We start from the raw sequence: 53,090 nt of genomic DNA, 5'->3' as shown, positions 1-53,090 counted from the left end.
TCCTTCAACTCTTCCGGTGACTTACCACGGAGAATCGATTGCATGAGTTCTCCGTCTTTGCACGCCGTACCAATTAGCAAGCCTTCGCGGTATTTGGTCAGCTGGCTTCGCTGAATTCGGGGCCAACGGAAGAAAGTTTCCACATGGGAACGACTCACGAGCTTGTACAGGTTTTTAAGGCCTTCTTTATTTTGCACGAGAATCGTCGCATGGAATGGACGTCCACTTTTGTAATCCGCCTCTTCGTTGCTTTTTTCATTCAGTTCAGCAAGCGATTTGATTTCCGCTTCTTTTATGTCCTTCAACATTTGCTGGAACACGTGAGCCAAGGCAACAGTATCGTCCAACGCACGGTGAGCATTGATGAGCTCGACGTTGAACTTTTTCGCTAATGAGCCCAAACGATAATTGCGCATTCCTTTGTACATCAAACGAGCCAAAGGCAGCGTATCTAAAAATGGATTGCTCCATGGCTCCATGCCAATCCGTTTGGCGCAGGCGTTAATAAACGCTTTGTCAAACTCAGCATTATGCGCAACCAGGATGGCGTCACCAGTAAAATCTTTGAATTTGCGGAGCACCACATCGAGTGTCTCTTGCCCACGGAGCATTTCGTTGGTAATCCCCGTAATCTCGGTTGTCTTTGGCCCAATTTCCAATTGAGGGTCAATCAGCTCCGTCCATTGGTCGACAATTTCTGAGCCTTTCATTTTGACAGCAGCGATCTCGATGATGGTATGTTCTGAGGCATTTAACCCCGTCGTCTCCGTATCAAATACGACGTATTCGGTGTTTTCATCAATGGCAAGATTATTGTCTGCTTGCAGGTTGTAAACGATATCGATACCATCCTCGACTACGTATGCTTCCATACCGAGAATGCATTTGATGTTGTTCTTTTTGGCAATGGAATACGCCTCTGGGAAAGCCTGCACGACACCATGGTCAGTGACAGCAATTGCTTTATGACCCCACTTTGCTGCTGTCGAAACCAGTGATTTTACGGATGCAACGGCATCCAGCGCACTCATCGGCGTATGGCAGTGGAGCTCAACACGTTTCTCTTCCGCATGATCCTTGCGAATGACCTGCTCAATCTGGTTTAAATCATTGGCATTCATCACAAGATCGCGTACAAACGTGTCATGCTGTACACTTCCCCGTACTTTCACCCACATGCCGTCTTTTAGCAATTCAAGCATTTTCACGTCTTCTTTATCGCGGGAGAACATCTTCACCGTGAGAGAATCCGTATAGTCCGAAACGTTAAAAGTGAGCAAATGGCGTCCACTGCGAAGCTCTTTTACTTCTACGTTAAATACGGTTCCTTGAATGACGATACGGCGTTCCTCATCTTGAATCTCGCAAATCGGGATCGGCGCATCTTTGATTTCATAGCCCATCATGAGCGTAGTGACAGCCTCTGCTTTATCAGACGATTTGCTATCTTGCGCAACAGCCGTCATCACAACTTCTACGAGAGCACGCTCTTCCTCTTTACGTTGCTCCTCAAAGGCCTTATAGGCGTCATCGCTTTCTTCCCCATGGAAAGTAAAGCGCATCGAGCAATCGGTAGCCTTCTGGAAAGCAGCCAAAAGCTCATTATCCGCTCGCTTACGCTTGGCAACCTCAACGGACATCTCCGTTGGCAGGTACACCTTGACCTCCTGTTGGTCAACTTGCTTACGCGCTTGACGCATCGTAACGGCCAAGGAGTTCAGAGTTGGCTCTAGCCCCGCCAGTAATACATCCCAATACTCTTCGACTACGTGATCGAGTGACGGCTTTTGTAGATAGCGAAATCGGGTATCTACTTTGGCTAGATGTGAAAATGTATGCGTCAATCGCTTGGTAAAAGCTGCATAAACATCCGCAGGTATCATTCTCGGGAGGGCAAAGTGAAAAACCCATTCTTTGTTTTGTTTATACAGCTCTAGCTTTTCAATCTGAGCATCAAGAAAAAATCGCTCCACCCATTCGTCAGGAACTTCCATTTGCTTGACCAATAGGGAGAAGCGATGTTTTTGCTCTTGTAAACGGTCCACGGTTTTCCCACCTTCCCTATAAGTGAGCGTTCAAACAAGAAAAAGAGGCACTCCCCATTAATCTAGGGGAGTACCCCGTAAAAATTCGACAAAATCCTTCTTATTCCTGCATGCAACTAGTTACCGAACAAGGCAGCTCCAGTTTGGTCAACACGAGATAAGAAGCCTTTTACTTCATCGACCAATTGATCCAGCTTCACATCATGTGCTTCACCGTTTTTGCGGATACGCACTTCCACGGTTCCTTCTTGTGCGGCTTTATCAGAAACCGTAATACGCAGAGGCAATCCAATCAAATCCGCGTCTTTAAACTTCACACCAGCACGCTCAGGACGATCGTCAAACAAAACTTCTACGCCAGCCTTGCGCAATGCTTCTGTAATTTGTTCACTAGCTTGACGTTGCTCTTCTACTTTAACATTGACCGGAATTACATGCACATGGAAAGGTGCAACAGATACTGGCCAAATGATACCATTTTCATCATTGTTCTGCTCAATCACTGCCGCAATCGTACGAGATACACCGATTCCGTAGCAACCCATGATCATTGGTTGACTGCGACCGTTCTCATCTAGGTACGTAGCACCCATCGCTGTGGAGTATTTCGTACCCAGCTTGAATACGTGACCGACTTCTACACCACGTGCAAACTTGATAACACCACCTGTACGAGGGCACTCGTCACCTTCTGTAATGTTACGTAAGTCAGCGTACTTGGAAACGGTGAAATCACGACCAGCAACTACGTGAGTCAGATGATAGTCCGTTTCATTGGCACCGACGACACCATCATAAACATCTTGAACAAAATTGTCCGCGATGATTTCCACTTTTTCAGGATCAATCCCAACTGGGCCAACAAACCCTGCAGGCGCTCCTGTTACCGAAACGATATCTGCTTCAGAAGCCAGTCCTACGATCGTCGCATCGTACAAGTTCTTCAGCTTCACTTCATTGATCTCATGATCACCGCGTACCAGCACCATAACCAGCTTGTCGTCTAGGCGATAAATAAGGCTCTTGATGATTTGCTTTGCTTCGATTTGCAGTGCTTGTACCAATTGGTCAATCGTTTTGGTGCCAGGCGTGTGCAATTTTTCGCGAGCTGGCGCTTCTGTTGCTGGCTTCGCCGATGGCTTGTACACGACTTCTGCCTTTTCCAAGTTGGCCGCATAATCGCCTTCTTCAGAATAAGCAATCGTGTCTTCCCCAATGTCGCACAACGCCATGAATTCGTAAGTGCCTTTTCCGCCGATTGCACCTGCATCCGCTTCTACTGCACGGAAGTTCAAGCCTACACGGGTAAAAATGTTTGTGTACGCATCATACATAGCCTGGAAGTTGCGATCCAGACCTTCCTGTGACGTATCGAAAGAGTAAGCATCCTTCATAATAAACTCGCGGCAACGAATCAAACCGAAGCGGGGACGCACTTCATCACGGAACTTGGTTTGAATTTGATAAAGGTTGATCGGGAGTTTTTTGTAAGAGTTAATCTCATCACGCACGAGACTCGTAATGACTTCTTCGTGGGTTGGACCCAAGGCAAAAGGACGATCATGACGATCACGCAGGCGAACGAGCTCGGGACCGTACACATCCCAGCGGCCCGTTTGATGCCAGAGCTCAGCTGGTTGCATCGCTGGCATCAACAGCTCTTGTCCCCCAGCATTGTTCATTTCTTCACGCACAATCGCTTGGATTTTGTGCAGGGAACGGAGCGCCAGGGGCAGGTACGTATAAATACCGGAAGCCAGTTGGCGGGCCATACCTGCGCGGAGCAGCAGCTTGTGGCTGGCAATCTCCGCGTCGGATGGCACTTCCCGCAGGGTAGGGATCAACATTTGACTTTGCTTCAACACGTGCGTGTCCTCCTTATGCCTTATCAGCAATCAACGTGCATTATCCTACAGTAGTAGGTTTTTGCTCGTTTACCATTTCGTTAATTTCTTTCATCAGCTCTTCAAACAACTCGGTTTCTTTTACTTTCCGAACAATTTCACCATTACGGAAAATTAAGCCCTCGCCATTTCCGCCGGCAACGCCTACATCTGCTTCACGAGCTTCACCTGGGCCATTTACCGCGCATCCCATTACCGCTACTTTTAACGGTACTTTCAGCGTGGAAATAGCATCCTCGACTTTTGTTGCCAAGCCGATCAGGTCAATTGCGCATCGACCGCAAGATGGGCATGCAATGACCACTGGATCGTTGTTCACGATATCCAAGCTGCGAAGGATTTGTTTTGCTACTTTAATTTCTTCAACAGGATCAGCCGTCAGGGATACACGGATGGTGTCACCGATTCCCATCGACAATACCGTTCCGATTCCAACGGAAGACTTAATGCTGCCAGAGAACTGTGTACCTGCTTCTGTTACACCGACGTGCAGCGGATAGTTACGTTTCTGTGCCATCAACGAATAGGTTTGGATCATCGTTGGAACATCGGAAGACTTCAAGGAAATGACGATGTTGTCGTAATTCAAGTCTTCCAGAATTTGCACGTGGTCGATTGCACTTTCTACGATCGCTTCCGGAGAAGGGTACCCGTATTTTTCCAAAAGCCTTCTCTCTACTGAACCGGAGTTGACTCCGATACGGATCGGAACATTGCGCTCACGGCACGCTTCCACTACGCGTTGCGTTTTTTCTTTTGAACCGATGTTTCCTGGGTTAATCCGAATTTTATCAATTCCGCTCTCCAGCGCAATCAATGCCAGCTTGTGGTCGAAATGAATGTCGGCAACGAGTGGCAATGGGGAGTGTTCTTTAATTTTTTTGATGGCACGGGCTGCATCCTCATTGATGACGGCCAAGCGAACAATTTGGCAACCGACATCGTGCAGTCTCTGAATCTCGGCCAGAGTTTTTTCTACATCACGCGTGTCTGCTGTCGTCATCGATTGGATGACTACGCTTTTTTGGCCCCCGATTTGCACTCCACCTACAAAAACCGGTTTCGTCTCCTCGCGCTTGAACATTTTGCACCATCCTTTTAGGTATGTCTGTTTTTCTTTCTATCGTGTTAGTACGTGATTAGGAGAACAATCGTTGCAGATCATTCCACGTCACTACCAAAATCAGCAACATCAAAAAGGCAAAGCCCAAGAAATGAACCATTCCTTCTTTATGCGGGTCAACAGGTCGACCACGCAGCGCCTCTACTCCCAAGAATGCGAGACGTCCGCCATCCAAAGCTGGCAGCGGCAACAGATTGAACAATCCAAGGTTAATGCTCAATACAGCAGCCCATTTCAACAGAATCGCCATGCCTTGTTGCGCAACCTCTCCAGTCATCTTGAAAATACCGACTGGACCACTCAAGTCCTTCAATCCGTATTCCCCAGTTACGAGCATTCCCAAGCTTTTCAGGATCATCACCGTAAAATCGTAAGTGTTGGTAGCACCGGATTTCAGAACTTCCCCTGGGGCAAACGTGGTTGCATTGGTTACCATAATTTTGCCCACGTTGTTTTCGTCTTTTCCTACTTTAACTGGCACAGTCATACGCTGTCCATTGCGCTCGTACTCAAAGGTTAACTGTTGGTCCGGCGCTTTGCTAATCTTCTCGACAACGTCTTTCCACGAGGATACAGGCTGACCCTGAATCGCGATCACCTTATCACCTGGCAATAATCCGGCTTGAGCAGCAGGTCCTCCCGGGATCACATTTCCCAGATAGCTGCCATTCGGTACGCCGTACAAGAAGCCGATCACGATAAACAAAACAAACGCCAGCAAAAAGTTGGCTGCAGGTCCTGCAAAAATCGCCCAAAAACGTTGTGAAACTGTCTTGCCTTTGAACTGTCTGTTCAGAGGGGCAATCTGTACTTCTTCTCCATCCTTGACCAGCTGAGCCTGTGGATGTACAGCAAATGTCTTCTGCTCTCCATCCACTTCAAGCACGATATTTAAATTTTGCTCCAGATCAAATTGTACGACTGTACCGGTGATCGCACGAGCGGAACCAGAACTTGGCCCATCGAGCAAAATATGTGTGACCTTTCCTAACGCATCCCGCTCCACGCTTACTTCCATGTGCGGTTTCAACATATCCATCTCCGGGTCTTCCCCCGCCATGCGAACGAGACCGCCGATGGGTAACAGGCGTAAGGTGTATTCCGTTTCTCCTCGCTTCACGCGAAAAATTTTTGGCCCCATTCCCAGTGCAAATTCACGACATAAGATCCCTGCCTTCTTGGCCAGAAGGAAGTGTCCTAGTTCGTGCACAAAGACAAGTACCCCAAATACAACTACAATCGCGAGAATTGATTCAACGGAATCCAGGTTGGGCAAAGGCAAGTGAACAGCCACCTTTCTGTCAAGTATCTAACACTCATATTCCTTAGCTGGAGACGAGCGCATAAGAGCGTGCCCACTCATCAGCTGCAAAAATATCTGCAAGCTCTGGACTCGCTACACCGGGGTGAGCTTCGCATGTTTTTCGGACGATCTTTTCAATGTCCAAAAAACGGATCGCTCCCTTCAAGAACCTATCAACTGCGACTTCATTGGCTGCATTCAGTACCGCAGTATGTGTACCTCCTGCCATGCCGCACTCATACGCTAATTTTAACAGTGGATAACGCTCATAATCCATGGCTGCAAAATGAAGCGTGGCGATCTTGACCAAATCGAGTGGTTCGGTAGGCAGTTCTTTTCTGATGGGATAGCTCATGGCGTACTGAATCGGAACCTTCATATCCGGCGTACCGAGTTGGGCCATAACCGCTCTGTCTTTGTATTCTACCATAGAGTGTATGATACTTTCATAATGCAATACGCATTCGATTTGCTCATAAGGTAAATCGAACAGCCAATGAGCCTCGATCACTTCAAAACCTTTGTTCATCATAGTAGCAGAATCGATCGTAATCTTAGCACCCATGCTCCAATTCGGATGAGCCAATGCCTGCTCTACTGTCACTTGCTGTAAATCCTCACGAGAGAGATGACGAAAGGAACCGCCTGAAGCGGTCAAAATGATCCGCGCCACATCTTCCTTGCGCTCACCTTGCAGACATTGGTAGACAGCTGAATGCTCGCTGTCTACCGGAATAATCGATACGCCTCTTTCTTTCGCTCGTTTCATGACAACAGGGCCAGCGCTCACCAGTGTCTCTTTGTTGGCCAGTCCAATTGTTTTTCCCGCCTCAATCGCAGCGAGTGTAGGTGCGACCCCTACACTGCCGACAACAGCGGTCATAACGAAATTGGCAGCTTCATGACGGGCAACCAGTTCCAATCCTTCTGCCCCGTAAACGATTTCTGGTTGCGACTTACCCGCCAATCTATCTCGCAGTTCAACGGCAGCCTTCTCATTTCCCACAGAAACGAGCTCGGGCTTGAATTTTTCCACCTGGCGTGTCAATAGATCGACGTTTGTTCCAGCAGCCATAGCCACCACCGAAAAATCCTCAGGATGCTGATCTACGACTTCAAGCGTGCTCGTTCCAACTGACCCCGTTGAACCTAAGAGCGCTATTTTTTTCACGGATTTCACCCTCTATATCTCTTTCTATATGCAAAAGGTTTTAGACAATACCTAATAGATGTAGAACCGGAAAGACGAGCAAAAAACTATCAAAGCGATCCAAAACGCCTCCGTGACCCGGAATGAGTTGTCCTGAATCTTTTACATGGAAATGTCTCTTGAATGCCGACTCAACCAAATCACCCAATTGCCCGACGATCCCCGCAACAAGTGCGATGGTCAATGCCTGATCAATCGCAAAATGTCCAAAGCTTGCATTGATGGAAAGAACAATCAAAACAGAAGCGACGAGACCTCCTAAGGCCCCTTCCACCGTCTTGTTTGGACTTATTTCCGGCCACAGCTTACGCTTACCTATTGCTTTTCCGACAAAATAGGCGCCCGAATCTGTCGACCAGATTCCCATAATGACCATGACCGTCAGCATGAATCCTTCAGGTAGGTTTCGGGTAGCGGCCATATAAGTAAAACCGTAGCCTATGTATAACGCCCCCACCAACGTAAGGGCGACGTGTTCAATGTGAAACTGATTTTTCCGCAAAACGGAGTAAATCAACAAAAGCAGGATGACGGGCAGCATCAGATCCGGCATGCTGATACTGAGCCAATCCGAAAATAATAGAGACGGCCACAAAATGCTTAACATCAATACATATCCGAGCAATCCTGCCAAATAAAATGACTGAATGCCAGCCATTCTCATAAATTCATAATAGCCAATGACAGCCAGTAAAAACACCAATAGTGAGTACCAAACTCCACCAGCATACATCAATAATAGAAAAGCAGCCCCACCTATCAGGCCTGTTATTATACGTTGCTTCAACTGATTCCACCTCTCGGCTATACCGCCCCGTAGCGACGAGCTCGGCCTTGGTATTCCACGATTGCCTGATAAAAATGTTCACGGGTAAAATCAGGCCATAGCACGTCCGTAAACCATAATTCTGTATATGCTAATTGCCATAGCATAAAGTTACTCAAGCGAATCTCTCCACTTGTGCGAATCAAGAGGTCTGGATCGGGAATTTCGCTTGTATACAGGTAGCTCGATATCAATTCTTCAGTCAGTTGTTCTGGTTGAAGCTCACCTGCTTTTACTTGTGCTGCCATTACTGAAAATGCTTTCGCAAGCTCATCTCGCCCGCCGTAATTCAGGGCAAAATTCAATTGAAGACCGCTATTGTCCTTCGTTTTCTCTTCTGCTTCCAGCAGTGCTTTCAGCGTATGAGAAGGCAGCTCGTTTTTACTGCCCAGCATGCGTATGCGGACACCACGTTCTATTAATTCATCCAATTCTGTCGACAAAAATTCCTGCGGAAGTTTCATGAGAAAATCCACTTCATCGCGTGGTCGCTTCCAGTTTTCGGTAGAGAACGCGTACATCGTCATATAGCGCACGCCGATCTCGTCTGCAGCCTTGACGACTTCTTTTACTGCTTTCATTCCTGCACGGTGCCCGGCAACCCGGGGTAAACTGCGCTTATTGGCCCAACGACCGTTACCATCCATAATAATCGCCACATGCTCCGGAATCTTACCGGAACGATCCAACTCGGCTGGCTCCGATTGCTTTTCTTTGCGGCCCCATTTGCGCGCCAGATGTTCTAACATAAAGTGTTCCCCCGTAATGAGAGATATAGACGTACATCCCCCTCAAACGAGGGGGATTACCATTACCTATACTTCCAAAATGTCTTTCTCTTTGTCCTTAACGATCTTATCAACTTCGGCGATGAATTTATCCGTCGTTTTTTGTATAGTTTCTTGATGACGACGGGAATCGTCCTCAGAAATGGTAGCAGCTTTTTCAAGCTTTTTGATTTCATCGTTTGCATCACGACGGATGTTACGGATCGCTACCTTTGCTTCTTCTCCACCTTTTCCTGCCAGCTTCACGAGGTCTTTACGACGCTCTTCTGTGAGTGGAGGTATGATCAGGCGGATAATCACGCCATCGTTGGATGGAGAAATGCCCAAATCCGATTGTTGCAGCGCACGGTCAATTTCTTTAAGCGCTGTTTTATCCCAAGGCTGGATAGTCAGCATACGCGGCTCTGGTACGCTGATGTTTGCCAATTGGCTAATCGGCGTTGGAGTGCCGTAGTAGTCTACTGTAACACGATCCAGCATCGCTGGGTTCGCACGACCTGCACGCAGGCTGGACAGATCTCTTTTCAAAGCATTGATCGCTTTATTCATGCGATCTTCCATGTCTTTTAGCACAGTTTGAGGCATAATTATTCCCCTTTCACTAGAGTACCGATTTTGTCGCCCATTACTGCCCGACGAATATTGCCTTCTTCAGAAATGTTAAAGACGATCAACGGAATACTGTTATCCATGCACAAGCTGGACGCTGTTGAATCCATGACACCTAAACCTTTATTCAGTACTTCCAGGAATGTCAACTGGTCGTACTTCTTGGCGTTCGGATCAAGGCTTGGGTCTGCAGAGTACACACCGTCTACCTTGTTTTTCGCCATCAGGATTACTTCAGCTTCAATCTCCGCTGCACGCAGAGCAGCAGTCGTATCCGTTGAAAAGTATGGGTTACCAGTACCGGCAGCGAAGATAACCACGCGCATTTTTTCCAAATGACGAATGGCACGACGGCGTATGTATGGTTCTGCTACCTGTCTCATCTCAATCGAGGTTTGAACACGAGTCGGGACGTTCACTTTTTCTAACCCATCCTGCAAGGCGAGTGAGTTCATAATTGTGGCCAGCATCCCCATGTAATCGGCTGTTGCCCGATCCATTCCTTTAGAGCTGCCGGAAAGTCCACGCCAGATGTTACCTCCTCCGACGACTACTGCGACTTGTACACCCAATTCTACGATTTCCTTGATCTGGTTAGCGACGGAGAAAATAACCTTTGGGTCAATACCATACCCTAAGTCCCCCGCCAAAGCTTCCCCACTCAACTTTAACACAACCCGTTTATAGGCAGGAAGTGGCATGTGAAACGGCCTCCATTCATGAATCATTCTCTGTGCCCAGTCTTCATTCCTTCTAATTGGGAACAGGTACACATTGCTCTTTACATGCAGAGAGTTTCACACAAAGTGAAACTCTCGCTTTGAAAATAGGGAACACGAAGGTGTTCCCTATAACCTTTATTATTGCTTATTAACTTGAGCCATTACTTCAGCTGCGAAGTCTTCTTGTTTTTTCTCGATACCTTCGCCTACTTGGAAGCGAGCGAATTCTTTCAAGGTAGCGCCTGCTTCTTTCAACAGAACAGCTACTTTCTTGTCAGTATCTTTTACGAATGGTTGCTCAACCAGTACGTATTCTTCGAAGAATTTGGAGAGGCGGCCTTCTACCATTTTCTCAACGATGTTAGCAGGTTTGCCTTCAGCCAGCGCTTGGTTTTTCAGAACTTCACGCTCGCGCTCGATCTCATCAGCGGAAACTTCATCACGGTTAGCAAAACGAGGGTTAGACGCTGCTGCGTGCATGCCCAGGTCGCGAGCCAGTGTTTCGTCTTGTGTACCTTCCAAAGTAACCAGAACGCCGATGCGGCCACCCATGTGCAGGTAAGCACCGAAAACGCCGTTGTCTGTTTTCTCGGAGAGTGCAAAACGACGGAAGGAGATGTTTTCTCCGATAGTCGCGATTTTCTCGTTGATTACATGAGCCAAAGTCTCGCCAGCACCTTTGAAAGGTTGCTCCAGAGCTTCTTCAACAGATGCAGGACGTTGGGATACAACGTGCTCAGCGATGTCTTTCACAAGTGTTTGGAACTCAGGGTTTTTACCAACGAAGTCAGTTTCGCAGTTTACTTCTACAACTGCTGCTACGTTTCCAGCAACCGCTGTCGCAGTCAAACCTTCAGCTGCAATACGTCCGGATTTTTTCGCCGCTTTCGCTACACCGCGCTCACGGAGCAAGTCAATTGCTTTTTCCATGTCGCCTGCTGTTTCTTCCAGCGCGCGTTTGCAATCCATCATACCTGCGCCTGTACGCTCGCGCAGTTCTTTAACCGCTTGTGCACTAATTGCCATTGAGTGAAACCTCCTCGAAAAGTTACGATCCTATTATAATCGAAAAGCAAGTCGCCTGTTAACCTCGGCGACGCTATTCAGCAAAAAAGGATGGACGGGGGTTCTGACACCCTCAGTCCACCCTTTAACACACATGCTTACGCAGTTGTTGTTGCTTGTTGCTCTGTACCTTGATTTCCTTCCAGGAGAGCGTCTGCCATTTTAGCAGTGAGCAATTTCACAGCGCGAATTGCGTCATCGTTACCTGGGATCACATAATCGATTTCATCTGGATCGCAGTTAGTATCTACGATCGCTACGATTGGGATACCCAATTTACGAGCTTCTGCTACAGCGATGCGCTCTTTACGAGGATCGATGACAAACAGAGCGTCAGGCAGTTTATCCATGTGAGCGATACCGCCCAAGAATTTTTCCAGACGATCCATTTCTTTGCGCAAAACGATAACTTCTTTCTTAGGCAATACTGCGAAAGTACCATCGTTTTCCATACGTTTCAGCTCAGCCAAGCGAGCAGTACGTTTTTTGATGGTTGTGAAGTTTGTCAGAGTACCACCCAACCAACGTTGGTTGATGAAGTAGTGACCTGTGCGTTCTGCTTCTTCTTTAACGGATTCTTGTGCCTGCTTCTTCGTACCAACGAAGAGGATTTTTCCGCCATCTTGAGCGAGTTCACGCACGAAGTTGTACGCTTCCTCTACTTTTTTAACGGTTTTTTGCAGGTCGATAATGTAGATTCCGTTACGTTCGGTGAAGATATAGCGAGCCATTTTCGGGTTCCAACGACGAGTTTGGTGACCGAAGTGTACACCAGCCTCGAGCAATTGTTTCATCGAAATTACTGCCATATTTCACACCTCCTTCAAAAATGGTTTTTGTGATGCCTACCTCCGCCTCACCGCATGTTCCAAGCAATTCTGCCATTGGCAGCACCGTTGCTGGAATTGGTGGACGTGCGATTTCAACACCGTAAATGAATATATCATATGAGAGTTTCAATTGCAACAAACGAATTCCATTTATTTCGTAAAAAAAAGTTTTGACCCTTCTTGCCTGACGACAAATGGACACATTTGGTTACATTGAAAAAACCGCCTATTTTTTAGGCGGAGTTGTTATCAACTTGACGATATCTGCTTCCTTAGCGGCGGTCGACACTTCATAGGTACCGACACGAATACGATTTAGCTTGTCGCTCGCACGTAGCTGTGCCACAAATTGATTGTCAGCAGGAAGGATTCCTTCCTTAACTAGAATCTGCGCTACATCCTCTGCAGTTGCTTTGTAAGGAACGGTGAAAGATACCTTCTTTTCTGCTACTGGTGCTTCCACTGTCGGAGCTGTAGGTGGCAGCGCATTGGGTGACGTTGGTGTCTGCGTATTCGGTGCGGTTGGAGTAGGGTGACCGTCCTTACTCGGATTGGTTGGCGGAATCGCCTTTTGCTCTGATGAAGCTGCAGGCGTCGTAGGCTGTACAGTTGGCGTCTGCGGTTGCTTTGTCACAGGCGCCACTGTTTGACCTACCTTTGGCGTAACTGGCGCCTTAGGCACTCCAGGAGCTGGCTGTACGTTCACTTTCTTTTCTTCCTGCCACTGTTTGTATTCTTCTGCTGTAAGCACGACCATTTCCAGCTCTTGTGCAGCTACTTTCATTTGATCGACAGTCATGGCTGGGGTTTGCGCAGTCTGCTTAGGCGCTAACATTCCGATTATGGAGGTAGCCACAATCAGTCCTGCTCCAAATCCAAATAAGAGCTCTTGTTTACGCATCGGCAAGACCTCGCTCATGCCTGTCAGCCAAGGAAAAGATCAAATCGATTTCTCCTCTGCCGGCACCGAGTCGTTTTGCAATCTCATCCCGAGACAACCCTTCTTTACTCAGCTCAAAGGCACGGCGATAACGTTCTCGTAGTGCCAGCATATCCACCTCTTGAACTTGAGGTGCTGGTTCTATCCGATTCGTTTCCTTTGGAGCTTCCTGCTTATGAGTTTCACTCTTTTGCCATTGTTCTTCCATATTGTCTAATCGCTTACGCAAACTAGCGATATCCTCGAGAAGATCCGCTCTCATTTCCTGCCATTCTGCGGCAAGAAGATTGGTTTCTTGCTTTACCTGTTTTTGAAGACGCTGCACGCTTTTTTCGAGCTCGTCCTTGTCCGTCGTGCGTTGTGTCGGTATTGAGGAAAAGGAGTCAACAGGCTGCTTCTTTTTAATGACAAAAGCAAGAAGCATGCTGATCATTCCTGCTCCAATCAGGATGGGATACACTACGTCCATGTTGTCCACCTTTATTTCTGGCTTGATCTTCGTTTATAAAGAAATATCTATAATACGCCCACGCAATGGATCTCTCATGAGATCAGCATTCGTAGATACACCTTCGCTCGATTCGGACATTTGACTTCCAGCGGATTCTTTTTTGTCCTGATGTTCTTGCTGTCCTTGCTTTTTTTCTCGTTCGCGTATCTGGTTCTTTTGTGACTGCTCAAGATCGCTCGGGCGCTGGCGCATATGTTCATCCAGGTCTCTTCGCTGATCAATCATTGATTGTTGTTCATGCATGGTTCGTTGTTGCTGATGCTCCTGAATTCGGCTGACTTCTAGCGTTCGTGGTATTGCCACCTGCAATTCAACCGCTTTCAAACTCATATGGCCCCAACTCCCTTTGTCACACTAAGTATGTTAGCATCCTGGATTAGATAAGAGTTGCTGTGCTAATTTCACCGTCCAGCACAATAAATCGCGTTCTTGCATACTCGTGCTTGATAAAGTGCACCAGCTTTCCAAACGTCATTTTGATTCCTGGATACATCACATGATATGCCTCAATAGCTGCTGGTCCTTCCCCTTTCAGCTCGAGTTCAATATCATTTCTGCGTGCTTCCAATTCCTTGCTTTCTTTTTCCAGAACCAAACGAGTATTGGTTAGCTTGATTTGCATGAGACGTTTGTCTGCTGGAAGTTCTTTGCTGACTTGAAGGATCTGATTCATAACGCCTAGGCCTTGATCTGTTTTGCGTAAATTTTCATACACATTTTGTAGTTCTTTTTGAATGTTCGCCAGTTCTTGTCTTAATTCCGGTTTTACTCCTACTTCGAGTATCGTAGGAGTGGCGCTGCTGTTCCCAAATACTCGAGCCGCAATCTTTTCCCCAGCTTGCAGCACACCGCCAATGATGAAGCCTTTTGCCCCTTTGCAAATGATTTGCTTTCCAGCTCGTACGGTTGAGAACATGATGCTTTGTGAAACAATCACTTGATTGCCAGCCGTTACATTGGCGTTTTGGATAAAGGATGTCCGGACATCTTTCCCCGCAACAATGCAGCCTTTGTCCTGGGCAACTATTCCGCTTTTGATTTCAATGGAGCCTTCCGCGTACAACTCAGCCCCTTCTACACTGCCAAGTACGCGTATATCTCCTGATGACTTTACGCGAAAGCCATTCAATACGTTCCCGCGAATGACCACCGTTCCCACAAAATCAATATTGCCAACACCAAAATCAACATCCCCGTTTACTTCAAATACGGGAAACACGTTCATTTTTGCCTGTTCCGTAAAGGAGACTTGCCCGTCAATAGCGGCGTATAGCATCGTCCGCTCTTGATTGAGCACAACATTTTTCCCAGGCTTTATGTTTATTTCCTTGCCGGCTTTGGGAGCGATGGGCTCTCCGGTAACTGCTGTGCCTGGTTGTCCCTGGCTTGCTGATATTTTACGTGCCAAGAGTTGCCCTTTTGCCACATTAGGGATTGTCGTCACATTATAAAAATCAACTCGACCATCCTCTAGCTCTTTTGGACCTTCCCCTTCATTAATAGATGCCAAATAAGGGTACTCGATAGTCGCATCGGTTCCAGCCACAGGTGCAATCCCCTGAGCAACCTTTACTCTCGCATTTGCATACTTCGCAGGTAAGGTACACAAGTTTTGTACTACATCATCGAGAATTCCATACTTCACATTGCTTGCTTGTAATGCTTTGTATACATCTGTTTCCAAGACGACAATTTCTTCGATATCTTGTTCGTCCATTCGGAGAAGTACTTCGGCCTCCAATTTATCGGCTGAAATTTTTACTTCTATTTTATATTTCCCGATCCCTTCCATCATTCTACCCCTCTCAAGCTTGGGTAATGTCCCCTTACATCAATTGCGATTTCCATCTGGACAACGCAGAACGAAGTCGGAAAAGAGCTTTGGAGTGCAACTGGGATATTCTTGAAGGTGACAAGCTCATGATTTCCGCAATTTCTGATAAGGTCATTTCTTCAAAATAAAACAAGGAGACAACCAATCGTTCCTTTTCAGGCAATTTGTCGATGACCGTTACAAGAACCTCTTTTAAGCTGGATACTTCCGCCACATTATCAGGGCGAGGTGTGAGCTCGTCGATGATATACGAATGTCTTGCTGTTTTTTGTTCGTCTTCATCCCCTACTGCCTCATCGATAGAAACTATGCTGGCAAGTGAGGTTTCCAAGAAAACCTGTTGAAGCTCCTTTTTGCTTATTCCCAGATAATCAGACACTTCTTGATCGGTTGGCATTCGCAGCATTTGCTGTTCCAAGGTGGTGTATGCTTCTTCGATTTTTTTGGCCTTGTCTCGAACAGTACGAGGGATCCAGTCGTTCTCACGTAGTCCATCGATCATCGCACCACGAATCCGCCACATGGCGTACGTCTCAAATTGGAGACCCCGGGTATGATCGAATTTAGCCAAAGCGTCCAATAGCCCAAAGCGCCCATAACTAATCAAGTCATCCTTGTCCACATTTGCTGGCAGATTAATCGCCAACCGATTTGCCACCTTATCGACCAGTGGCAAAAACCGCGTGACCAAGTCAACCTCCGCCTCGCGACTTCCCTCTTGCTTCCACATGACCCATTTATCGAACTCTTTTGCTTTTTCTTGACTGGTTAGCCGTGCCACGAATAGTCACCAACCTTTACTCATCTGATAAGCGCCTAACGACCTCTGCAACGGTGGCTGGATCCTCAGTAGGATGAATCCTTTCCATCTTGTTGATTGAGAGTGGTGCAAATGTTTGATCTTCCTGTTCCAATTGTTGTCCAATTTCCAGAACGACTCCACCTTCTGCTAGAGGAGAGCTTGTCCCCTCTAGCGTGTCCGTAACCATTGGTGGAGTAGATGACTGAATGAACGTTGCGAGCAGCCAACGAATTGGAAAAGCTGCGAGGAAGAATAGGACAAATGCGATACCTGCTCTCTCCAGTGATACGAGCCAGACATTACTCGCCACAGCCGTACCCAGCGTCACAAGAAATGCGAGCATTCCTAATCCAAAATTAATCCAAATGGTTCCTAACATTTGTTATACTTCCTTCACACCTTGATTTACGGTCCTGATTTGAAGAATGCCGTTTGTGGCATCTAACTCGATTGTCCGACCGCAGTTTCCCCCTGTATCTTCTGCCACGATCTTTATATGAGCATCCTTCAATGCAAGTTTGCACGCCTCTACGTTCCGAGGCCCAATCCGCATGGTGTCATTATTCCCTAAAAACGCGAACATTTGTGCGCCACCAGCCAATTTCGCAACTGTGTGTCTGGTCTCCGCGCCAGCCTTCACCATCAACTGAATCAGATGAGGAATTGCTGTATCCGCATACTTGCCTATCGTTAGCTCCCCGCTTTTAGCCAAAGACGATTCCGGAAGCATAACATGTGCCATACCTGCAATTTTATGGATATGATCGTAGAGCACTACCCCTACGCAAGAACCTAAACCGGTAGTACGCAGCTTACTCGGCGGCTTTGCCACACCAAGATCAGCCATCCCTATCTTAATAATCTCCATCGAACGGAACCCCTAATGAACGAAATAGTATTGGGAGCGATTCAGGATCAGGAATTAAGAAAAAGTTCCCTTTTACTTGATCATTGCCTTCGAAAAAAGCGGTGTCAATCGTGAGGGCAAAGTCACCCGCTTGACCCAACGCTATTAATCCATAACTTAGAATAGCTCCAGCCATATCCACAGCGAGTGCAGGTACTGACGGCTGTAAATTTAATTGTGTAAAATCAGCTAACGATGATAGATAAGAACCTGTTAAGATGTTGCCAATCTCGTGCAGCGCTGAGATCTCCAGCTCTTCCCACTCGTACACATCTTTATTAATTCCCGTAATTTGTTCGAGCAGGTGCTTGGCAGAATCCAAATCAAGGATGAAAAACATGTTCCCTGGACAATCGCCTTCAACCCGGAGGAAGACGGTCACTACTACAGTTTCCGCTCCTCCTACACAATCTGCAACTTCGTCGAAGGGGATAATCTTTACTTGTGGAACTTTCATATCGATTTCTTTTTGTATGAGCTTGGAGAGAGCCGTGGCAGCGTGACCAGCACCGATATTCCCGATTTCCCGTAAAACGTCAAATTGGAAATCCCCAAACTTCGTAAAATCGCCCATTTTACTTACCCCTCAATTGCGTCCAACTGCTTGATTTCCTCATTGCTCAATACTTTATCGAGGTTTAAGAGGATTAACAGTCGTTTATCCAGCTTAGCGACGCCTCGCAAATAAGCAGCTTCCACTCCTCCAACAACCTCTGGAGGCGGTTCAATCGCATCAACTGGTATATCAATTACATCGTTAGCAGCATCTACAATGAGACCCACTTCCAACTCACCTACGGCCACGATAATGATTCGAGTCGCTTCGGAATAGACGCTTTCTTCAAGACTGAAGCGATTGCGCAGGTCAATAATCGGTGTCACAACGCCACGCAGATTAATAACCCCTTTGACGAAACTAGGCGTTCGAGGAACTCTTGTGATGTGCTCCAGCTTTTCAATGGATTTTACTTGATGAACCTCTACGCCATACTCTTCGTCCTTCAATCGAAAGACAATCACTTTGACTTCGCTAATGACTTCTTTTTGATCGAGCATGTGGCTGCCCCTCCTTCTACTTAATCAGTGAGTTACAATCTATGATGAGCGCGACCTGACCGTCTCCCAGGATCGTTGCACCTGAAATGGCAAATACATTAACCAGATATTTGCCCAGAGATTTTAGAACAATCTCTTGTTGACCGATGAACGAATCGACGACAAGGCCTGCCATTTTCTCACCTTTACGTACGATGACGACTGCCACTTCATCTTCCATTGTTTCCCCATTATCAGGCACTTGGAAAATGTCCTGTAGCGAAACGAGCGGAACTACACGTCCCCGGAAGTCGATCACTTTCTGGCGGTGAGCCATCATGATTTGATCTTTTTTAAATACAGCCGTCTCAATAATGGAGCTGAGTGGGACAGCATACTTCTCATCTTTCACTTGTACCAGCATCGCGGAAATGATAGAGAGCGTAAGTGGCAATTGAATGAGGAAAGTCGTGCCTTGGCCGCGCACAGAATCTACACTGACACTTCCACCCAACGACTCAATTTTGGACTTAACGACATCCAGTCCAACACCACGACCGGAAATATCAGAAACAACTTCCGCTGTACTAAAGCCTGCTGCAAATAGCAACTCGTGGATTTGCTTGTCGCTCATGCTGTCTGCATTGGCAGGATTGACAATGCCTCTCTCAAGTGCTTTTTTGAGAACTTTATCCTTATTGATTCCAGCACCGTCATCTTTTACTTCAATAAATACATGGTTCCCACTGTGGAAAGCGCGGAGCTCGATTTTTCCTTCCTCTGGCTTACCCGCCTTTTTCCGATCTGCTGGAGACTCAATTCCGTGGTCAAGCGAGTTACGCAACAAGTGATTGAGTGGGTCCCCGATTTCGTCAATGACAGTACGGTCCAATTCTGTCTCCGCACCAATAATCTCCAGATTCACTTTTTTATTCAGATCTTTTTGCAGGTCGCGAATCATACGTGGGAAACGATTGAATACTTGCTCCACCGGAACCATGCGCATGGTCAGAATGATGTTTTGCAAATCGCCACTAATCCGGCTCATGTGCTCCACGGTTTCTTGCAGTTCATTCTTTCCGATCTCGCGTGCCAACTGCTCCAAACGACCACGGTCAATGACTAATTCGCTAAACAGATTCATCAAGATATCCAAGCGTTCGATATCCACACGAATTGTTTTTCCACCAGCCGTCGCCTTCTTCACAGGTGCTTGAGAAGCTTCTGCTGCTCCTTTTTCAGCTGGCGCTGGCGTCTGTTGCACTACGGGAGCAGGTGGAGCTTCACTCTTCAATTGAATCGTTTCGATTGTTACATCTTGGATTTCCGAAATGTTAAGAATCGTAGTACGTACTTTTTCAATTGATTGCTCCGTCACATAGGCGATTTCAAACGATTGTTCAAATCGCTCATTCTCGATATCTTCAACAGCCGGCTTCGTCTTGATCACTTCACCCATGGATTCCAATTGATCAAAAACCATGTAAGAGCGAGCAGCCTTGAGCAAGCAGTTTTCATTTAATGTCACTTTGATCCACAAAACGTTGTTTCCGAGTTCCTGCGATTGCTTCAGGACCATCATTGCATAATCATCCAGCTCATGATCTTCAGCAGGCGTGCTTTCCTCTTGCGGTGCTTCCACTTCCATCGTAGCTGCTGCTACTTCCTGCTCGGCTGAAAAGTCTCCAGCTACAATCGCCCGCAGCTTCTTTACAATAGTGGAAACATCTGCTGAACCGTCTCCACCTTCCGTGATATCGATGACCATGCCTTCAATCAAATCTACGCTCTGAAAAATAGCGTCCATAATATCACTGGTAATCGTTAACTTTTGATTGCGAATCAGGTCAAGTACATTTTCCGCTTCGTGAGTCAAACTCGCCATGTCTTCAAAGCCCATGGTCGCCGACATCCCCTTCAATGTATGAGCGGAACGAAAAATCTCTTTGACGTGGCCAATATTACCCGGATCACTTTCCAAGAGTAACAAGTTGGCGTTGATTGCCTGTAGGTGTTCCTTTGACTCCTCAATAAACATGTCCAAATACTGATTCATATCCATCGGTGATCCACCTCCCAAAAATCAGTGCAAGAGCTTGCACAACAGCTCCGGAATCTTTTCTAATGGGGCCACGTTGTCTGCCAAGCCTGCTTGAATCGCTGCTCGTGGCATTCCGTATACGACACAACTCGACTCATCTTCGATAATACTTGTGACAACGCCAAGCTCCTTCATGCGTTTTAGCCCTTTAGTCCCATCATTTCCCATGCCTGTCATGATGATTGCCCATTTGTCTACATTTGTCAATTGACTGACTGATTCAAACAGGATATCGACAGACGGTCTGTGACCGCCTCGTGGCTCCTCTTGGTGTAAATAGGCCTGTAGTCTCCCATTTACTTGACGAACTTCGAAATGGAAGCCTCCTGGAGCGATGTACGCTGTACCATTTTCCAAATATTCGCCATCGACAACCTCGGTTACTCGAATTTGGCATAGCGAGTCTAGCCGATTTGCTAACGATTTTGTGAAACCTGCTGGCATATGCTGAACGATGGCAATTGGTGCCGGAAAGTTCGCCGGAATTGCAGTCAGTACACTCTGCAATGCTTTAGGACCACCCGTGGAAGTACCTAAAACCACCAGTCTTGCCTTTCCGCCCACTTGTGACCGCATCACGGCAGGCGGGCTCGGTATTTTCGTACGTATTACTGGAGCTGCCGGTGCAACAGGTGTAGCTTTTGATTCGGAAGATACCGGTTTGACTACGCGAGGCATCTGCTTTCTCAAACGTACTTTCGATGCTGCCGCAGCCTTCACACGCTCGATAAGACGATCGCCCACTTTGTGGATGTCGAGAGAAATTGGACCAGAAGGCTTCGTTACAAAGTCAAACGCACCTAGCTCCAACGCATGAATCGTAGCTTCGGCCCCTTCTTTTGTCAGACTGCTCAACATGACGATCGGAACCGGGTACTCATTCATCAGCTTTTCAAGCGCGTCCAAACCGTTCATAACCGGCATTTCAATGTCGAGTGTGAGGACATCCGGAGCCAGTTTTTTACATTTTTCAATACATTCGAGACCATTCTTGGCTCGATCAATCACTTCAATCTCAGGATCAGTAGATAAAATGTCCGAAATCACTTTACGCATGAATGCAGAATCGTCTGTGACGAGGACGCGGATTTTACTCATTCGAATGTCGCTCCCTTCCTACTTTTATGTCTCATCGTATGAAGTGCCTCAACTTCGCAAGAAAACCTTTGAGACCACTGACAGAAGCATCTGAAGTATCCGGACGATCCAAATACCGCTCTACCAGATTTCGTATGCTTCTCGCGGCTTGCGATTGTGGATATGTAAGTAGAAAAGGACGCTGCAGTTTAACAGCTTTTGAAACATAAGGATCATCCGAAACATATCCAAGTGACTGAATATCCATATTCAGAAAGCGTTTGGAAACCATCGCAAGCTTGTCCGCCGTCATTTTTCCTTCTTTCTCCGATGACGCTCTGTTTATCACCAAGCGAATGGAGACAGCGGGATTACGTGCGTGTAGCATCTTGATGACTGCATATGCATCCGTTATCGCTGGTGGTTCGGGAGTGGTAACGAGGATGACCTCGTCTGAGGAGAGCATGAATCGCATGGATTCCTTTGAAAAACCTGCTCCCGTATCAAAAATGATTGTGTCGGCATAGCCTTGCAGCGGGTCCAGATGGGAGAATAAGCGATCTAGCTTCTCATCATCTAACTGCATGATCTGCGTAAATCCAGAACCACCCGCGATGAATTCCAAGCCTCCTGGCCCGTGCTCGATAATGTCCCAAACAGTCGTATCTGGCTCTAACAAATGAAACAGATGCTTTTTTGGAGTAATTCCCATTAATACATCCAGATTTGCCAGACCCAGATCCAAGTCAAACAAAACCGCCCTATGACCCTTCTCACTCAAACCAAGTCCAAAATTCAAGCTAAAATTGGACTTGCCGACACCACCTTTTCCACTCGTCACTGTCACCAGTCTAGTTGGTCGTGTCTTCTTGTTTTGTAGCATCCGCTCACGGAGTTGCTCTGCTTGGTCACGCATCTGTTTACTCTCCCATAATCATCGTTGAAACCAGCTCGGGTGTAGCTACAACGATATCATCTGGTACATTTTGACCTGTCGTTACATAGGAGAGCTGTAGATTCATCTCCTGACAAACATTCAACATCGTGCCAAAGCTGTTCGTTTCATCCGCTTTTGTAAAAATGACTTGCTTCACTTGAACTTCCGCAAAGTTTTGGACGATCGCTTTCATATCGTTGAATTTGGAGCTCAAGCTAAGTACTAGGTAGTTTACGCTGTCTTTTCCATGCTCCAGCAATTCACGAATGCCTTCCACATACTCATCGTTGCGAAAATTTCGTCCAGCCGTATCTACAAAAATGAGGTCACAATCACTTAAGCGTTCCATCGCAGCCGCCATTTCTTTCGGAGAAAAGACAACCTCCAGCGGGACATTTAAAATGTTTGCGTACGTCTTCAATTGTTCTACTGCTGCCATTCGATACGTATCAGCCGTGATAAAGCCGATTTTTCGCTTTTCCTTCAACATGCTGTTCGCTGCAAGCTTCGCAATGGTCGTTGTTTTTCCAACCCCTGTCGGACCGAAAAAGAAAGCATACCGCACATTCTTACCCAGCTTTGGCGAAGAGGCTGTATATGGTTCGATCATGGAAGTGATAATCGTTCGGCATACTGCAAACGCTTCTTCCTCCGTCCACTTTTCACCCGGTGGCGACATTTCCATTACTTTTCGAATGATTTCCGCAGTTATCTCTTCAGTCACTTCTTGCTTCATTAACTTTGCACGAATAGACTGTATCGCCGGAGGAAGTTGTTCACTTAAGTCATGCACCAACAGCTTTTGAAACATTTGACGCATATCTCGCATTTCAGTGGCAATCGCGTCATGATTGCTTGTGGGTAAAGCTCTTTCTTGGGATGTCATGCCAGGAGCTTGCTGCTCAGTTCGCTCTCCTTGCTTCTGTACAGCTCTCGTATCTGGGATCTCTTCTTTTGGAGGCGTCGCAACCGCGGTTTGTGTCATCGCGGCTACGACCTCCTCCCTACCTGTTGATTCAACTTGTTGATTCTCCGTTGTTTTTGTCACAGTCGGTTTTCGATACGCTTGAGCAGCCGTGTACGTACCTGTCTGCGATTTGGGCAAAACGTTGTTGGTTCGATGTTCAGCTGCTACTGTGGGATTTTCTCGCTCGGATGCCTTTTCATCGACAGCAGCGATTACTTCGATTCGTTGTTTGCCAAACATCCCGAACAATCCACCTGATTTGATCGGCTTGGAATTAAGAAGCACTGCATCCATTCCTAAGTCCGTCCTGATTTTTTCCATTGCTTCTGGCATCGAATCGACAATGTAACGTTTTACCCTCACGAAATGTTCACCATCCCTACGCTTTGCACTTCAACATGTGGTTCGAGCTCGCTGTACGACAAAACGGGAACGTCTGGCATCATGCGATCTACTAATTGACGCAAGTACATTCGAACCGCTGGTGATGAAAGAATGATCGGCTGTTGACCCGAGTTGATCATTTTGCTCACTTCAGTCGACATGTTTTGGAAAATTCGCTGAGACGTTTCCGGATCCATCGCCAGATAGCTTCCTTGCTCAGACTGTTCCACACGTTCAGAGATTGCTTTTTCCAATCCTGCTCCAGCTGTAAGCACGCGAAGTGGTTGTCCTGGCTCCGTAAATTGGAGTGTGATCTGTCTCGCCATCGCCTGTCTTACATATTCTGTCAGCACATCTGGATCTTTTGTATACAAGGCATGATCCGCAAGTGCTTCAAGGATAACGTGAAGATTTCGAACAGACACTTTTTCACGCAACAGCTTTTGCAATACTTTTTGTACGTCCCCAATGGCGAGCAGACTTGGAATCAGCTCGTCTACGAGAACTGGTGCTGTCTCCCGTACATTGTCGATCAGGGCCCTTGTTTCCTGGCGACCTAACAATTCGTGGGCATGTCGCTTGATGACCTCTGTCAGATGTGTAGCCACAACAGATGGTGGATCGACAACTGTATAGCCAGACAGCTCAGCAATCTCCTTATTCTCTTCTGTTACCCATAATGCGGGCAATCCAAACGCAGGTTCTACGGTTTCTATCCCTACAATGGAATCATCTTCGATCCCCGGGCTCATCGCCAGATAGTGATCTAGCATGATTTCCCCTTTTGCGACCTGGTTGCCTTTTATTTTGATCATATATTCATTCGGTCGAAGCTGGATGTTGTCACGTATACGAATGACCGGAACAACGATCCCCATCTCGAGTGCGATTTGTCTTCGAATCATGATGACTCGATCTAACAGATCCCCTCCCTGCTTCACATCGGCAAGCGGGATTAAGCCATAACCGAACTCGAATTCGATGGGATCGACCTGTAACAGGTTCACGACGCTTTCTGGACTGCGTACTTCTTCCATCTGCTGCTCTTCCACCTTGTCGGCCGATTCCTGTATTTGCATCTTTTGATTCTTCTCCATTTTCCAAGCAGCAAATGCCATTATCCCGCATACCGGAAGTACAGGCAGAATTCCAATCGGTGTAAAGAGCCCCAGCAATAACATGCATCCGGCTACGATATAAAGAAGACGTGGAAAGCTGAACATCTGCTTGACGATGTCTTCACCCAGACCTTCACCAGAAGTGGAACGCGTTACAATAATACCTGCTGCGGTCGAGATTAAGAGCGCTGGAATCTGGCTCACAAGTGCGTCACCGACAGACATAGTAGTGAATCGAGAGGCAGACTCGGCAAAGCTCATATCGTGAATGAGCATCCCGATGATAAAACCACCGATAATATTTACGATAAAAATGATAATACCCGCGATGGCGTCCCCTTTTACGAATTTGCTGGCACCATCCATTGCTCCATAAAAATCAGCTTCGTTCTCAATCTTTTTTCTTCGGACACGTGCTTCTGCTTCTGTGATCATTCCTGCATTCAGATCCGCGTCGATACTCATCTGTTTACCAGGCATCGCGTCGAGCGTAAAACGTGCTGCTACCTCAGCTACACGCTCAGAACCTTTGGTGATTACGATAAACTGAATGATGATCAAGATGAGGAACACGACGAAACCGACGACTTGATTACCACCGACTACAAAGCTACCGAACGTTTCAATAACTTTACCGCCTTCACCGTGCGATAAAATATTTCTCGTTGTCGACACGTTCAGAGCTAGTCGAAAAAGTGTTGTAATAAGCAAAACCGTCGGAAAGATCGAGAATTCCAAAGTTTCTTTTGTATACATCGACACAAGCAAGATGGTCAATGCAAGGGAGATATTCAAAATCAACAGCAAATCAAGTAGCGCTGAAGGAAGTGGGATTACCATCATGACAACAATGCTTATGACAAAAAGGATCGTACCAACTTCTTTAAATTTGAATCCCACTGGTTATCCTCCTTCCATTTATTTCACTTTCCCTTGCAGCTTGTAGACGTACGCGAGAACTTCCGCGACCGCTTTAAACATCTCTTCGGGAATTTGTTGCCCAACTTCAACTTGACTATAGAGAGCCCGGGCCAAGGGCTTGTTTTCCATGGTAACGATACGATGCTTTTTCGCTACTTCCCTTATTTTTAATGCTAGATAGTCTTGCCCTTTGGCGATTACCGTCGGTGCACTCATCGCACTTGCGTCATAGCGAACGGCAACAGCAAAGTGAGTCGGGTTCGTAATAATGACATCCGCTTTGGGAAGCTCCTGCATCATACGGCGAATGGCCATACTTCTTTGCCGTTCACGAATCTTCCCTTTAATGAGCGGATCACCTTCCGCTTGCTTATGCTCGTCCTTGAGATCCTGCTTGGACATTCGCAGATTCTTTTCATGCTCATAACGCTGATAGGCATAGTCCAGAATCGCGAGAATGAAAAGCAATAACCCGAGATAGATTCCCAGCTTTGTCACCTCTTCGGCAGTAAACGCTAGGACTGCTCCGACAGACAATAAGGAAAGCTGTACAACTTGTTCCTTTGCATTCCACAAAATGACGTACGCGACATATATGCCTGCGCTTATTTTTAATAAAGATTTTAGTAGCTCTACGAGCGAGCGTAAGGAAAAAATTCGTTTTGCCCCTTTAATCGGATCGATCTTTTCCAGTTTCAGTTGAAGGGGTTCTGTACTAATTAGCCAGCCTACCTGCATGTAATTCACTGCAAATGCGACAAGAAAACTCAAGCCTAGGATAGGTCCAACAATTTTGATCGCTTCAAATACGAGCTGCGTCACGATGACTTTTAAATTTTCTTCATTTACTTGCCACGTGGTATATGTAATCAATGACTCCCGCATCAAATCTTGAAATGTGCCTAGCATGGTAGAGCCAAGCATCATTAACAGAAAGAAAAATGCTGTCAAAGATAGGGCGGGGGAAAGATCCTGACTTTTCGCGACTTGCCCTTTTTTTCGTGCGTCTTGCTTTTTCTTGGGCGTAGCTTTTTCTGTCTTTTCCCCATTAAAAAATTGAAGATCTACTTGATAAGAAAGCCTCAATTGATTCATGGTGCTCCTCCGAGCGATTTCATCATTTCTGCAAGTGCCCGGAACATGTTCCCAAACAATCCGTTCAGGGTCAGCAAGAACGCAGGCATCACCACGATAAGCAGTAAAAAGCCGGCAAGCAGTTTAATGGGCAAACCCACCACAAAGATATTAAACTGCGGGACAGATTTGGCGATAATACCAAGAGAGAGATCAACCAGAAACAATGCAACGACGATCGGTGCCGCAATCATAAACGCACTCGTAAACATCGTTTGAAATGTTTTTACTGCTGTCATCATGACGTTTTCGCTTCCGAAAGCCGCCCACATGATGTCCACCGGTATAACCTGGTAACTGCTCATCACACCTCGTATCAGCATGTGATGTCCGTCAATACTGAAAAAGTACAGGACAGCGAGAATGTTTTTGAAGTTACCTGTCACCGGGATATATGCACCCGTTTTGGGGTCAATCACGTTTGCCATTGCGAGCCCCATCTGCATGTCCATCAGTCCACCAGCAACCTGAATGGCGATAAACATCATTTCACATATGTAACCAAGAATGACACCAACAAGGGCTTCCTTCATGACATACAAAATAAATGTCAAATCCATCGGAATCTCGCCTTGTACCGGCAAGGATTGAAAACTGATGACGGCAATGATAAACGCGAGACCGATTTTAAACTGATTCGGTACACCGCGAATGGAAAAGAACGGAGCCGTTACAAAAAAGGCACTCATTCGGACAAAAACAAGCAAGAATACGGGCAGATACATCAGAAAAAGATTCATATGCTACCCAACAAAACGATGAAGGTTACCGAAGATCCCCATCGTGAAATCAAGCATTACCCGAAGCATCCATGGACCAACAGCCAAGATCACGACAAATACGGCCACGATCTTTGGAATAAAAGCGAGTGTCTGCTCCTGAATTTGTGTCGTTGCCTGAAAGACACTGACCATCAAACCGACCAGTAAGGCGACCCCAAGTGCGGGTGCCGAAATCAGCAGGATGGTATAAACAGAGCTTTGGGCAATCTGCATAAGTAATTCTTGTGTCATGCTCTACCTCCTGAGGCATTCGGAATGTCGCTAAAAACTGGTCAAAAGTGATCTCACAATGAGATACCAGCCGTCCACCATGATGAACAGTAAAATCTTAAACGGCAATGAAATCATAACCGGCGGTAACATCATCATCCCCATCCCCATCAAAATACTGGAGACGATCATATCAATTACGAGAAATGGAATGAATATCATAAAGCCGATTTGAAAAGCCGTCTTCAATTCACTAATGGCAAAAGCAGGTACCAGCGCATTCAACGGAATATCTTGGATTGATTTTGGTCGTTCGGCTTTTGTGTATTCCAGAAAGAGTGCTAAATCTTTTTCACGCGTCTGCTTTGCCATAAATTCCTTAAAGGGTATGACCGCTGCGTCCAATGCCTGCTGTTGCGTTAGCTTTCCTTGCATAAATGGCTGCACGGCTGTTTCGTTTACTTGTCCGAGTGTCGGAGCCATAATGAAGAAAGTCATAAACAATGCAAGGGCAATCAATACCTGGTTCGGTGGCATTTGTTGAGTTGCCAACGCATTTCGAACAAAAGACAACACTATAACAATTCGCGCAAAACTGGTCATTAAAAGCAAAATCGCTGGAGCTACAGATAATACTGTCAAAATCAGTAACAGCTGAATGGCCGTCGATGTCTCCTGCGGTGTTCCTGTTCCGCCGCCTATCTTCAAATCAATACTCGGAACAAGCGGTGTACCCGCTGGCGCCGCCATGACCATATCAGGTACGGATAGCAACACTGCGACAAGCATCAGCACCTGCAAAAAATATTTCATTTTTGGTCCCCTCTGTCCTGAGCTTGCTCTTTCTTCCAATGTTCTGTATGGTCTGGACGATTTTTCAAGTCGTTCCATTGACCCTGCAACAGATCTTGAAAGCTTTTGCCGTCCATATCAGAAGAAAACAAGATTTCTTCTTCAGCCTGCTTTTTCTTACCGAACGGGAGCCATTCTAATGAGAATGGGCTTTTCATTGGTTTGATCTCTGCGTCTGCCAAGATCAAATCTACCTCTTCACCCGGTTCGATCCTACGAAGCAATTGAACGTTTTCTCCCACTCCCACGATGTACAATGACTCGCCGATCATAACAACCTGAAGTGTTTTGCCATTGCCTAGTGCAGTAGCGCTAATCACTTTAATCGGTCCATGACTTTGAGCTCCTTGACGTCGACCAAGAAAACGTAGCAATAAAAAGATCAATACTGCAATAAAGCCAAGCGAAAAGATGACTTGAACTAGATACCCGATCATACTTCCTGTTCCGCTGCCCGGAATGGCCGCCGGCTGTTCACTGCCGGCGGGCGCATTGCTAGTTGGCACTTTTCCCTGGTTGTACGCATCCGCTACTGAACCTTCTGCAAAAACGGTACTCGGCAGGGAGGAGACGAAAAGCAACAGGATCAGACTGAAGGCTAAAATGAGTCTTGCCCCTGCATTCCGGATCATCATCATTAGCTCATTGTCTTTTTGATCGCTTCCAGAACGCGATCCGCCTGGAATGGTTTTACGATGAAGTCTTTTGCGCCCGCCTGGATCGCATCGATTACCATCGCTTGTTGTCCCATCGCGGAGCACATGATCACACGCGCGTTAGGATCTAATTTTTTAATTTCTTTCAATGCAGAAATTCCATCCATCTCTGGCATGGTAATATCCATGGTTACGAGATCAGGTCCCAATTCTTTATACTTTTCAACTGCTTGTGCACCGTCACTTGCTTCCCCTACGACACTGTACCCGTTTTTAGAAAGAATTTCCTTGATCATCATACGCATGAATGCTGCATCGTCTACGATTAAAACTTTGTTAGACATGAATAGCTCCTCCCTAATGCTTCCCTCTTGATTGGATTATTGTAATTTTTGAACACGATCGATCTGACTGATGATGTCTGTAACACGAACCCCAAAGTTCTCATCAATGACGACAACCTCGCCCTTGGCGATTAATTTGTTGTTCACCAAAATGTCTACATGCTCACCTGCCAGCTTGTCCAACTGTATAATCGATCCAGCGGACAAGTCAAGGATTTCTCTAATCAGCTTTTTCGTACGACCTAACTCAACTGTTACTTGCAATGGAATATCGTGAAGCAAGTTTAAGTTCTGTATGTCTCCTGTATACATAGGAGCACCTCCAAGTGGAGCAAATTGTGCTGGTACTACATTCGCCTGACTAGCTGCTGGACCTCCGAAATGCTGTGGAGCTGGCGGAGCCATTGGAGGCTGCTGATACATTCCTGGGTACGGAGCATAGCCAGGTGGCATCATTTGTTGTCCATACGCGTCAGGATACATCGGCGGCTGTCCTGGGTAGCCCATTGGCTGTGCGTAACCCGGCGGTTGCTGATACATCGGCTGTTGCTGTGGTGGCGGCGCTACAGGCGGTACGTGGCTCTGTGGTTGCTCTTGCGCACTTGGTTGGATAGAAGGAGCCGACAAACTCATAGCAGGCAGAGAAGGCATCTCTATCTCATCTATGAGGGCCGCTGCTGCTTCTTCATCCCCTGCACCTCCAACCAGTCTATCAATCATCTTTTTCGCAAAGGAAAGCGGGAGAAGCTGCATAATATTGGAATCGATAAGTTCGCCTTGCTCTCCTACCTTTAAGCGGAAAGATACTTTCACCAGAGGACTGTCATCATCAGAGAAGCTGTCTCCACCCTTGCCTTGCGCCAGATCCATTACATCAATGCCTGGTGGCGTAATATTAATGAACTGGTTGAAAATCGTTGACATGGACGTAGCGGCGGAACCCATCATCTGATTCATTGCTTCCTGTACCGCACTGATATGAAGCTCAGACATTTCCGTGTTCGCTGGTCTGCCGTCTCCGCCCATCATCAGATCCGCGATAACTGCTGCGTCTTCCATGCGAATGACTAGAAGGTTAATTCCTTTGAAACCATCTGTATATTCCACGTGGACAGCCACGTGAGGAATCGGAAATTCACTTTCCAATTCATCCACATTAACTACGGAAACAGTAGGGGTTGTAATATCTACTTTTTGACTTAACAAAGTAGATAACGCAGTAGCTGCGCTCCCAAAGGAGATATTACCAATTTCTCCGAGTGCATCCTGTTCAAACGGGGACAGAAAATCGGCAACATCCTGGGTCACTGCCGACACAGCTTCCTCTTCGTCCTCAACCAAGTTGTTCGCACGTAACAGCGCGTCAATCTCGTCTTGAGAAAGCATATCTCTACTCATTTTGTTCCTCCCCCTCCTCTATGACTTCATCAATCTGTACGGCGACTCTTCCTTTATGTGTTCCTGGCTGACCCAAGAACTTTAAGTGGTCGCCCACTTTAATCTTCAACTTGTTGTCGATCGATTGGTCCAATTGAATGACATCACCTTTTTGTAGCTGCAGGAAATCTCCTACTGTAATCGTAGCTGTTCCCATTTCAGCAACAATCGGCAATTTTGCAACTTTTACTCGCTCTTCTACACGCAGGCGCTCTTCTTCATCCCGCGTTTTCTTTTGTTTGGAGAACCAGTATTGTCCAGACAGCTTTGTCATGATTGGCTCCAGTACCACGTGAGGCAAACAGAGATTGATCATTCCTGTTGTATCGCCGATTTTGGTACTAAAGGAGATTACCACGACAATCTCGTTAGGTGAGACGATCTGCATGAACTGTGGATTCATCTCCAAACCTTCTTGATACGGATCTAGTTCAATGATTTGCTTCCATGCCTCGTGGAAAGTATCCAGCGCTTTGCCGAATACACGTTCCATCACCGTTGTTTCAATTTCCGTTAGGGCGCCCATCTTTTCCGGAATCGCCCCCTGTCCTCCCAGAAGTCGATCCAGCATGGTATAGGCGATGTTTGGATTTACTTCCAAAACCATTCGTCCTTCCAGCGGAGGAGCTTCAAAGATGTTCAAGATGGTCATCTTGGGAATAGAACGTATAAATTCGTCATACGGCAATTGATCGACGGAGGCAACCGTAATTTGCACGAAGGTACGGAGCTGAGCTGAAAAATAAGTTGTCAACAGCCTCGCGTAGTTTTCATGGATTCGCGTTAAACCACGGATCTGATCTTTTGAGAACCGCAGGGCGCGTTTGAAATCATATACTTTGACTTTACGCTCAGTTTCTTCCTTTTTCAGCTCGTTGGCATCCATTTCGCCCGAAGATAGGGCGGCCAACAGCGCATCAATCTCACTCTGTGAGAGAACCTCGGCCATATGTCGTCACCTCCTTGCTATGTATACCATAATCGCTTCCTATGACAAGACGCGTTTGGTTGTCACTACTTGAACAATCTTACCCTCTTGCATCAGGGAGCTGATTTCATTCATGATTTTTGCTTCCAGCTTGTTCACACCTTCAGTTCCTTTTATGTCTTCTGGTGTCAACCCCGCCAATGTTTTAATAATCACCTGATTGACTTGCGGCAAACGCTGCTCCAATTCTGTTTTGGCATCAGCACTGTCCGCCGTAATGCTAAAGCGTACAATCATGTAATTATTCGTTAGCAAGTTCGTAGTAATTTCGCCAGTGTCAACGGAGAACTCTTTCATTTCCTCTGCCGTGAGCGGCTTCACTTCTTGCTCTTCCGTCGAAGATGTTTGCGCAGCCGGAGAGAGATACGTTTGCCAGAGAACAAACGAGATCACTCCCAGTAGCGATATCGCGATGATAATGATTAGAGCCATGTTAAACAATCGATTTTGAAACATCGCTAATGCCTCCCGCTATTCATTTGAATCACCCGGCATTTTCGGTACAGATGTTGCCGGAGGAACATTATGATAAAAAGCCTGAACACGTTCAGCGATGGATTCCACCGAATCCTTCACGATGTACTTTCTGTCGTTGAACAGCGTGATCACGCTATCCGGAGTTGCTTCAACAGTTTCAATGTGAGTGATGTTCAGATAAAAAGTAGAGCCGTTAAACCGAGTTAACTTAATCATTGGCTGCTCCTTTCCGGATCAAGCTGGGGAAGTCTTAGAACACTTCCCCGGCTTTTCCGTTAAACGAAATTATCGTTTCAGGTTCACCAGTTCTTCTAATACTGTGTCAGATGTCGTGATGATCCTAGAGTTTGCTTGGAAACCGCGTTGTGCCACGATCATTTCTGTAAATTCTTCAGAAAGGTCAACGTTTGACATTTCCAGTTGTCCTGCGATGATGCTGATTCGTGCATCTGCTGGAGTAGCTGGAGTCATTGGATCATCATCACGTGCACCGGCGTTCACTGTGTTTTCGTAGAGATTGTTACCGATCTTCTTCAAACCACTTGGGTTGTTGAAGGTCATTACGCCAATGGTATTGTCCGAAGCAAGTGCTCCAGTATCATCCACAGTCGTAATTACGCCATCTTTGCCAATGGAGTAAGAAACAATTCCATCTGCTTGGTTGATTTGAATTGGAGCCGGGTCAGTGTTCATCAACTTCATCCCTTGGGAGTTCACCAAGAAACCTTGGGCATCACGAGTGAAGTTCCCTGCACGCGTGTAATAAATGGTTGCCCCTTCATCAGGACTGACCATGAAAAACGCGTCTCCTTCGATAGAAAGGTCTGTCGGCAGGTTCGTTGTCATTGGGCTACCAGCAGAGAAAACCGTATCAATCGAAGCAATAGAAGCACCCAGACCGATTTGCGTCGGGTTTGTACCGCCTTTACCACCATCTGTAGGAGCACCAGCCCCTTGAACGTTTTGGCTCAAAATATCTTGAAACATCACACGACCCTTTTTAAAGCCAACTGTGTTTACGTTCGCGATATTGTTACCAATAACGTCCAGTTTTGTTTGAAAACCACGCATGCCTGAAATACCTGAGTACATTGAGCGAAGCATAGTTATTTCCTCCTTAACCTTCTCATTTAGAGCGGCTACCTCTGTCAGTCGGTAACCGAATGGGCTTCCTCAAAAGGAGGTCCAGCCCAGTGACCAGCCACCTACACGAAAATGGCACTATCAATGTTAGTAAATACGTTGTCCTTCATGCTACCATCGTCTACGGCGGTAATAATTTTCCGATTTACGATGCTCACGACGTAGGCCACATTATCCATCATAACGAGAGACTCTCTGGCGCCTTTGGCGGCTGCTTTTTGCACAGCGGATTCCAAACGCTCCATCTGCTGTCTTTCTAGCGTAATGCCCCGCTCCTGCAAGCGATTGACGGCATGCTGGCTAAAGCTAAGTGGCTCCGATTTGGTTGCAGCGCCAATCGATTCCGTCAAATACTGCTGAAATAACGTGTTGTTTCCCGGAGCAGTTTGGGTTGTAGCTTTTGCGACGTGATTCGTTTTCGGAGGAAAATAGGGTTGCCCCACACGAAAATGGTTCATGGCGCTTCCTCCTTCTATCCAATCCTAGACGATGTCGTCAATGCCGCGAGCCGTGTCCCGCAATCGATTCCATAGCACTTCTGTTGATTCATTGCTGTCAACCAGGGCATCGAGAGCAAATTCTTGCTCGTCTTTCTCTTGCTGTTGTCGATTCTCTTGCTGTTGTCGTGCTTGTTCACGCTGCTGTTGGAAGTTAAAAGCTGTATCCTGCTGCTGGTTTACCTCCAAGCGATCAACCTGCAAGCCTTGTTGGGTCAAAGCAGCTCGAAGCTGCGGAAGCTGATTGTCCAGCATTTCCTTTCCAGCCTGTGTTTCAGCATGGAACTGTGCTGTAATCACACCATTTTGGGAAGTAATCGTGACATCTACTTGGCCCAAAGATTGTGGATTCAGAATCAGCCTTGCCTCATGTACGCCATTGTTTTGCGTCAAGTGCATCTTGGACACGAAAAGCTGAGTGACTTGCTGTGTCAGTTGATTGGCGTTCACATGATGTGTTGGAACCGACTGTTGCTGAAAGGTCTGTACAGATTGTGTCTGCGTATTAGATGAAGCAATAATCGGTGTCTGACCATTTCCGTTCAACATGCCCTCTTGTGCATCGCCCTCTTGATTCAAAAGGCCGCTTTGAAGGGTAGACTGTACTGTCTGGGACTGAATCCCTGCTTCTAGCTTGTAAGCCGAGAGACCTTGATTCAACCGCAGTGGAGAAATCGTCTTAAGCGTGTCCTGTTGGGTTGTGTTCATGTTTGCCATCACATCGGATCGCAAGTTCAGTCCACTTCGTTTTGACTCCTCAGCATTTCCTTTTTGATTCTTCAGGGATTCGAGAAGAGCTGCCAGTTTGTCCAGGTCGTTCGGAGTTGCTTCCCCTTTTTTCAGGTTAGCTAGAATCTGCTTCAAATCCTCACTCACTTGCCCAGCATTTCCTTGCGCTTTACCCAAAAGTTGTTCAATTGCAGTTGCAAATTTTTCTTGGGCGTCAGGCGGTAATTCGTCTTGCGTAGTTTGGCCAGAGCCAAGCAATTGAGCAAATAATGCCATGAGCTCAGCTAATGCTAGCATTTCCTCTTCACTCAAACCCTCCGGCGCAACCATTGTGTCTTCTGCGTTCCCCACCTGATCCAACACCTGCATCAATTGCATGGAAAACATTTGACCTAAACCAGTTCCTCCCGCATTTGCTACAGGTGTAGCTGTAACAGATCCTGCTGATCCTACGGCAGGAGTCAAATTGGCTACATTCATCTCGTTCACCTCCTCTTTTTGATTTGTTGCTTATAGAAACGAAAACAGATGATTGCTCAATCTATTTTCGAAGCAACTCTGTCGTGATGCGAGCCGCCAGATTGTCTTTTTCTTTCTTGTCGTCATTGGCGATCGCTGAGAGAGTTTGTGCCCGTTTATCCGCAGGCAAATCTTTCATTAAAGCAATGGCTTGAGCCTTGTTAGTACTCATGAGTGAACGAATAATGGCGGCAGCATCCGCTGGAGGCAACTGAGTAAATGTGTTCTTTAGATCCTCATTCGATTCAGACCCATCACGCGTATTGCTGAGCGCCTTTGTAAGAACATCTACACGTTGTTGTAGAGCAGCAATGTCATCATCTTTGTTCACTACTGAATCTTTTAACAAGATCGAAATATCGGCAGCTTTCTTCGGTTCCATCTTCGCCAAAATGTCAGCTTGCTGGGCAGGTTTCATTTTGGTCATAACCGTCACTGACTCTTCCAGCTTGAGATTTTCAATAATGGCCGCCGCATTTTTGGGTGACATGGTTGTATACACTTTCGCCAAATCTGCAAACTGCTTCTGACGTTCTTCCTCAGTAGCACGTTTATCTTCCATTGCCTTGTTTAAATCATCGATCTGTTTTTCAAGCGCCACAATGGTGGCGTCTTTCTTTGCAGACTCTTCTTGTAAAGCGCTTATCTGCTGCTGGTTTTTTGCATGATCTTGCTGTAGGGTTGCCACTTGTTTGTCCATGTCAGGTTGTTCTTCTGAGTCGGGAGTTGCCGCATATTCGTCCGGGACTAATTTTTCCACGTACGGTATGGAGTTAGCCCAGTGGAGAACATTCCCTAACACATTTACTCCGAGCAAGCTCAGGAGCACACCGCCAAGGAGGCTGGCAAACAGTGCAGGAATGACAATCATATAAAAGAACCATTCCCACCTGCCGTATTCCCGTTCTTCTTGGATTTCTTCCATTTGGAACCTCCCTCAGTAACTTCGGCGAAGATAGAGCTGCGTACCGATCTCATCCAATTCTTTTTGCTCTCTTTGCTTCTGGTCGTCCAGAAATTGGTGGAGCGACTTTTCCCGAAGGCGTTGCCATAGTTGGGACTCTTTCATACGTTCCGTCAATCGTGACTGACAGCGTTCCACATCCTGTTCACAACCATGCAAGGTACGTTGCTGATTCTGAATGGATCTCGCAACAGATTGCTGATATTGCGTAATGGAAATGAGCTGTGCAGCACTGCATGTCTGCATCTGTACTTCCTGGAGCTTCATCGTCATCTCGTCATGATGATCAGTTAGTTGAGAAAGCTTCCACTCTTCTTCGTTTTTACGCTGGATCGACTTTCCGAAAGCCCACTCTGCTTGTTCTTTTTCTTTTTCCTTTAAATCAAGAACCTTTTGGAGATGAAACTGGAACACTCGCACGTTAGTTCACTCCTCCGAAATGAGCTGTCAACGCTTGGATAGCGCCCTGCAAAGTAGATGGCTCATGCGTTCCTTGTGCCGTAAAACCAGAAATGATATCTCGATAGCGAATGGCTGCATCGATTTCCCGGTTGCTTCCTGGCTTGTACGCCCCAATATTGATGAGGTCCTCTGCTTCACGAAACGTAGCCAAATGCTTTTTCAGCTGACGAGCAGCATCCAAATGGTTACTATCGACGATTTCATTCATGACACGACTTACACTCGCCATCACATCAATGGCAGGAAAGTGACCTTTGTGAGCGATTTTTCGGTCAAGAACGATGTGACCGTCCAAAATCCCCCGCGCCGCATCCGCAATCGGATCGTTCATGTCGTCCGAATCAACCAGTACGGTATAAAAGGCTGTAATACTCCCCTTATCCGCTGTTCCTGCGCGCTCCATCAGCTTTGGCAGCATTGCAAACACTGATGGCGTATAACCACGTGTAGCCGGCGGTTCTCCGATTGCCAAGCCCACCTCACGTTGTGCCATGGCAAAGCGGGTGACGGAATCCATCATGAGCATGACATTCATTCCACGATCGCGGAAATATTCCGCGATGGATGTCGCAATCATTGCTCCCTTGATTCGAATCATGGCAGGTTGATCGGAAGTAGCTACCACAACAACAGAGCGCTTTAGTCCTTCTTCCCCAAGATCGCGCTCGATAAACTCCATGACTTCACGACCGCGTTCTCCAATAAGACCAATGACATTGATATCTGCCGTAGTATTTCGGGCGATCATTCCCATCAATGTACTTTTTCCAACCCCTGATCCAGCGAAGATGCCGACCCGCTGACCTTTTCCAATGGTAAGGAGACCATCTATCGCTCTCACACCTACACTCAATGGTTCTTGAATGCGCGGGCGAAGGATCGGATTTGGCGGCATATTGTTCGTAGGATAAGACGTCAGACCAAATGGCAGTGAACCTTGATAGGGTCGGCCCAGTCCATCGAGGATCGAACCCAATATTTCAGGTCCAACTTTTACATCTAGCGAACGTCCTGTCGCGACCACATCACAACCTGGACCAATTTCGGTCAATTCGCCTAAAGGCATTAACAGCACTTTGTTTTCGCGAAAGCCAACGACTTCTGCGATGATCGGTTCCTTTGTGTTAGCCGGATATAGATGGCATATCTCGCCTAATTTCACTTCTGGCCCTTGCGACTCAATAGTGAGTCCAACAACCTGTGTCACTTTGCCATTCACGCGCATCGGATCTAAGCTATGCAGCATGTGCTTGTACTTCGAGAGATCTAGGATGCTCATGGAGCCTCACTTCCTCTGGCAATCGTAAGCAGTGCCTGCTTAATCTCCTCCATTTGTGTATCAATACGGGCATCAACACTTCCCAAAGCAGTACGGATGACACATCCATCATCTTGTACCGTATAGTCAGGATAAATGGAGAGCTCTGCTTGTCCATCTAACAATTCCAGAAAACCAGCACGATGTTCGAGCACATATTCGAAGTTCTTATGGTTGACGCACACCGTAATCTCGCCATGAACACGGGAGCGGCGGAGTGCTTTTTTGGTCATCTCCAGGACCTGCTCGGGATGCTGTTGCAATTCCTGTCCAATGATTTTTTTTGCGATTTCCATGCTGAGTTCCACTAGGAAAGGCTCCGCTTCAGCTATAATCTGTTTTTTCTCGGCAAACGCCTGTTCCAGAATGGTTTTCGCTTGGCTGAGTTTAGCTGTTTGCTCCTCGTACGCCTCACGTTTACCCGCTTCAAATCCTGCCTCTTGCCCTTCCGTCAATGCTTGCTCTTGTACTTGTTGGAACAGTTGCGCAGCTTCCTGACGCTTTTGTTCCCACCATTCGTCCATCTGAGCAAGCGTCTCTTGTCTTAGTTGCTCTGCTTGCTCGGCAGTTTGCTGCAAGATGTTTTGCGCGGTCTCTTCTGCATCTGAGATGATCGTTTTCGCTTCGATCTCAGCTTGATTTAAAATTTCTTGATTTTCTTGCAACCTTTCGGCAACTTCTTCCGTCTTAAGTGGTACAGGCGTTACCGAGAGGAGAAAAGATTCCTCAGAAGGCCGATAATTGGCGCTTTTGATGATCCTAGACAATGATATCATCTCCTCCACCGCGGGCGATGATGATCTCACCAGCCTCCTCTAAGCGACGGATAATTGCAACGATACGAGATTGTGCCTCTTCGACGTCGCGAAGGCGAACTGGGCCCATAAACTCCATTTCTTCTTTGAAGGTATCCGCCATCCGTTTGGACATGTTCCGGAAAATAACTTCCCGAACTTCTTCGCTGGATACTTTGAGAGAAAGTTGCAGATCGGCATTTTCCACATCGCGGATAACGCGCTGAATCGAACGGTTGTCGAGTGTTGCAATATCTTCGAAGACGAACATACGCTTCTTGATTTCTTCTGCCAGCTCTGGATCTTGAATTTCGAGGGAATCCAGAATCGTGCGTTCGGTTCCACGATCGACACCGTTGAGTACAGCCACGATCGCTTCGATCCCGCCTGCCTGGGTGTAATCTTGGGTAACAGTGGCAGAGAGCTTTTGCTCCAATACCTGTTCAACTTGAGCAATTACTTCCGGTGAAGTACTGTCCATAGTCGCAATACGTTTCGCAACCTCTGCTTGACGTTCTTGCGGAAGAGCGGACAAAATCATGGCTGCTTGTTGAGCTTCCAAATAAGAAAGCACCAAAGCTATCGTCTGCGGATGCTCATTTTGGATAAAGTTAAGGATTTGACCTGGGTCGGCCTTCCTAGCAAAGTCAAACGGTCGAACTTGAAGGTTTGCCGTCAAGCGATTGATAATATCCATCGCTTTGGTCTCACCCAAAGCTTTTTGCAAAATTTCTTTGGCGTATGTAATCCCGCCCTGTGCAATTACCTCCTTGGCAACTGCTATCTGGTGAAATTCAGATAAAATTTTATCTTTTTCATCCGTATCCACTTTTCGCACATTGGCGATTTCTAATGTCAGTTGCTCGATCTCATCCTCACGCAAATGCTTGAACACCTGGGCAGAAACTTCCGGCCCGAGTGAGATGAGGAGGATAGCTGCTTTTTGTCGTCCTGACAACTCTTTAGCGCCGCGAGCCATACCATTCACTCCTTAATCTTCTGCTAACCAAGTACGAAGCAGAACAACAAACTCATCTGGTTTGCTTCGCGCCAATTTTTCAAGTTGCTTTCTGACCACTACCTGGTCTCCATCTTCTTGGTAAATCAAGTCTGGTATTTCGGCCGCGTTTAACGGTGTCAGCAAGTCTGGCAATTCCTCTTCTTCTTGTTGTTGCTTCGCTTGACTGCGTCTGCGATAAACGAGGAAGGCAACAGCAGCAAGTGCCAGGACTGCAATACCACCAACTGTCCAAAGAACAGCAGGACTTAGTGCACTGGAATCCTCAATCTCAGCTTTTCCTGAGAACTGACGAGGGAGTACAGAGATATGCTTGTCCAACTCAGCATCCGTTAAATCAGAAGCCTGATCACTTAAAGTGACACGAACAACATTGCGCAACACTTGTTTGATGCTCTCAAGCGTAGCCGCATCCAACGTTCCACCATCCGGCGGTTCTACACCCACGTTGATTGTGATGTCTTCGATCTTGTACGGGCTTGATGTAACATTTCGTGTGATGCGATTTACTTCACGGTTAATCGTATCATTCAACTCTTCGTATTGACTGTTACTTCCTTGCGGGGTAGCTCCCGGGTAGTTCGTAACTGCATTGTTATTGGTTCCTGCAATCCCCCCTGGAGGTTGACCTTGTCCAGAGAAGGCTTTTGATAATTTTTGAGAAGAAATGATAAGTCCTTCGTTATTCTCTTTGTCAGGTGCCTCGACTATGTTCTCTACGCGATTTTCTTTGTCAAAGTTCATTTTGATGAACGTATGGACGATGACTTTATCGCGTCCCATGATCGTACCCAACAAGTTGTACAGGTTTTGTTGAATTTTCTTTTCAACATCTGCTTTGATTGTTTCCTGTTGCTTAAAGCTACTCAATGTGCCTTCGTTTTCATTGCCTTCGGAACGTTCAAGCGGATTGGAATACTGGTCTGTAATCGCAATCGCTTCCATTGGCAATTTCGGAACGCTTCGGGAAACAAGCAGATAAAGCGAGTTAATTTGCTTTTGATCAAGCGTTGTTCCAGGTTCAACATCGACGATAACGGAAGCCGTCGCTGTATCCGGAGTCTCCGTCACCCAAACGCTTTCCTGCGGCAATGTAATCATTACTTGTGCGGAGCGTACGCCTTTTACACGTTCCAGCATCTTCCGCAGCTCTTGTTGTAAAGCCTCTTTCTTCATGACATCAAATTGACGATCTGTAACTCCAAGGGTACTGGAGAAAATTTCAGCATTAATTCCTGCTTGACTCGGAATACCTTGTGCAGCCAAATCGACAATGACATCTTGTGCCATTTTTTCTGGAACCTCGATACTTGTACCATTCCCCGTGATACGATATGGGATTTGTGAAGCTTCCAACTCTTGCTTGATAGTCCCGATTTCTTGTTCACTCAATTTTTGGTTGTAGAGTGGTTTGTACACCGGCTGAGAAGCGATGTATATGTATAGACCAAGAGAAATCAAGAGGAAGAGCGAAATACCGAGAATCATCCATTTTTGTTTCTTGGAAAATTGGTTCCATTTTGACGTAATCTGGTCTTTGTATACTGCTAAACGTTCGTTCATGTTTCACCTCTCAAAGGATACCAACAACGATCAAATCGACATGCGCATGATTTCTTGATAAGACTCAATCATCTTGTTCCTGACCTGCATAGTCATCTGTAGCATCACGGTAGCTTTTTGACCTGCAACAGTCAATTGGTGCAAGTCGGTGATTTCTCCCGCTGCAAACCTGTCGGCAAGATTCGACGATTCTACTTGCGCCTGATTCACTTTATTCATGGCATCCGATAGAAACGATGAGAATTCTTGGGAAACTTCAGCTGGGGTTGGCTTGTTCACACTCGGTGTACGAATTGGCGTTAGTTGGGAGATTGCACTCATTTCCATTCCTTACTGTCACCCGCTTTACTTGATTTCCAATGCTTTTAGCATCATCGATTTGGAAGCGTTCAATGCTGTCACGTTGGCTTCGTATGATCTTGATGCAGAGATCATGTCCACCATCTCTTTCATCGGGTCGACATTCGGCATCAAGAGATATCCGTCTTGGTCTGCATCTGGATGAGATGGATCAAATACTCGTTTAAACGGTGTATTGTCTTCTTGAATCGCTGTGACCTTCACACCTTGTCCACCTCGACTTCCTGTGACCGTCCCCACGGCTGCTTGCAGGAAGTTATCAAATGTTCCATTTGTTTGAGGTGACAACTCCACCATTTTCCTCCGATATGGCTGCCAGGCGCCATCTACGAAGCTTGCTCGAGTGGTTTCCGCATTTGCAATGTTGGAAGCAATCGTATCCAATCGCAAGCGGTTAGCTGTTAAGGCAGAAGCACTTGTGTTAATTCCCTGAAACAAGCTCATCTTTATTTACCTCCACCCTCAATTACACTTCGTAGTTTTTGAAAATGTCCTGCTGTCAATTGTGTTAATCCGCTGTACCAAATTTGGTTTTTGGCCAATTCTGTTGTTTCTGTTTCCAAGTCAACATCATTGCCACTGTTCTGAATGAAGTTATTCGGATTGGACACAACCTGTGGTACTGCAACGCCCCCTACATTTCCAAACGGGAGGTGTCGTTGATTGGTCCGATACGCTTCTAACTTGCCATTTCCCGCTCTTGCGTTCAACTCATCTTGCAAAAAACTCTCAAAGATGACTTGTTGACTTTTGAATTGAGGGGTGTCTATGTTGGCAAGGTTGTTTGCGATCGTTCTATGTCGCAATGTTGCAGCGTCGAGTGATCTCTCCAGGACCTGCAGATGATAACTATCCAGCATTTTTCCTTCTCCCCCAATATGAGTCAATTCTTTTCCCTAAAACCACCTATATTTCCTGTATTTTCGACACCCTAATACGATTCAATCATAGCAAAATCAATTTGGACAAAAAAGCCCCTTTTCATGACGTTTTTCAAAATGATTCAATGGGACTAAATCCCTTATCTTTCCTGTTTTTTTACTGCATTTTACAAGGAAACCATATTCAAACCATCGCAGAAGTCGAGGCATGCATAAAAAATCAATATATAATTTATGGTAATAATGTGTCGTTTTTTGAAAAAACTAGGACTAAAGTCCCATGAAGAAAGGTGCAGCAACATGAGTTGCTACACCTTTTGTTTACTTTCGTGTAACTTTTAACAAGGTACATTACGAGGTTTTGAGCTTCTCCAGTTCAGGCAACAGCTTTTCATTCAGCACTTTAATGAAGGTACCTTTCATTCCCAAAGAACGGGATTCGATAACACCCGCACTCTCCAACTTACGCAGTGCGTTTACAATTACAGAGCGAGTAATTCCTACGCGATCGGCGATTTTGGAGGCTACTAGCAAGCCTTCTTTTCCTTCGAGTTCTTCAAAGATATGTTCAACTGCTTCCAACTCACTATAAGAGAGGGAACCAATCGCCATTTGCACAACCGCTTTGCTGCGCGCTTCTTCTTCAATTGCTTCAGAACGCTCGCGCAAGATTTCCATACCTACTACAGTTGCCCCTACTTCTGCGAGGATCAGGTCGTCATCGACAAATTGATCGTTAATGCGACCCAAAATCAGCGTACCGAGACGATCTCCTCCACCCATAATTGGAACAAGCGTCGTCCAACCTGTGCGGAATACTTCTTTCATTTCTACTGGGAAAATGGTGTATGGGCTATCTACATCCAGGTTCGCAGATGTTTCATCTACTTTCAGTAACCCCATGCTGTACTCTTCTGGAAAACGGCGCTCTTCCAGCATTTTGCGCATACGGCTGTTATCCATCTCTTGATGAATCGCATAGCCGAGAAGTTTTCCTTTACGGCTTACAACATAAGTGTTTGCTTCAATAACGTCACTCAAAACTTGGGACATTTCATTGAAGTTCACGGCATGACCCGCGGATTTTTGCAACATGCGATTAATTCTTCTTGTTTTTGACAGTAGATCCATCTGTATTTCCTCCTAATTATATGTGCTGCCTATCCAATGTTTATAAAATATATTGACTCAAGTCTTTGTTCCCCGCGATTGTACCTAATTTCTGTTGGACATAATCGGGGGTAATCTGTACAACTTCTAGGTGGATTTCTGGGGCTTCAAAAGAGAGATCCTCCAATAGCTTCTCCAATATGGTGTGCAATCGTCTAGCACCAATGTTATCTGTGCTCTGATTGACCTCAGCAGCGAGACGAGCGAGTTCCTGAATGGCTTCTGGTGTAAATTCAACACGCACACCTTCTGTTTCCAAGAGGGCCACGTACTGCTTAAGCAACGCGTTTTTAGGCTCAGTCAAGATCCGGACAAAATCTTCAACGCGCAAGCTAGTCAGCTCCACCCGAATCGGAAAACGGCCTTGTAATTCAGGAATTAAATCTGATGGCTTTGCCATGTGAAAAGCACCAGCTGCGATAAACAGAACATAATCTGTTTTGACAGGACCATACTTGGTCATGACAGTTGAGCCTTCCACAATCGGTAAAATATCACGCTGGACCCCTTCACGGGATACATCCGGGCCACGCCCATCCTTACCCGCAATCTTGTCAATTTCGTCAATGAAGATAATACCGTGTTGTTCAGCTCGACGAATAGACTCCTGCGTAACTTCGTCCATATCCACCAGTTTTTGCGCTTCCTGCTGAATTAATACCTTTCGCGCATCTTTTATTCGCAATTTTCGTTTCTTCATCCGCTTAGGCATCAGGCTACCGAGCATATCCTGCATTTGCATCCCCATTTGTTCTGTACCCGGAACCTGGAACATGTCAAACATCGAAGGTGATTGATCTTCGACTTCAATCTCAATCATTTGCTCTTCTAACTGGCCATTCGTCAATTGCCACATGATTTGTCTACGTTGCTGCTGGATCGACACTTCTTCTTGATCAGAGGTATCCTGCTGCTGTTGCTGCTGTCCACCGAAGAACATCTCCAACGGATTTTTGAACGAGTTCGACTGCTTGCGGGATGGGACGAGTACGTTCACAATCGCTTCATTCGCAAGCTTCTCGGCTTTCTCTTTCACCGACTCTACTTTTTCCTGTTTGACCGTACGGATAGAAGCTTCCACCAGATCACGGACCATCGATTCCACATCTCGTCCTACATAACCGACTTCCGTAAACTTCGTTGCTTCAACTTTAATAAAAGGAGCACCTGTCAGTTTGGCAATCCGACGTGCAATTTCCGTTTTTCCAACACCAGTAGGTCCGATCATCAAGATGTTTTTTGGAACAACCTCTTCAATCATTTGCTCTGGCAAACGACTGCGACGATAGCGGTTGCGAAGCGCTACAGCAATGGCTTTCTTGGCTTGTGCCTGCCCGACAATGTATTTATCCAAATGCTCTACGATCTTACGCGGGGTTAATTGCTCAAGATTCAGCACAGTAGGTTCCTCCCTTTCGCTCAATTCAACTCATCCACAACAAGATTGTTGTTTGTGAACACGCAAATTTCAGCAGCGGTACGAAGCGATGCTTCCGCAATTTCACGTGCGCCGAGATGAGGCGCATATGTCTTCAATGCACGACCTGCTGCAAGGGCAAAGCTACCGCCAGAACCAATTGCAAGAATCCCATCATCAGGCTCAATGATTTCGCCATTTCCGGAGATAAGCAACAAATGCTCCTTATTGGCAACAATCATCATTGCTTCCAAACGACGCAAAATTTTATCCATGCGCCACTCTTTCGCCAGCTCTACAGCAGCACGCTGCAGATTGCCGTGATACTCCTCCAGCTTTCCTTCAAACTTCTCAAAAAGCGTAATAGCATCAGCAACAGAGCCAGCGAATCCTGCTAAAACTTCGCCGCGATATAGACGTCTTACTTTTTTGGCACCGTGCTTCATTACCATGCTGTTGCCAAAAGTAACCTGACCATCTCCGGCCATCGCTACAGACCCATTATGCTGTACAGCAAATATGGTTGTTGCGTGAAACTGTTCCATCACTGATTCCTCCCGTTATGTCCGATTGGCGGAACCCGTATTGCCCGGGTTTGCTCGTGGGTGAGCGGTGTCATATACATGCCGAAGTCGCTCTTTGGTCACATGGGTGTACACCTGTGTCGTCGAAACATTGACGTGTCCCAGTAATTCTTGCACGGTACGTAGATCAGCTCCGCCGTTCAACATATGGGTCGCAAACGTATGACGAAAGGTATGTGGTGAAACCCGCAATTGAAGAGCGTACGTATCTACGTATTTGTCTACAATCCGACGAACACTGCGGTCGGATAACGGTTCTCCCCGATAGTTAACCAGCAAATTGCCGTGTTCTACTTTTCCAGCCAACAGTTTTTCTCTTCCATATTCTAGGTACTGCCGAAGAACGTCGCAGGCATAACTACCAACCGGCACATACCGTTCTTTCGCTCCTTTTCCATAAACCAAGGCGACTCCCATGCTCGGATTCACATCATTCACAGATAAAGTGGTAAGCTCCGTAACACGCATGCCGCTTGCATACAACAGTTCAAAAATCAGCCGATCACGAATTCCCAATGGAGTGGTGGTATCAGGCAGATCGAAAAAAGCTTGAACTTCTTGCGGATATAAAAAGGAAGGAAGTTTCTTCTCCATTTTGGGAGTGGAGACTAATTGAAATGGATTCTGTTCCAGTTGACCTTCACGCAACAGAAATCGGTACAAGCTACGCAAACTGGATAGCTTGCGGGCAATACTTCGCCGGGAAAGCCCCCTGCCAGCCAATTGCGCGAGAAAGGAGCGACCATGCAAATAAGAAACAGCAGCAAATACGGTGATTTGGTGCTGTTCCATAAAGGAGACAAATTCGCTGATATCTGCCACATACTGCTTCACCGTATGAGGAGAGGCGTTTTTTTCAACTCGCAAATAGCGGGTAAACATCTCAATATCCGCAGAATTTTGTTGCGAAATGTCCATACGGGATGCACCCTCCTCGAAGCACCTATATAGTAACACAGACGAAAATCGGATATCAATGTTAATTGTGTCGTTCTTGTGTAAAATTCTGAATTGTATCTAGCGCCCGCTCAGCGAGCTTTTCATTTTTCAAACGCTTGTCTCGGATTCTTTCTGGCCATTCCGGTACCAACCCGAAATTTGCGTTCATTGGTTGGAAATGCTTTGGATCTGCCGTTGTAATATAACGAGCCATACTGCCCATAATTGTTTCTGGCGGAAGCTCGATCAATTCTTCCCCTTTTGCGAGTCGGGCTGCATTTATCCCTGCAAGCAAGCCAGATGCCGCTGACTCTACATATCCTTCTACTCCAGTCATTTGACCAGCAAAGAAAAGAGTTTCCCGATCTTTATACTGGTACGTAGGCTTCAGCAGTTTTGGCGAATTGATAAAGGTGTTGCGGTGCATCACACCATAACGGACGATTTCGCAGTTTTCCAACCCAGGAATGAGTGAAAAGACTCTTTTTTGATCCGGCCATTTCAAATGAGTCTGGAAACCTACGATGTTATACAACGTCGCAGCACTATTGTCCTGACGAAGTTGTACAACTGCGTAAGACTTTTTACCTGTCCGCGGATCAACTAGGCCTACTGGCTTCATGGGACCAAATGTCATGGTTTTGTGACCACGTTTTGCCAATACTTCAATCGGCATGCAGCCTTCGAAGAAGATTTCCTTTTCAAATTCCTTCAATGGAACTGTTTCCGCAGAGATCAGCGCATCATAGAAGCGATTGAACTCCTCTTCTGTCATCGGGCAGTTCAGGTAGGCTGCTTCACCTTTATCATATCTGGAAGCAACGAATACCTTGTTCATATCAATCGAGTCTTTCTCGATAATGGGCGCGGCTGCATCATAGAAGTATAGATATTCTTCACCCGTCAGCTCTTTTAACTTGGTAGACAAAGCGGGAGAAGTAAGTGGACCCGTCGCAATTACGACAATCCCATCAGGAATTTCGGTAATCTCATCCGAAATAACCTCCACCAATGGATGATTACGAACTGCATCCGTAACATGAGCCGCGAACTCGTGTCTGTCTACGGCAAGCGCGCCTCCAGCCGGAACCGCGCAACGATCTGCCGCATCGATGATGACAGAGTTCAGTCGACGCATTTCTTCTTTTAATACACCCACTGCATTTGTCAACGTGTTAGCACGCAATGAATTACTGCATACCAACTCTGCAAATTTATCGGTATGGTGTGCAGGCGTTTGTGTCTTCGGTCTCATTTCATACAGCTTTACTTTTACACCCGCCTGCGCGATTTGCCATGCTGCCTCACTACCAGCGAGACCAGCGCCCACTACTGTAATTGTTGGTTGTGACATGCTGTTAATCCTCCAAACTACAAAATCGAATCAAGCTGCTTAGGAGTCTGCTTCTTCTTGATAATCACACTTGGTGCAAACAATGCTAACTCCTTGCTTCTTGCGCTTTTTCTCTACGAGCATGCTGGAGCATTTGGGACAAGGTCTGGCAATCGGTTTGTCCCACGATACAAAATCGCATTCCGGATATTGATTGCATCCGTAAAAAATACGACTCTTCTTAGATTTACGTTCGATAATCTCTCCGGTTTCACACTGCGGACACTTTACGCCGATTTCTTTTACAATCGGCTTCGTATTACGGCAATCTGGGAATCCGGAACAGGCTAAAAACTTGCCGAATCGACCAAGCTTATATACCATCACACGGCCGCAAAGCTCGCATGATTCATCTGATTCTTCGACTTTCAGCTCTACTTCTTTCATTTCTTCTTCTGCAACAACAACACGCTTTGCAAAGTCTTGATAAAAATCGTCCAGCACCTGCACCCAATTGGTGGTTCCTGCTTCGACGTTATCCAAGCCCGATTCCATATGCGCTGTGAATTCTACGTTGAGGATCTCCGGGAAAAACTCCTCGACAAGCGTGATCACAATCTCGCCCAACTCAGTCGGGACAAATCGCTTCTCCTCTAACGCCACATAGCCCCGTTTTTGAATGGTTTCTAATGTAGGTGCATAGGTAGACGGACGTCCAATTCCCATCTCTTCCATCGTTTTAAGCATGCGGGCTTCAGAGAATCGAGGCGGTGGCTGTGTAAAGTGCTGACTCGGCTCGATTTCTTTTTGTTCAAGGATTTGGCCTTCTTCAATAGGCGGAAGGAAGCTTTCTTCTTCTGTGCCATCATCGTTTCCTTCAATATATACCTTCATAAATCCAGGGAACTTCACTTTTGATCCTGTTGCTCTGAAGGTAACTCCACCTGCGTCAATATCTACGCTCATCGTATCAAGAACAGCAGATGACATTTGACTGGCAAGGAAACGCTCCCAGATTAATCGATACAAGCGCAACTGATCTCTAGACAAGTATTCCTTGATTTCTTCTGGTGTACGCATCACACCTGTTGGACGAATCGCTTCGTGAGCATCTTGAGCATTTTCGTTTTTCGCCTGATTGCGTGGCTCAGATAACACATAGTCTGGACCATATTTCTCAAGTATGTATTCTTTTGCTTCATTCTGTGCAGTTACAGATAGGCGAGTAGAGTCTGTACGCATATAGGTAATCAAACCAACTGCGCCTTCTTTATTGCCAACGTCGATCCCCTCATAAAGCTCTTGAGCAATTCGCATGGTCTTAGAAGTGCGGAAATTCAGCTTACGCGCTGCCTCTTGTTGTAAAGAACTCGTTATAAAAGGAGGTGCAGGATTGCGCTTGCGCTCACGCTTGGTTACCTTTTGTACCACATATGGCTTGTTCTTCATTCGTTTTAATACCGCTGCTACATCATCTTCCGAATGGAGCTCCACCTTTTCATCGCCATAACCATAGAACTTCGCGTTAATTTCTTTACCGTCGCTGATCAATGTGCTCGCAATTGTCCAATACTCTTCCGGGATAAATTCCTGGATCTCCCGCTCGCGATCCATGATAAGCTTTACCGCAACCGATTGAACACGTCCAGCACTCAAGCCTTTCCGAACCTTTTTCCATAGAATTGGACTAATATTGTAGCCAACGAGCCTGTCGAGAATACGACGTGCCTGCTGAGCATTTACCAAGTCCATGTTTATGTGTCGTGGATGCTTGAACGCTTCTTTGATCGCATCTTTGGTAATCTCATTAAATACCACACGAAGCGGCTGATTCAAATCGAGCCCCAAGTATTGTGCCAAATGCCAAGCAATTGCCTCCCCTTCGCGATCCGGGTCGGCTGCGAGATATACTTTTTTTACTTTTTTAGCGGCATCTTTTAAGCCCTTCAATACATCGCCTTTGCCGCGAATGGTTATGTATTTGGGTTCAAAATTACGCGTGACGTCTACACCCATTTGGCTTTTCGGCAAATCGCGTACATGCCCAATAGACGCTTTCACGATATATTTACTACCCAGGTATTTTCCAATGGTTTTGGCCTTCGTAGGGGATTCTACGATTACTAGCGTATCAGCCATTTTTTTCCTCCCCTTTTAGTAAGGAATCTTCCCTATTATTAAATACCCTCATCCCGTTTGTCAAACACTTGTACGTCTAGACTTTGCCAAATATCTGGAAAAAATGCTAGCGACGAGCAAAATAACCTCCCGGAAGTGCTACGATGGCCCCTTTTGCTTCCAAACGAATGACCAGCTGATGTAGCATCCTGCGTTGGTCTTTTTCTAAGCTACTCATTAACTCATCCAGATGAATCCCGTCATATGTTACGGCTTCCACAATCGCTTTTTCTTCATTAGATAAGGGCATTACATCGTTTGCATTACTTTTTTCGAACTGCTGCTTCTGCTCAGCTTCTGGAAGATGATGTTTGATTTCCTCCCATATATCACTACTGCACGTTACTAACTTTGCACCTTGTTTGATCAAGTTATGCGGTCCCGCACTCATCAATGAAAAAATCGGACCAGGAATCGCAAAAACTTCCTTACCCTGCTCAAGTGCACAGTCTGCCGTTATTAAAGATCCGCTTTTTTCTGCTGCTTCCACCACTAATACACCGCTAGAAAGTCCACTTATGATACGATTTCGCTCTGGAAATAATCCAGAAACAGGTGGAACATGAGGAGGATATTCGCTGAGAAGTAGGCCAAAAGATTCAATTTCACGATAAAGTTCTCGATGCCGAGTAGGATAAACGTGATTCATTCCGCAACCGAGCACACCAATGGTCTTACCTCCTGCTTTCAAGGTAGCTTGGTGAGCTTCCGCATCAATTCCATACGCTACCCCAGAGACGATGACAAGGCCTGCTTGCACCAGCTCTCGGACAAAAAAGCTACAGCTCGCTCTTCCATATGGTGTCGGTTTGCGCGAACCAACGACGCCAATGGACAACTTTTTCAATAATGTGTGATCGCCACGATAAAACAACGTCCATGGAGAATCGGGGATATTGCGGAGTGATACAGGATAAGCATCGTCAAAAGGACATAAGAAGCGCGTTCCCTCTTCTTCACGCTTTTCCAATAGTGCCATAGCCGTAGCTTCATTGCTTTGCTTGTCAACCTGACCAGTTATCAAGGAAGTCAATCTGAGCCCATGTGCCAGTTCATGCCAATTTTCAATGGCAACCTGAAAAGAACCTGTGATTTCAAAAATTTCACGGATTTTCTTTCTTCCCAAACCCGATATCATCGTTAACACATACAGCCAGTCTCTCTCGTCGAGCTTCGCCTTTCCCATTCCGAAATCCTCCTTCATCCCGATCAAACTTATCATAACGGACGGCTTTGAAAGCTATTCTATCGAAAGAAAGAGGCTGGTTCAAAAATAAAAAAGTGGACAAGCCTGAGCCTGCCCACTTCTGTCTTATTTGCTTACTTGCCCATTACTTTCTCGAGCATACCGCGCTCTTTCAGCAATTCAACAAGTGTTTCACCGATGACTGCAGGTGTTTTCGCTACGCGAATACCGCATTCTTCGAGCTTTGCGATTTTCTCAGCTGCTGTACCTTTACCGCCAGAGATGATCGCACCAGCGTGGCCCATACGTTTTCCTTCAGGAGCAGTTTGTCCCCCGATGAAGCCTACAACTGGTTTTTTCATGTTAGCAGCGATCCACTCTGCTGCTTCTTCTTCCGCAGTACCACCGATTTCACCCAGCATGATAACTGCTTCTGTGTCTGGATCTTCGTTGAACATTTTCAGTACATCGATGAACTCCATACCTTTTACTGGGTCTCCACCGATACCTACAGCCGTGGATTGACCCAGGCCGCGAGTAGAAGTTTGGTGAACTGCTTCATAAGTCAAGGTACCGGAGCGGGATACGATACCCACTTTACCTGGAACGTGGATGTAACCAGGCATGATACCGATTTTGCACTCACCTGGAGTAATTACGCCAGGGCAGTTAGGGCCTACCAGAAGGGTTTTCTTGCCTTCCATGTAGCGCTTAACTTTTACCATGTCCAGAACTGGGATACCTTCTGTGATGCAGATTACCAGATCCAGTTCAGCGTCAACTGCTTCCATGATGGCATCAGCAGCGAAAGGAGGAGCAACGTAGATAACGGATGCTGTTGCACCAGTTGCTTCAACCGCTTCTTTTACCGTGTTGAAAATTGGAATACCGTCAACTTCGGTTCCACCTTTACCAGGTGTTACACCGCCCACCATTTGTGTACCGTATTCAACGGCTCCGCGAGTGTGGAACAGACCAGTTGCACCCGTAATCCCTTGCGTAATTACTTTTGTATTTTTATTAACGAGAATACTCATCGCGTAATTTTCCCACCTTTTTTAACGTGTAGGAATTTATAAGCTAGTGCTTATAAATTTCCGGAGCGCATGAAAACTTTCCGAAGAGTCGCGGTCGCTCAAACTTGAGTTCGCCTCGATAGATGTTTTCTTAACGTATCTACTCGAAATATCTTACTT

55 protein-coding genes are annotated in these 53,090 nt (G+C 46.4%); all 55 read right to left on the bottom strand.

Annotation, left to right across the window (positions count from 1 at the left end):
* A partial coding sequence (locus HP568_RS24870; protein WP_173630509.1) for an exonuclease domain-containing protein occupies positions 1 to 2,045 on the bottom strand: 2,045 nt, incomplete at its 3' end.
* Between the two features lie 116 nt (positions 2,046 to 2,161).
* Positions 2,162 to 3,907 carry a proline--tRNA ligase gene (locus tag HP568_RS24865; RefSeq protein WP_173630511.1) on the bottom strand — a complete coding sequence of 582 codons (1,746 nt, stop codon included), beginning with the start codon at positions 3,905 to 3,907 and terminating at the stop codon, positions 2,162 to 2,164.
* Positions 3,908 to 3,950: 43 nt separating this feature from the next.
* Positions 3,951 to 5,033, bottom strand: a complete 1,083-nt coding sequence (gene ispG, locus HP568_RS24860; RefSeq protein ID WP_173630508.1) for a flavodoxin-dependent (E)-4-hydroxy-3-methylbut-2-enyl-diphosphate synthase — start codon at positions 5,031 to 5,033, stop codon at positions 3,951 to 3,953.
* A gap of 55 nt (positions 5,034 to 5,088) precedes the next feature.
* Positions 5,089 to 6,354 (bottom strand): RIP metalloprotease RseP, encoded by a 1,266-nt coding sequence (gene rseP / locus HP568_RS24855; RefSeq protein WP_048033428.1) that lies wholly within the window; start codon positions 6,352 to 6,354, stop codon positions 5,089 to 5,091.
* 43 nt (positions 6,355 to 6,397) lie between these two features.
* Positions 6,398 to 7,546, bottom strand: a complete 1,149-nt coding sequence (locus tag HP568_RS24850) for a 1-deoxy-D-xylulose-5-phosphate reductoisomerase (RefSeq protein WP_173630507.1) — start codon at positions 7,544 to 7,546, stop codon at positions 6,398 to 6,400.
* 40 nt (positions 7,547 to 7,586) lie between these two features.
* Positions 7,587 to 8,372, bottom strand: coding sequence for a phosphatidate cytidylyltransferase (locus tag HP568_RS24845; RefSeq protein ID WP_173630506.1), 786 nt, complete (start codon positions 8,370 to 8,372; stop codon positions 7,587 to 7,589).
* 17 nt (positions 8,373 to 8,389) lie between these two features.
* Positions 8,390 to 9,160, bottom strand: a complete 771-nt coding sequence (locus tag HP568_RS24840) for an undecaprenyl pyrophosphate synthase (RefSeq protein ID WP_048033430.1) — start codon at positions 9,158 to 9,160, stop codon at positions 8,390 to 8,392.
* 66 nt (positions 9,161 to 9,226) lie between these two features.
* On the bottom strand, positions 9,227 to 9,784 hold the full coding sequence (gene frr / locus HP568_RS24835) for a ribosome recycling factor (protein WP_048033431.1): 558 nt from the start codon (positions 9,782 to 9,784) through the stop codon (positions 9,227 to 9,229).
* 2 nt (positions 9,785 to 9,786) lie between these two features.
* Positions 9,787 to 10,509 carry a UMP kinase gene (pyrH, locus tag HP568_RS24830; RefSeq protein WP_007719254.1) on the bottom strand — a complete coding sequence of 241 codons (723 nt, stop codon included), beginning with the start codon at positions 10,507 to 10,509 and terminating at the stop codon, positions 9,787 to 9,789.
* A 159-nt stretch (positions 10,510 to 10,668) separates the two neighbouring features.
* Complete coding sequence (gene tsf, locus HP568_RS24825; protein WP_048033432.1) at positions 10,669 to 11,556, bottom strand: translation elongation factor Ts; 888 nt, start codon at positions 11,554 to 11,556, stop codon at positions 10,669 to 10,671.
* A gap of 137 nt (positions 11,557 to 11,693) precedes the next feature.
* Positions 11,694 to 12,404, bottom strand: coding sequence for a 30S ribosomal protein S2 (gene rpsB, locus HP568_RS24820; RefSeq protein ID WP_015891726.1), 711 nt, complete (start codon positions 12,402 to 12,404; stop codon positions 11,694 to 11,696).
* 247 nt (positions 12,405 to 12,651) lie between these two features.
* Complete coding sequence (locus HP568_RS24815) at positions 12,652 to 13,344, bottom strand: DNA polymerase III subunit gamma/tau (RefSeq protein WP_173630505.1); 693 nt, start codon at positions 13,342 to 13,344, stop codon at positions 12,652 to 12,654.
* Entirely contained in the window at positions 13,319 to 13,834 is a 516-nt protein-coding gene (locus HP568_RS24810; protein WP_217366759.1) for a DUF6115 domain-containing protein, read from the bottom strand. Before HP568_RS24810 ends, HP568_RS24815 begins: the two co-directional genes overlap by 26 nt.
* Before the next feature lie 33 nt (positions 13,835 to 13,867).
* A complete protein-coding gene (locus tag HP568_RS24805; RefSeq protein WP_048033435.1) occupies positions 13,868 to 14,206 on the bottom strand; it encodes a hypothetical protein in 339 nt (112 codons plus the stop codon).
* 46 nt (positions 14,207 to 14,252) lie between these two features.
* On the bottom strand, positions 14,253 to 15,671 hold the full coding sequence (locus HP568_RS24800; protein WP_082195956.1) for a flagellar assembly protein A: 1,419 nt from the start codon (positions 15,669 to 15,671) through the stop codon (positions 14,253 to 14,255).
* A gap of 31 nt (positions 15,672 to 15,702) precedes the next feature.
* Complete coding sequence (locus tag HP568_RS24795; protein WP_173630503.1) at positions 15,703 to 16,491, bottom strand: FliA/WhiG family RNA polymerase sigma factor; 789 nt, start codon at positions 16,489 to 16,491, stop codon at positions 15,703 to 15,705.
* A gap of 16 nt (positions 16,492 to 16,507) precedes the next feature.
* Positions 16,508 to 16,891, bottom strand: coding sequence for a hypothetical protein (locus HP568_RS24790; protein WP_048033436.1), 384 nt, complete (start codon positions 16,889 to 16,891; stop codon positions 16,508 to 16,510).
* Between the two features lie 3 nt (positions 16,892 to 16,894).
* Entirely contained in the window at positions 16,895 to 17,380 is a 486-nt protein-coding gene (locus tag HP568_RS24785) for a chemotaxis protein CheD (RefSeq protein WP_007719270.1), read from the bottom strand.
* Positions 17,367 to 17,993, bottom strand: coding sequence for a chemotaxis protein CheC (locus HP568_RS24780; RefSeq protein ID WP_048033437.1), 627 nt, complete (start codon positions 17,991 to 17,993; stop codon positions 17,367 to 17,369). Before HP568_RS24780 ends, HP568_RS24785 begins: the two co-directional genes overlap by 14 nt.
* A 5-nt stretch (positions 17,994 to 17,998) precedes the next feature.
* Positions 17,999 to 18,475 (bottom strand): chemotaxis protein CheW, encoded by a 477-nt coding sequence (locus HP568_RS24775; protein ID WP_048033438.1) that lies wholly within the window; start codon positions 18,473 to 18,475, stop codon positions 17,999 to 18,001.
* Between the two features lie 16 nt (positions 18,476 to 18,491).
* On the bottom strand, positions 18,492 to 20,516 hold the full coding sequence (locus HP568_RS24770) for a chemotaxis protein CheA (RefSeq protein WP_173630502.1): 2,025 nt from the start codon (positions 20,514 to 20,516) through the stop codon (positions 18,492 to 18,494).
* 21 nt (positions 20,517 to 20,537) lie between these two features.
* The gene (locus HP568_RS24765; RefSeq protein WP_173630501.1) at positions 20,538 to 21,653 is read right to left on the bottom strand and encodes a protein-glutamate methylesterase/protein-glutamine glutaminase; all 1,116 of its coding nucleotides are present in this window, start codon (positions 21,651 to 21,653) and stop codon (positions 20,538 to 20,540) included.
* A gap of 31 nt (positions 21,654 to 21,684) precedes the next feature.
* Positions 21,685 to 22,548, bottom strand: coding sequence for a MinD/ParA family protein (locus HP568_RS24760; RefSeq protein WP_048033441.1), 864 nt, complete (start codon positions 22,546 to 22,548; stop codon positions 21,685 to 21,687).
* Positions 22,549 to 22,552: 4 nt separating this feature from the next.
* Positions 22,553 to 23,899 (bottom strand): flagellar biosynthesis GTPase FlhF, encoded by a 1,347-nt coding sequence (gene flhF, locus HP568_RS24755; RefSeq protein ID WP_173630500.1) that lies wholly within the window; start codon positions 23,897 to 23,899, stop codon positions 22,553 to 22,555.
* Entirely contained in the window at positions 23,896 to 25,938 is a 2,043-nt protein-coding gene (flhA, locus tag HP568_RS24750) for a flagellar biosynthesis protein FlhA (RefSeq protein WP_048033443.1), read from the bottom strand. The genes flhF and flhA overlap by 4 nt, the downstream gene beginning before the upstream one ends.
* An 18-nt stretch (positions 25,939 to 25,956) precedes the next feature.
* Positions 25,957 to 27,054 carry a flagellar biosynthesis protein FlhB gene (flhB, locus tag HP568_RS24745; protein WP_173630499.1) on the bottom strand — a complete coding sequence of 366 codons (1,098 nt, stop codon included), beginning with the start codon at positions 27,052 to 27,054 and terminating at the stop codon, positions 25,957 to 25,959.
* Entirely contained in the window at positions 27,051 to 27,833 is a 783-nt protein-coding gene (gene fliR, locus HP568_RS24740) for a flagellar biosynthetic protein FliR (RefSeq protein WP_048033445.1), read from the bottom strand. The genes flhB and fliR overlap by 4 nt, the downstream gene beginning before the upstream one ends.
* A 3-nt stretch (positions 27,834 to 27,836) precedes the next feature.
* The gene (gene fliQ / locus HP568_RS24735) at positions 27,837 to 28,106 is read right to left on the bottom strand and encodes a flagellar biosynthesis protein FliQ (RefSeq protein WP_048033446.1); all 270 of its coding nucleotides are present in this window, start codon (positions 28,104 to 28,106) and stop codon (positions 27,837 to 27,839) included.
* 30 nt (positions 28,107 to 28,136) lie between these two features.
* A complete protein-coding gene (fliP, locus tag HP568_RS24730) occupies positions 28,137 to 28,898 on the bottom strand; it encodes a flagellar type III secretion system pore protein FliP (protein ID WP_048033447.1) in 762 nt (253 codons plus the stop codon).
* A complete protein-coding gene (locus HP568_RS24725; protein WP_173630498.1) occupies positions 28,895 to 29,575 on the bottom strand; it encodes a flagellar biosynthetic protein FliO in 681 nt (226 codons plus the stop codon). The genes fliP and HP568_RS24725 overlap by 4 nt, the downstream gene beginning before the upstream one ends.
* Positions 29,575 to 29,937 (bottom strand): response regulator, encoded by a 363-nt coding sequence (locus HP568_RS24720; protein WP_007719294.1) that lies wholly within the window; start codon positions 29,935 to 29,937, stop codon positions 29,575 to 29,577. Before HP568_RS24720 ends, HP568_RS24725 begins: the two co-directional genes overlap by 1 nt.
* A 36-nt stretch (positions 29,938 to 29,973) precedes the next feature.
* A complete protein-coding gene (gene fliY / locus HP568_RS24715) occupies positions 29,974 to 31,335 on the bottom strand; it encodes a flagellar motor switch phosphatase FliY (protein ID WP_048033449.1) in 1,362 nt (453 codons plus the stop codon).
* Entirely contained in the window at positions 31,328 to 32,323 is a 996-nt protein-coding gene (gene fliM / locus HP568_RS24710) for a flagellar motor switch protein FliM (protein WP_016743325.1), read from the bottom strand. The genes fliY and fliM overlap by 8 nt, the downstream gene beginning before the upstream one ends.
* A gap of 39 nt (positions 32,324 to 32,362) precedes the next feature.
* The gene (locus tag HP568_RS24705; RefSeq protein ID WP_048033450.1) at positions 32,363 to 32,818 is read right to left on the bottom strand and encodes a flagellar basal body-associated FliL family protein; all 456 of its coding nucleotides are present in this window, start codon (positions 32,816 to 32,818) and stop codon (positions 32,363 to 32,365) included.
* A gap of 15 nt (positions 32,819 to 32,833) precedes the next feature.
* Positions 32,834 to 33,055, bottom strand: a complete 222-nt coding sequence (locus HP568_RS24700) for a flagellar FlbD family protein (RefSeq protein WP_017249323.1) — start codon at positions 33,053 to 33,055, stop codon at positions 32,834 to 32,836.
* A 69-nt stretch (positions 33,056 to 33,124) separates the two neighbouring features.
* The gene (gene flgG / locus HP568_RS24695) at positions 33,125 to 33,943 is read right to left on the bottom strand and encodes a flagellar basal body rod protein FlgG (protein ID WP_048033451.1); all 819 of its coding nucleotides are present in this window, start codon (positions 33,941 to 33,943) and stop codon (positions 33,125 to 33,127) included.
* Between the two features lie 101 nt (positions 33,944 to 34,044).
* Positions 34,045 to 34,440 carry a TIGR02530 family flagellar biosynthesis protein gene (locus tag HP568_RS24690; protein ID WP_048033452.1) on the bottom strand — a complete coding sequence of 132 codons (396 nt, stop codon included), beginning with the start codon at positions 34,438 to 34,440 and terminating at the stop codon, positions 34,045 to 34,047.
* A gap of 24 nt (positions 34,441 to 34,464) precedes the next feature.
* Positions 34,465 to 35,688: a flagellar hook-length control protein FliK gene (locus HP568_RS24685; protein ID WP_173630497.1), complete on the bottom strand. Its 1,224-nt coding sequence runs from the start codon at positions 35,686 to 35,688 to the stop codon at positions 34,465 to 34,467.
* A gap of 61 nt (positions 35,689 to 35,749) precedes the next feature.
* Positions 35,750 to 36,652, bottom strand: a complete 903-nt coding sequence (locus HP568_RS24680; protein ID WP_048033454.1) for a MotE family protein — start codon at positions 36,650 to 36,652, stop codon at positions 35,750 to 35,752.
* Positions 36,653 to 36,664: 12 nt separating this feature from the next.
* Positions 36,665 to 37,111, bottom strand: a complete 447-nt coding sequence (gene fliJ, locus HP568_RS24675) for a flagellar export protein FliJ (protein ID WP_048033455.1) — start codon at positions 37,109 to 37,111, stop codon at positions 36,665 to 36,667.
* A gap of 1 nt (position 37,112) precedes the next feature.
* Positions 37,113 to 38,432: a flagellar protein export ATPase FliI gene (fliI, locus tag HP568_RS24670; RefSeq protein WP_048033456.1), complete on the bottom strand. Its 1,320-nt coding sequence runs from the start codon at positions 38,430 to 38,432 to the stop codon at positions 37,113 to 37,115.
* Positions 38,429 to 39,247: a FliH/SctL family protein gene (locus tag HP568_RS24665; protein WP_173630496.1), complete on the bottom strand. Its 819-nt coding sequence runs from the start codon at positions 39,245 to 39,247 to the stop codon at positions 38,429 to 38,431. Before HP568_RS24665 ends, fliI begins: the two co-directional genes overlap by 4 nt.
* On the bottom strand, positions 39,231 to 40,244 hold the full coding sequence (gene fliG / locus HP568_RS24660) for a flagellar motor switch protein FliG (protein ID WP_007719331.1): 1,014 nt from the start codon (positions 40,242 to 40,244) through the stop codon (positions 39,231 to 39,233). The genes HP568_RS24665 and fliG overlap by 17 nt, the downstream gene beginning before the upstream one ends.
* A 12-nt stretch (positions 40,245 to 40,256) precedes the next feature.
* Entirely contained in the window at positions 40,257 to 41,846 is a 1,590-nt protein-coding gene (gene fliF, locus HP568_RS24655; RefSeq protein WP_048033458.1) for a flagellar basal-body MS-ring/collar protein FliF, read from the bottom strand.
* Between the two features lie 30 nt (positions 41,847 to 41,876).
* Entirely contained in the window at positions 41,877 to 42,173 is a 297-nt protein-coding gene (gene fliE / locus HP568_RS24650) for a flagellar hook-basal body complex protein FliE (RefSeq protein ID WP_048033459.1), read from the bottom strand.
* Between the two features lie 18 nt (positions 42,174 to 42,191).
* Positions 42,192 to 42,650 carry a flagellar basal body rod protein FlgC gene (gene flgC, locus HP568_RS24645; protein ID WP_048033460.1) on the bottom strand — a complete coding sequence of 153 codons (459 nt, stop codon included), beginning with the start codon at positions 42,648 to 42,650 and terminating at the stop codon, positions 42,192 to 42,194.
* 2 nt (positions 42,651 to 42,652) lie between these two features.
* A complete protein-coding gene (flgB, locus tag HP568_RS24640) occupies positions 42,653 to 43,066 on the bottom strand; it encodes a flagellar basal body rod protein FlgB (protein WP_017249334.1) in 414 nt (137 codons plus the stop codon).
* A gap of 372 nt (positions 43,067 to 43,438) precedes the next feature.
* The gene (gene codY / locus HP568_RS24635; RefSeq protein WP_048033461.1) at positions 43,439 to 44,218 is read right to left on the bottom strand and encodes a GTP-sensing pleiotropic transcriptional regulator CodY; all 780 of its coding nucleotides are present in this window, start codon (positions 44,216 to 44,218) and stop codon (positions 43,439 to 43,441) included.
* Between the two features lie 40 nt (positions 44,219 to 44,258).
* Entirely contained in the window at positions 44,259 to 45,656 is a 1,398-nt protein-coding gene (gene hslU, locus HP568_RS24630) for an ATP-dependent protease ATPase subunit HslU (protein WP_304650854.1), read from the bottom strand.
* A 20-nt stretch (positions 45,657 to 45,676) separates the two neighbouring features.
* Positions 45,677 to 46,219, bottom strand: coding sequence for an ATP-dependent protease subunit HslV (gene hslV, locus HP568_RS24625; RefSeq protein ID WP_015891764.1), 543 nt, complete (start codon positions 46,217 to 46,219; stop codon positions 45,677 to 45,679).
* A gap of 15 nt (positions 46,220 to 46,234) precedes the next feature.
* Complete coding sequence (gene xerC, locus HP568_RS24620) at positions 46,235 to 47,176, bottom strand: tyrosine recombinase XerC (protein WP_047067930.1); 942 nt, start codon at positions 47,174 to 47,176, stop codon at positions 46,235 to 46,237.
* Between the two features lie 61 nt (positions 47,177 to 47,237).
* A complete protein-coding gene (gene trmFO / locus HP568_RS24615) occupies positions 47,238 to 48,551 on the bottom strand; it encodes an FADH(2)-oxidizing methylenetetrahydrofolate--tRNA-(uracil(54)-C(5))-methyltransferase TrmFO (RefSeq protein ID WP_056488428.1) in 1,314 nt (437 codons plus the stop codon).
* Between the two features lie 39 nt (positions 48,552 to 48,590).
* Positions 48,591 to 50,669 carry a type I DNA topoisomerase gene (gene topA / locus HP568_RS24610; protein ID WP_048033464.1) on the bottom strand — a complete coding sequence of 693 codons (2,079 nt, stop codon included), beginning with the start codon at positions 50,667 to 50,669 and terminating at the stop codon, positions 48,591 to 48,593.
* Positions 50,670 to 50,775: 106 nt separating this feature from the next.
* Positions 50,776 to 51,894: a DNA-processing protein DprA gene (dprA, locus tag HP568_RS24605; RefSeq protein WP_173630495.1), complete on the bottom strand. Its 1,119-nt coding sequence runs from the start codon at positions 51,892 to 51,894 to the stop codon at positions 50,776 to 50,778.
* Positions 51,895 to 52,028: 134 nt separating this feature from the next.
* Positions 52,029 to 52,931 carry a succinate--CoA ligase subunit alpha gene (sucD, locus tag HP568_RS24600; protein WP_015891769.1) on the bottom strand — a complete coding sequence of 301 codons (903 nt, stop codon included), beginning with the start codon at positions 52,929 to 52,931 and terminating at the stop codon, positions 52,029 to 52,031.
* Between the last annotated feature and the right edge of the window lie 159 nt (positions 52,932 to 53,090).

The sequence above is a fragment of the Brevibacillus sp. MS2.2 genome (assembly GCF_013284345.1).
GTDB classification, from domain to species: Bacteria; Bacillota; Bacilli; order Brevibacillales; family Brevibacillaceae; genus Brevibacillus; species Brevibacillus brevis_C.
This window is presented reverse-complemented; position numbering and strand designations above follow the sequence as displayed.

Bases quoted from the DNA above. Each gene is read 5' to 3' on its own strand.
- ispG (WP_173630508.1), bottom strand. From the start codon at position 5,033: ATGTTCAAGCGCGAGGAGACGAAACCGGTTTTTGTAGGTGGAGTGCAA.
- HP568_RS24840 (WP_048033430.1), bottom strand. From the start codon at position 9,160: ATGTTAGAACATCTGGCGCGCAAATGGGGCCGCAAAGAAAAGCAATCG.
- frr (WP_048033431.1), bottom strand. From the start codon at position 9,784: ATGCCTCAAACTGTGCTAAAAGACATGGAAGATCGCATGAATAAAGCG.
- pyrH (WP_007719254.1), bottom strand. From the start codon at position 10,509: ATGCCACTTCCTGCCTATAAACGGGTTGTGTTAAAGTTGAGTGGGGAA.
- tsf (WP_048033432.1), bottom strand. From the start codon at position 11,556: ATGGCAATTAGTGCACAAGCGGTTAAAGAACTGCGCGAGCGTACAGGC.
- rpsB (WP_015891726.1), bottom strand. From the start codon at position 12,404: ATGGCAGTAATTTCGATGAAACAATTGCTCGAGGCTGGTGTACACTTC.
- HP568_RS24815 (WP_173630505.1), bottom strand. From the start codon at position 13,344: ATGAGCGAGGTCTTGCCGATGCGTAAACAAGAGCTCTTATTTGGATTT.
- HP568_RS24810 (WP_217366759.1), bottom strand. From the start codon at position 13,834: ATGGACGTAGTGTATCCCATCCTGATTGGAGCAGGAATGATCAGCATG.
- HP568_RS24805 (WP_048033435.1), bottom strand. From the start codon at position 14,206: ATGAGTTTGAAAGCGGTTGAATTGCAGGTGGCAATACCACGAACGCTA.
- HP568_RS24800 (WP_082195956.1), bottom strand. From the start codon at position 15,671: ATGATGGAAGGGATCGGGAAATATAAAATAGAAGTAAAAATTTCAGCC.
- HP568_RS24790 (WP_048033436.1), bottom strand. From the start codon at position 16,891: ATGTTAGGAACCATTTGGATTAATTTTGGATTAGGAATGCTCGCATTT.
- HP568_RS24785 (WP_007719270.1), bottom strand. From the start codon at position 17,380: ATGGAGATTATTAAGATAGGGATGGCTGATCTTGGTGTGGCAAAGCCG.
- HP568_RS24780 (WP_048033437.1), bottom strand. From the start codon at position 17,993: ATGGGCGATTTTACGAAGTTTGGGGATTTCCAATTTGACGTTTTACGG.
- HP568_RS24775 (WP_048033438.1), bottom strand. From the start codon at position 18,475: ATGCTCGATCAAAAAGAAGTCATTAGCGAAGTCAAAGTGATTGTCTTT.
- HP568_RS24770 (WP_173630502.1), bottom strand. From the start codon at position 20,516: ATGGATATGAATCAGTATTTGGACATGTTTATTGAGGAGTCAAAGGAA.
- HP568_RS24765 (WP_173630501.1), bottom strand. From the start codon at position 21,653: ATGAGTAAAATCCGCGTCCTCGTCACAGACGATTCTGCATTCATGCGT.
- HP568_RS24760 (WP_048033441.1), bottom strand. From the start codon at position 22,548: ATGCGTGACCAAGCAGAGCAACTCCGTGAGCGGATGCTACAAAACAAG.
- flhB (WP_173630499.1), bottom strand. From the start codon at position 27,054: ATGAATCAATTGAGGCTTTCTTATCAAGTAGATCTTCAATTTTTTAAT.
- fliR (WP_048033445.1), bottom strand. From the start codon at position 27,833: ATGAATCTTTTTCTGATGTATCTGCCCGTATTCTTGCTTGTTTTTGTC.
- fliQ (WP_048033446.1), bottom strand. From the start codon at position 28,106: ATGACACAAGAATTACTTATGCAGATTGCCCAAAGCTCTGTTTATACC.
- fliP (WP_048033447.1), bottom strand. From the start codon at position 28,898: ATGAAATATTTTTTGCAGGTGCTGATGCTTGTCGCAGTGTTGCTATCC.
- HP568_RS24725 (WP_173630498.1), bottom strand. From the start codon at position 29,575: ATGATGATGATCCGGAATGCAGGGGCAAGACTCATTTTAGCCTTCAGT.
- HP568_RS24720 (WP_007719294.1), bottom strand. From the start codon at position 29,937: ATGTCTAACAAAGTTTTAATCGTAGACGATGCAGCATTCATGCGTATG.
- fliY (WP_048033449.1), bottom strand. From the start codon at position 31,335: ATGAGTAGAGATATGCTTTCTCAAGACGAGATTGACGCGCTGTTACGT.
- fliM (WP_016743325.1), bottom strand. From the start codon at position 32,323: ATGGCCGAGGTTCTCTCACAGAGTGAGATTGATGCGCTGTTGGCCGCC.
- HP568_RS24705 (WP_048033450.1), bottom strand. From the start codon at position 32,818: ATGTTTCAAAATCGATTGTTTAACATGGCTCTAATCATTATCATCGCG.
- HP568_RS24700 (WP_017249323.1), bottom strand. From the start codon at position 33,055: ATGATTAAGTTAACTCGGTTTAACGGCTCTACTTTTTATCTGAACATC.
- flgG (WP_048033451.1), bottom strand. From the start codon at position 33,943: ATGCTTCGCTCAATGTACTCAGGTATTTCAGGCATGCGTGGTTTTCAA.
- HP568_RS24690 (WP_048033452.1), bottom strand. From the start codon at position 34,440: ATGAACCATTTTCGTGTGGGGCAACCCTATTTTCCTCCGAAAACGAAT.
- HP568_RS24685 (WP_173630497.1), bottom strand. From the start codon at position 35,688: ATGAATGTAGCCAATTTGACTCCTGCCGTAGGATCAGCAGGATCTGTT.
- HP568_RS24680 (WP_048033454.1), bottom strand. From the start codon at position 36,652: ATGGAAGAAATCCAAGAAGAACGGGAATACGGCAGGTGGGAATGGTTC.
- fliI (WP_048033456.1), bottom strand. From the start codon at position 38,432: ATGAGCATCCTAGATCTCTCGAAGTACAAGCACATGCTGCATAGCTTA.
- HP568_RS24665 (WP_173630496.1), bottom strand. From the start codon at position 39,247: ATGATATCATTGTCTAGGATCATCAAAAGCGCCAATTATCGGCCTTCT.
- fliG (WP_007719331.1), bottom strand. From the start codon at position 40,244: ATGGCTCGCGGCGCTAAAGAGTTGTCAGGACGACAAAAAGCAGCTATC.
- fliF (WP_048033458.1), bottom strand. From the start codon at position 41,846: ATGAACGAACGTTTAGCAGTATACAAAGACCAGATTACGTCAAAATGG.
- fliE (WP_048033459.1), bottom strand. From the start codon at position 42,173: ATGGAAATGAGTGCAATCTCCCAACTAACGCCAATTCGTACACCGAGT.
- flgC (WP_048033460.1), bottom strand. From the start codon at position 42,650: ATGAGCTTGTTTCAGGGAATTAACACAAGTGCTTCTGCCTTAACAGCT.
- flgB (WP_017249334.1), bottom strand. From the start codon at position 43,066: ATGCTGGATAGTTATCATCTGCAGGTCCTGGAGAGATCACTCGACGCT.
- codY (WP_048033461.1), bottom strand. From the start codon at position 44,218: ATGGATCTACTGTCAAAAACAAGAAGAATTAATCGCATGTTGCAAAAA.
- hslV (WP_015891764.1), bottom strand. From the start codon at position 46,219: ATGGAACAGTTTCACGCAACAACCATATTTGCTGTACAGCATAATGGG.
- xerC (WP_047067930.1), bottom strand. From the start codon at position 47,176: ATGGACATTTCGCAACAAAATTCTGCGGATATTGAGATGTTTACCCGC.
- trmFO (WP_056488428.1), bottom strand. From the start codon at position 48,551: ATGTCACAACCAACAATTACAGTAGTGGGCGCTGGTCTCGCTGGTAGT.
- topA (WP_048033464.1), bottom strand. From the start codon at position 50,669: ATGGCTGATACGCTAGTAATCGTAGAATCCCCTACGAAGGCCAAAACC.
- dprA (WP_173630495.1), bottom strand. From the start codon at position 51,894: ATGGGAAAGGCGAAGCTCGACGAGAGAGACTGGCTGTATGTGTTAACG.
- sucD (WP_015891769.1), bottom strand. From the start codon at position 52,931: ATGAGTATTCTCGTTAATAAAAATACAAAAGTAATTACGCAAGGGATT.